The following is a 54,641-nucleotide window of genomic DNA, read 5'->3' as shown; positions in this document are numbered from 1 at the left end:
CAGCAGTTCACGTCGTCGACCGGCACCCAGCACTGGCCGTGATAGACGTCGCCGGGGAAGGCGACCGGCACCAGCGCGTGGTTGGGCATCAGGAACTGCGAGATGCGCCAGTACCTGTCGGCCGAATCGGTCTTGCGTGCCGCGCCGATCACCAGCCCGGTGTCGTGGCCGGCGATGGCGAACTTGGGCCGCGGGTCGTCCATCACCCAGCGGATGCGGTCCTGCAGCTCCTGGCCGGCGCCGATGGCCGAGGTGGTGCGGAAGATCTCGAGCCTGGTCTTCTCGTCCTGGGTCGGCACCTTGTGCAGGAATGAGAAGTGCGCAGTGTCGATCGCGCCTTCGAGGCTCTGCACCCAGTTGCAGTCCTGCCACTTCTTGGAAACGAAGCGGTTCGACGCGGGCACCAGCCCGAGCTCGAGCTGCGGCAGCTCCGGCACATGCTCCTTGGGGCCCATGTAGACCCAGACCATGTCTGCCCATTCCCGTACCGGATAGGCCTGCAGGTGGATCGTGTTCTTGTAGGACGACTCGGGCGGCGAAGTCGGCAGGTCGACGCAGTTGCCCTCGACGTCGAACTTCCAGCCATGGAAGGCGCAGCGCAGGCCGCACTCCTCGTTGCGGCCGTAGTAGAGATTGGCGCCGCGATGCGGGCAGTGCGGCTCGACGATGCCGACGCCGCCTTCTGTGTCGCGGAAGGCGAGCAGGTCCTCGCCCATGATCCGGATCTTCTGCGGCGGTCCGTCGCGTTCCAGTTCCTCGGAGAGCAGGGCGGGCATCCAGAACCGGCGCAGCAAGTCGCCCATCGGCGTGTCCTTGCCGGCGCGGGTGAGGAACTCGTTGTCGGCCTTGCTCAGCATCACTCACCCAAGCCGTACTGGTTGCCGACATAGCCGCGAGTGTGGCCGAAGCGCGCCGTCATCACCGCGTCGAGGTTCTTGTCCGGCGCGGCGACGGCACCGCCCGCGCGCACCGCATATCGCCGCGGCGAGCCGGCAGCCTTGGGCTCGTCGCCCGTCTGCAGCGCGCGCGCCGCGCTCATCAGCAGCTTGCGGAACTCCACGATCGCCACGTCGGTCGGGCCGAGATGCTCTTTCGTACGGTCCTGGATCGGGCCCATGCTGTCCTGGATCGCGGCGTCCTGCTCGCTGACGCCGACGATGCCGGTGAAGCTCTCGTCCTTCTGCGCCTGGCGGTCGAGCCGGTAGTCGTTGCCCGGGTTCCGGAGCGGTACGTAGGCGTCGTCGACTTCGGCATGGACGTTGAAGCCTGAATCGAACTTGGCACGTTCGGTATTGCTGAACGGCCGGTCGGGCTGCCAGCAGTAGGTGTAGATCCAGCACGACCCGTCATCGACCGGCACCCAGCACTGACCGTAGTAGATCTCGCCCGGGAACGCCGTCGGCGTGTAGGCGTGGTTGGGCATCAGGAACTGCGAGATGCGCCAATAGAGGTCGGGCCCATCGGTCTTGCGCGCCGCGCCGATCAGCAGGCCGGCGTCGTGGCCGTGCACCGTGAACTTGGGCCGCGGATCGTTGTGGATCCAGCGGATGCGGTCGTCGGGCGTCGATTGGTCGGCGATCGCGGCCTTGGCCAGGGCGGCGCGCGCCTTGGCCTCGTCCTTGGCCAGCACCGCATGCAGGAAGGAGAAGTGTGCGGTATCGAGCGCGCCCTCGACGCTCTGCACCCAGTTGCAGTCCTGCCACTTCTTGGTCACATAGCGGCTCGACACCGGCACCAGCCCAAGTTCGAGCTGCGGCAGCTCCGGCACCTTGTCCTTCGGACCCATGTAGACCCAGACGATGTCGGCCCATTCGCGCACCGGATAGGCCAGCAGCTTGATGGTGTCCTTGTAGGAGGACTCCGGCGGCGAGGTCGGGAGATCGACGCAGTTGCCGTCGACATCGAACTTCCAGCCGTGGAAGGCGCAGCGGATGCCGCATTCCTCGTTGCGGCCGTAGTAGAGGCCGGCGCCGCGATGCGGGCAGTGCGGCTCGACGATGCCGATGCGGCCATTGGTGTCGCGGAACGCCAGCAGGTCCTCGCCCAGCAGCTTGATCTTCTTGGGCGGGCCGTCGCGTTCGGGCAGTTCCTCGGACAACAGCGCCGGCATCCAGAAACGGCGCAGCAGGTCGCCCATCGGCGTGCCCAGGCCAGTGTGGGTCAGGAACTCGTTGTCCGCCTTGCTCAGCATGCTCCGTCCCTTGGCTGCTAGGCCGTCGCTTTGGCCAAAGCTTGCTCCAAGTCGGCGATGATGTCCTCCACCGTTTCGATGCCTATCGACAGGCGGATCACGTCCGGACCGGCGCCGGCCGCCACCCGCTGCTCGTCGCTGAGCTGGCGATGGGTAGTCGAGGCGGGATGGATGATCAGGCTCTTGGCATCGCCGATGTTGGCGAGGTGGGAGAAGAGATCGACGCTGTCGACCACCTTCATGCCGACCTCGTAGCCACCCTTGACGCCGAAGGTGAAGATCGAGCCTGCGCCCTTGGGCAGGTATTTCCTCGCCAGCGCATGGTACTTGTTCGAGAGCAGGCCGGCGTAGTTGACCCACGCCACCGCCGGATGGTTCTCGAGCCACTCGGCGACCTTCTGCGCATTGGCGCAATGCCGCTCCATGCGCAGACCGAGCGTCTCCATGCCGAGCATGGTGAGCCAGGAATTCATCGGCGCCTGGCTGGGGCCAAGGTCGCGCAAGCCCACCGCATGGCTGTGGAAGGTGTAGGCCATGTCGCCGAACGTCTCGAAGAAGTTGAGGCCGTGATAGGCGGGCTCGGGCCCGGCGAGGCTCGGGAACTTGCCGCCCCCATCCTTACCTTTGACGGCCCAGTCGAACTTGCCCGAATCGACGACCGCGCCGCCCATTGAAGTACCGGTGCCGCTCAGGAACTTCGTGGTCGAATGGATCACCAGGGTCGCGCCGTAATCGATCGGCTTGCACAGCCACGGCGTCGCCAGCGTGTTATCGACCACCAGCGGCACGCCCGCCTCGTCGGCGATCTTCGCGATCGCCTCGAGGTCGCTGATCACGCCGCCGGGATTGGCGAGGCTCTCGATGAAGAAGGCCTTGGTCTTGTCGTTGACGGCGCGCTTGAAGTTGTCGGGCACGTCGGCATCGACGATGTTCGCCTTCCAGCCGAACTTCGGATAGGTGTTCCGCATCTGCTGCAGCGAGCCGCCGTAGAGGCGCGAGGAGGCGACGATCTCGTCGCCGGGCTTCATCAACGGGAACAGCGCCAGCACCTGGGCGGCGTGGCCGGACGAGGTCACGGTGCAGCCGCGGCCGCCTTCCAGCGTCGCCAGCCGCGTCTCGAGCGCGGCATTGGTCGGGTTGGTCAGCCGCGAGTAGATGAAGCCCACGGTCTGCAGGTTGAACAGCGCCGCGGCGTGGTCGGCATCGTCGAAGGCGTAGGCCGTCGTCTGGTAGATCGGCAGCGCCCGCGCGCCGGTCGCCGGGTCGGGGCCCGCCCCGGCATGGATCGACAGCGTCTCGAAGCCGTAGGTCTTGCTCATGCGCGCGCTCCACTGAAGACGATGCAGGCAGGGCTCGGGACCTTCACCCTGATCGAGGTCGGTGACAGTTTGCCGTCGCGTTCCTTGCGATAGCCGACGATCGAGTGGCCGCCCTGGTTGGCGATGTAGAGGAAGCGCTCGTCGCGACCGAAGCAGAAGAAGCGCGGCACGCTGCCCTTGGTCGGCACCCATTGGCGCGGCGTCAGCGTACCCTTGGCCGGATCGATGCCAAACACGCCGACGCTGTCGTGGCCGCGGTTGGAGAGGTAGACGTTGCGGCCCGCGCGGTCGACCCAGATCTCGGCGCCGGTGCTGTAGCCCGTGAACTCCGGCGGCGTGGACGGCAGGGTCTGAAGCGGTGTGAGCCGGCCGCTCGTGCGGTCCTGGCGATAGGTCGTGACCGTCGAATCGAGCTCGTTGATCACGTAGGCCAGCGCCTTGCGCGGATGGAAGTCGATGTGACGCGGCGCGGCGCCCGGACGGGCCGCCACCTCGCTGACGTGGACGGCGAGGCAGCGCCTGGGATCGATCCGGTAGGTGATGACGCTGTCGGCGCCCTTGTTGGGCACGTAGAAGAAGCGGCCCTGGCGGTCGAGCGGATTGTGATGCGGCCGCACGTTCTTTTGTTCGGCGCGGTGCGGGCCCAGCGTGCCCTTGATCGTCGTCAGGGTCGGGTAGGGGCCGAGCGTGCCGTCATCCTTGACCGGGAACACCGCGATCGAATCGGTGCCGTAGTTGGTGACGAACAGGAACTTGCCGGTCGCGTCGAGCGCGAGGTGGATCGGATTGTAGCCGCCGGTCGGCTGGCGGCCGATCACCGTGAGATGGCCGGTCTTCCGGTCGATCGCAAACGCCGTCACATCACTACGATCGCCGTGGACCGAATAGAGGAAGCGGCTCGTCTTGTCGATCGCCAGGAACGACGGGTTCTCCAGCCCGCCGAGCAGCTGCACGTGCTTGAACGCGCCGCTGCGCGGGTCGACTCGATAGACGTTGATGCCCTTGCCTTCACCCTTGCGCTCCGGCGTGGTGTAGCAGCCGACATAGGCGAACAGGCTCATCGATGTCCTCCAAGAACCACGGCAAGGCCGGGCTTGCGGTCTTCCAATCGCAGCGACAGACCATGCAATGACGCGATCGCCTTGACCAGCGCGAGGCCGAGACCGCTGCCTTTCGTGGTGCGGCTGCGGTCGAGGCGATAGAAGCGGTCGAGCACCTTGTCTCGCTCGGCTTCGGGAATGCCCGGACCGTCGTCGGCGACCTCGGCCTCGAAGCCGGTCGGCGCGATCCGCAAGGCCATCCGCACCGTGCTGCCGGCCGTCGTATGGGTTAGCGCATTCTCGACCAGGTTGGAGAAGAGCTGGGCGAGGAGCTGGCGGTCGCCGGTGATCGACACGCCGTCGGCGATATCGAACACGAGCTTGTGCTGCGAGTCCTCGGCCGACGGTCCGTAGGCCTCGGCGATGCTGCGCATCAGCGCCGAGAGATCGATGGAAGTAAAGCCGCTCTTCTGCGCACCGGCCTCGATCTGGGCGATGCGCAGCAGGGCGGAGAAGATCTCGAGCAGGCTGTCGGCCTCGCCGAGCGCTCCTTCGGTGGCGGCCTGGTATTCGGCGGTAGTGGTCGCATGCTCGCGCGCATCTTCCAGCCGCTGGCGCAGCCGCCCGAGCGGCGTGCGCAGATCGTGGGCGATGTCGCTGCTGACCTGGCGCAGGCCGTCCAGCAGTTGCTGGATGCGGTCGAGCATCGCGTTCAGCCCGAGCACGAGCTGGTCGATCTCGTCGCTGGTGCCGCGCACCGGGATGCGGGCCGAAAGATCGCCCTCCATGATGGCGCGGCTGGTGCGACCGATCATGTCGATGCGGCGGACGAAGCGACCGCCGACCAGCACGCCGGTGGCGATCGCCAGCAGGAGCGTCAGCCCGCCGGCCCAGATGAAGGCGCGCACGATCGCGTGCTGCATGTCGATCAGGCGGTTGGCGTCCTGCGCCACCAGGATGAAGGTGCCGTCGGGCAGAGTGAGGCCATAGCCGGTGAGCTTGGCGCGGCCATCGTCCGGTTCGTTGTTGTTGTCCCGTTCGCGGACGAAATCGACCACGCCCTCGACCGGCGGCATGCCCGGCAGGTTGCCGACCACGACCTGCTGCGTGCGCGCCTGCACGAGGTAGTAGATCGGCCCGCGCGTGCGGAAGCTCATGCGCCGCGTCACCTGCTCGGCGAGCGCCAGCAGGCCGTAGCGGCTGTAGATGTCGCCGAGCTGGAACGCCTCCGAGCGCAGCACCGCGCGCATGTCGTTCTGCAGCGCTGCCGTCGCGATCACGAACACCGTGGCGAGCAGCACGCCGGCCGAGACCACGAACAGGCCGGCGTAGACCAGCGTCAGCTTGAACGCCGCCGAGCGGAGGATCCTAGTCAGACGCACGAATCACATACCCGGCGCCGCGAACCGTGTGCAGCAATGGCTTGTCGAAACCCTTGTCGATCTTGGCGCGCAGCCGCGAGATGTGGGTCTCGACGATGTTGGTCTTGGGATCGAAATGGAAGTCCCAGACCTTCTCCAGCAGCATGGTGCGGGTGACGATCTCGCCGGCGTGCCGCATCAGGTACTCGAGGATCTTGAACTCCTGCGCCAGCAGCTCGAGCCGCTTGCCGCCGCGCGTCACGGTACGCGCCAGCAGGTCGATCTCGAGGTCGCCGACCCTGAGCGCCGTGGTCGTCACGATCGGCGGCCGGCGGGCGAGGGCGCTGACCCGGGCGAGCAACTCGGCGAAGGCGAAGGGCTTTGTCAGATAGTCGTCACCCCCCGCCTCGAGGCCGGCGACGCGGTCGTCGACGCCGCCCATGGTGGTCAGGAACAGGACAGGCGTCCTGGTCCCGGCGCCGCGTGCAGCCTTGACCAGCGACAGGCCGTCCATCTTCGGCAGGTTACGATCGACGATCATCACGTCATAGGGCTCGCCGGTTGCCATGTAGAGGCCGTCGCGGCCGTTGTCGGTCTTGTCGACCACGTGGCCATGCTCGCGCAGGCCCTTGGCGATGTAATCGGCGGTTTGCCTATCGTCTTCAACCAAAAGGATTTTCACGGCCCCAACTATACAAACATTCAATGTTGCGGCCATCGGGGCGCCATCGAGCCCCTCCCATATTCCCCCTGCGAGCAAACCTGGAGGCTCACGCCAAATGACCAAGACCAAGTCCCGTATCCTTGCCGCCCTGGCGCTGACCACAGCGCTGACGGCGCCCGTTCTCATCGTCCCGGTACTCGGCGCCCCTCCGGCGATCGCCGGCGAGGCGACGCCGCACGACTTCTCGGAGCTCGCCTCCAAGGTGACTCCGGCCGTCGTGAACGTCCAGGTCACCATGAAGACCGGCGCCTCGGACGACGAGGAGACCCAGATGTCCGACCGCGGCACCCAGCAGCAGCTGGAAGAGTTCATGCGCCAGTTCGCCGAGCGCTTCGGCCAGCAAGGCCAGGGCCAGACCCCGCGCCAGCAGCGCCCGCATCCCAAGGCGCAGGCCGTCGGCACCGGCTTCATCATCGATCCGTCCGGCATCATCGTGACCAACTTCCACGTCGCCGGTAAGGCCGATTCGATCACCGTCACCCTGCAGGACGGCCGCAAGCTGCCGGCCAAGCTGCTGGGCGGCGACGAGAAGACTGACCTCGCCGTTCTGAAGGTGAAGAGCGACAAGGCACTGCCGTATGTCGAGTTCGAGGACGCGAGCAAGGTGAAGGTCGGCCAGCCGGTGATGGCGGTCGGCAACCCGTTCGGCCTGGGCGGCACGGTGACGACCGGCATCGTGTCGGCGCGCGGCCGCGACATCCAGTCGGGCCCGTTCGACGACTACATCCAGACCGACGCCGCGATCAACCGCGGCAACTCCGGCGGCCCGCTGTTCGACATGGACGGCAAGGTCATCGGCATCAACACCGCGATCTTCTCGCCGACCGGCGGCTCGATCGGCCTGGGCTTCGCCATCCCGTCCAGCACCGCCCAGCCGGTGGTCGAGCAGCTCAAGTCTCATGGGCGGGTCGAGCGCGGGCTCCTGGGCGTCCAGATCCAGCCGGTGACGGACGAGATCGCCAGCAGCCTGTCGCTCGGCTCGGCCACGGGTGCCCTGGTGGCGCAGGTCGAGCCCAGCAGCGCCGCGGCCAAGGCCGGCGTGCAGGAGGGCGACATCATCAAGAGCGTCGACGGCAAGGATATCCCGACCGTCCGCGACCTGACCCGCACCATCGCCGGCTTCACGCCGGGCAGCACGGTCAAGCTCGGCCTGGTGCGCGACGGCAAGGAGCAGACGGTGAGCGCCAAGCTCGGCGACTACTCCAAGGTGGGCAAGCAGGCCAAGGCGACCGACGAGGACCAGGGCAAGGGTGACGAGGGCAAGATGCAGCCCGGCTCGTTCGGGTTCTCCCTGGCGCCGCTGTCGCCCGAGGCGCGCCAGCAGCTCGGCCTGAAGGACAACGTCAAGGGGGCGCTGATCGCCGCCGTCGAGTCGGGCAGCCCGGCCGAGGATCAGGGCCTGCGTGCCGGCGACGTCATCCAGCAGGTCGGCCGCGAGCCGGTCGACGGCCCGAAGGACGCCGCCGCCAAGCTCAAGGACGCCAAGGACGGCAAGAAGCCCGTCCTGATGAAGGTGTATCGTGAGGGTGCAACCCGTTTCGTCGCTGTATCTCCCCGGGCGAGCTGAAACGGATACCTCTCGACGGAGCCGGCGCTGGTCCCCCAGCGCCGGCTTTGCCGCGTCTGGGGCCGAAACTTCCCATCAACATGGGAAGCCTCCGATGCCGATGGCAGGGCGTTTTCTCGCGAATCCTGGCGTGACACCCCCGCCCCCCGGAGGTGTTAGGATACCGCGCCCATGGCCGAGCAGACCAAGATCGAATGGGTCGACCACACCTTCAACCCGTGGATCGGCTGCACGCGCGTCAGCCCGGCCTGCGACAACTGCTATGCCGCCGCGATGTCCCACCGCCGCAAGTGGGCGCGCTTCGAGCCGCGGGCACCACGCCGGCGGACGGCGCCCGGGAACTGGCAGCAGCCGCTGCGCTGGAACCGCAAGGCCGAGGCGGCCGGCCGCCGCGCCAAGGTGTTCGGCCCAAGCCTGGCCGATCCGTTCGATGCGGAAGTCTCGCCGGAATGGCGCGAGGACTATCTGCGCCTGATCAAGGCGACGCCCAATCTCGACTGGATCCTGCTGACCAAGCGACCTTTGGTGGCGCGCAAGTTCTTCGCCAACCGCAAGGTGCCGGACAATCTCTGGCCCGGCATCACGGCCGAGAACCAGGCCATGCTCGACCTGCGCGCGCCGCACCTGCTGGCGATCGCTGCCCGGGTGCATGTCGTCTCCGCTGAGCCGCTGCTCGAGGCGCTGGAACTGGACCGCTACCTGCCCGGCATCGACTGGGTCATCGCCGGCGGCGAGAGTGGGCCGCGGGCAAGGCCGTCCAACCCCGACTGGTTCCGCTCCCTGCGGGCGCAATGCGCTGCGGCCGGCGTGCCGATGTTCTTCAAGCAATGGGGCGAGCACGGCCAGGATATGCGCAAGGTCGGTCGCCGCCTGGCGGGCAAGCTTCTCGACGGCGAGGCGCTTCGCGACGCGCCGGTGCTGTCATCCCGAGCGTAGCGAGGGATCTTTCCTGTGGCTCAAAGATCCCTCAGCCTTTGGCCTCGGGATGACAAGTCAGAGCGCCGGCATCACTTCCTTGGCGAACAGCTCGAGCGAACGCTTGGACTCCTCGAACGACAGGTCGCCGAAGGCCATGCGGCACAGGCAGTAGTTGATACCGGCGATGTCGTTGTCGCGTTTCATGCGCTCGCGCACGGTCGAGGCAGAGCCTGCGATGATGTAACCCTGGTCGAGCGCGTCCTCGAACTTCTCAGGAATAAGCTGGCGCGGAAGGCCGACGCCGTGGGCGCGCCAGAGATGGATCAGCGCGTCGTACCATAACAGGAAAGCGCGCTTGGCGGCGCCCTGTGCCTCCTTGTCGGTGTCGCCGACCAGGACGTGGCGGCTGAGGCCGATCAGCGGCATCTCGGCCTCGGGGCGGCCGAGCGCCTTCCAGGCGGCGCGGTAGCGGGCGGCGAACTGGCCGACGCCCTCGGCCTTCATGCCGACCACGGTGTTGCAGGCCTGCCTGGCCAGCCGATCGGCACTCTCCAGCGAGTTGGCGCCGTACCAGAGCGGCGGATGGGGCCGCTGCATCGGCCGCATTTCCATCGGCACATCCTTGAAGGTGAAGTACTTGCCGGCATGGTCGAGCCGCTTCTGCGTCAGGCCCTTCAGGATCACCTCGAGCGCCTCAGCGAAGCGCTCCGGCCCGGTCGCCGGATCGACGCCGTAGTAGCCGACCTCATAAGGCGAGATGCCGCGGCCGATCCCGAGCTCCAGCCGCCCGCCGCTCAACTGGTCGAGCATGCAGATCTCGTCGATCAGCCTGAGCGGGTGATAGAGGTTCACCGTGTAGACCAACGGCCCGAAGCGCAGCGTCTTGGTCCGCTGCGCGACAGCGGCGAGGAACACGCTGGGCGAGGGCGCCATGCCGAGCGGCGTCGCATGGTGCTCGGCGATGTGATAGGCGTGGAAGCTCGCGCGCTCGTAGAGCTCGATCAATCGGAGCCGGTCGTCGAACTGCCGATGCAAGTCGCCGCCGGCGCGGTCCATATGGTCGAAGACACCGAATTTCATGGTCTTGTCATCCTGAGCGAAGCGAAGGATCTCATGGCGTTGCGAGCGGCGATGAGGTCCTTCGCTGCGCTCAGGACGACAGAAATCATAGCGCTCTCTTGCGGCTGCTGATCACGCCGCTTGCGATGCCATGCCATTCGATGGTGCCGGACAGGCGCGAATGCTCGATCTTGGGGCAGCGGTTCATGACGACCTTCAAACCGGCATCCTCGGCGCGCTTGGCGGCTGCGTCGTTGCGCACGCCGAGCTGCATCCAGACGACCTTGGCGCCGTGCTTGATGGCGTCGTCGGTGATCGGCCCGGCCGCCTCGGAGTTGCGGAAGATGTCGACCATGTCGGCCTTCTCCGGCAGCTCGGCGAGCGACCCATAGACCTTCTGGCCAAGGATCTCCTGGCCCGCCGCGGCCGGATTGACCGGTATGACCTTGTAGCCGCGGTCGAGCAGGTACTTCATGGCGAAATACGAGGGACGATTCCAGTTGGCCGACGCGCCGACCATGGCGATGGTCTTGGTCTCGCGCAGGATTCGACGCAGGTAGAGATCGTCATACCGGTCGTGAACGACCGCAGAACCGGGGGCGGGCATGGGAGGGATTATACATGGCGCCGTTGCTGTTTGAACCGATCCAGATTCGCGACGTGATGCTGAAGAATCGCGTCGTGGTGGCGCCCATGCACCAGTACGCCGCGGTCGAGGGCTTCGCCACCGATTGGCACCTGATGAACGCCGGCCGCTATGCCGCGGGCGGGGCGGGGCTGGTCATCATGGAATCGACCAAGGTCGAGCGCCGCGGCTGCGGCACGGTCGGCGATCTCGGCATCTGGGACGATCACTTCGTCCCGGGCCTCAAGCGCTGCGTCGACTTCATCCGCGAGCAGGGCTCGGTCGCCGGCATCCAGCTCGGCCATTCGGGCCGCAAGGCGCGGCGCTACCGGCCGTGGGAAAGCGGCGCGCCGCTGAAGCCCGCGGCCGACATCTGGAACTGGGAAGGCTGGGAGCTGGTCTCATCGAGCGCGCGCAATTCACCAGAGACCGATCCGACGCCACGTGCATTGACGCGTGAGGAGATTCCCGAGGTCATCGAGCGCTGGGGGCAGGCGGCGCGGCGCGCCAACGAAGCCGGCTTCGAGGTGCTCGATATCCATGGCGCGCACGGCTACCTGATCCATCAGTTCCTGTCGCCGTTCTCCAACCTGCGTAACGACGAATACGGCGGCAGCGAGCTCAACCGCATGCGCTTCTGCATCGAAATCGTAGAGAGCGTCCGCGCCCATTGGCCGGCGCACAAGCCGTTGTTCCTGCGCCTGTCGGTCGAGGACGATTCGGGCTGGGGCCCCGACCAGAGCGTGGCGCTGGCGAAGCTCGTGAAACCCAAGGGCATCGACGTGATCGATTGCAGCTCGGGCGGCATGCGCGGCTCGCCGGTGGTGAGTGCCGGCCCTGTCACCTACGGCTACCAGGTGCCTTACGCAGAGCGTCTGAAGCGCGACGCCGACATCATGAGCATGGCGGTCGGCCTGATCGTGCATGCCGACCAGGCCGAGCAGATCCTGCAGGACGGCCGCGCCGACCTGATCGCGCTCGCCCGCGAGCTTCTCTACAACCCGAACTGGCCGATGGATGCCGCGCAAAAGCTCGGCGTCGATAGACAGTTCGGGTCCGTACCGCCGCCGCAGGCCTACTGGCTGGCCAAACGTGCACAATCGGTGAAGAGCGTCGTGCCGTCGACTTACATGAAGGGGATCAACACCTGATAACGGTCACCGGCTCGTGACACGCCCGCGAGGAGCCGTGCGTCTATGATCGCGGCCGATTCGAGAACTCTGCGGAGGTGTGATCATGAAGCGACTTCTTTCGGCGGCTCTGCTTCTCGGCGCGATCGCGACGCCCGCGTTCGCCAACATGAAGGCCGGCGACAAGGCGCCCGATTTCACCGCCCAGGCGACGGTCGGCGGCGACGAGTTCACCTTCTCGTTGGCCGATGCCCTGAAGAAGGGGCCGGTGGTGCTCTACTTCTTCCCGAAGGCCTTCACCAAGGGCTGCACCGCCGAGGCGCACGAGTTCGCCGAGGCTGCGGCGCAGTTCAAGCAGGCCGGTGCGACGCTGATCGGCATGTCGGCCGACGACATCGGCACCCTGCACAAGTTCTCGACCCAGGAATGCTCGTCCAAGTTCCCGGTCGCGGCGGATCCCGACCTCAAGGTCATCAAGGCGTTCGATTCGGTGATGGTCAGCACCTCGTCGAAGGCGCTCAACATCTCCGACCGCGTCTCCTACGTGATCGGTCCGGACGGCAAGATCGCCTACGCCTTCGCCGACCGCAATCCCGACAAGCACGTCGAGAACACGCTGACCGCGGTCAAGGCGCTGACGAAGAAGCAGTAGTCCGGACCTGCTCGCTGCGCCGGCGCAGCAGATGCGCGCCGGCCATCAGCAGCACGGTCAGCGCGACAGTAAGGGTCGACACGGCGGCGATCGTGGGATCGATCTGGAAGCGAAGGTCGTCCCACATGCGCCGCGGCAGGGTGACCGCGCCGGAGCCCGACAGGAAGAGAGACACGACCAGCTCGTCGAACGAGCTGATGAAGGCGAACAGCGCGCCGACCAGCACGCCCGGCCGGATCAGGGGCAGGGTGACCTGGAAGAAGGTGGCGCGCGGCGTGGCGCCGAGGCTGAGGGCGGCCTGCTCGAGCCGGGGGTCGATGCCGGCCAGGCTGGCGCTGACGCTGGTCACGACGAACGGCACGGCGAGGCAGGTATGGGCCAGCACCATGCCGAATGGCGAGCCGACCAGGCCGTAGCGCGAGAAGGCGTAGTAGATCCCGATCGCGACCACGATCACCGGCACGATCAGCGGCGACAGGATCAGGCCGGTCACCGGCAGGCGCAGCGCGCGCGGTAGCCGCGCGATGCCGATCGCGGCGAGCGTGCCCAGAGTCGTCGAGAGGATGACCACCGCGCCCGCGACCCACAGGCTGAGCCAGGTCGGACGCAGCCAGTCGGCACTGCCGAAATAGGCCGCATACCATTTCAGCCCGAAGGCCGGCGGCGGGAAGGTGAGGTAGGTCGCCGACGAGAACGACACGATGACGACGACCAGGATGGGGAAGGCGAGGAACAGCAGGATCAGCCCGACCGCGATCGCCGGCAGGATGCGGTTGGCGGTCATCGCGCGTTCATCCGGAAGGCGCTGCGGATGCCGGGCAGGCGATAGCAGACGGCGATCAAGCCCAACGCCGTGGCGAGCAGCACGGCCGACAGCGTCGCGGCGTAGGCCCAGTTGAGCTGGTCGACCTGCTGGGAGATCAGCATCGACAGCGTGATCTCGCGCGGGCCGCCGACCATCGCCGGCGTGATGTAGAAGCCGAGCGCCAGCACGAACACCAGCAACATGCCGGCCGCGACGCCGGGCATGGAGAGCGGCAGCGTGACTTGCCGGAAGGTCGCGAAGGGCGAGGCGCCCAGGCCGGACGCCGCACGCGCCAGCGACGGATCGATCTGCCGCAGTGCGTTGGCGATCGGCAGGATCATGTAGGGCAGCAGGATGTGGGTCATCGCGATCTGGGTCGCGAGCGGCGTGTTGAGGATGCGCAGCGGCCGGTCGAGCAGGCCTGCCGCGAGCAGCGATTCGTTGATCAGGCCGTGGCGGCCCAACAGCACCATCCAGGCGTAGCTGCGCACCAGAACGCTGGTCCAGAACGGCAGCAGGATGAGGATCAGGATCACCGGCGCCCACTTGGGCGCGCGCACCAGGGCCAGCGCCACCGGGTAGCCCATCAGCAGGGTACCGACGGTGACGATCAACGAGGTAACGAGGGTGTTCCAGAAGACCTTGAGGAACACCGGATCGTCGGGGAGGGCGGCGTAGTTGGCGACCGTCCAGGTCGGATCGGAGACGCTGCGCATCAGCATCGACACGACCGGCACGGCGTAGAAGGCCAGCATGAACAGCACCAGCGGTGCCGTCAGCAGAAGAGGCATCGGATTCATCGTCTTCTGGACCGCGCGCATCCCTGCGCGCCTCATGAGTGCGTTGGAAGCGCGCGGTCCGGAAGAGATGGCGGCCTCAGACAAGGATCGTGTCCGCGACGGACCAGGCGATCTCGACCCGCTCGCCGACGGCGCGGCGGCGGATCGCGGCGCTCGACGGCTCCTTGAGCACCACCGACGTCCCGTCGCCCGCCTGCAGCATGTAGCGGCAGCGCTCGCCGGCGAACACCGCTTCGGTCACCGTGACGCTGAGGCGATTGTGCGCCGGGTCGCAGCCGTTGTCGGCGAAGCGCAGGCGTTCGGGCCGCGTGGTCACCATCACCTTGTCGCCGGTCGCCGGCCGGCCGGGGCAGACGGCGCGGATCGTGGCGCCCTGGCAGTCGGCGACCACGACGCCATTTTCCAGGCCGCGCACCGTCGCCGGCAGGAAGTTGGATTCGCCGATGAACGAGGCGACGAACCGGCTCTGAGGGCGATCGTAGAGGTCTTCCGGCGCGCCGATTTGCGCCACCAACCCCTCGTTCATGACGGCGATGCGGTCCGACATGGTGAGGGCTTCTTCCTGATCGTGCGTCACGTAGATGAAGGTGATGCCGAGATCGGCGTGCAGGCGGCGCATCTCGAGCTGCAGGTTCTCCCGGAGCTGCTTGTCGAGCGCGCCCAGCGGCTCGTCCATCAAGAGCAGCCGCGGCTTGAAGACGATGGCGCGAGCCAGCGCCACGCGCTGCTGCTGGCCGCCCGAGAGCTGGCGCGGATAGCGGCCGCCGTAGCCCGGCAGATGCACCAGCTCGAGCGCCTCGCCGACCAGCCGCGCGCGCTCGTCCTTCGCCACGCCGCGCTGCTTCAGCGGGAAGCCGATGTTCTCGGCGACCGTCAGGTGCGGGAACAGCGCGTAATTCTGGAACACCATGCCGATGTTGCGCCGGTAGGGCGGCATGGCGACCACCGACTGGCCGTCGATCGCGATGTCGCCGCCAGTCGGCATCTCGAAGCCCGCGATCATCATCAGGGTCGTGGTCTTGCCCGAGCCGCTGGGGCCGAGCAGGGTCAGGAACTCGCCCGAGCGGATGTCGAGCGAGACGCCGGCGACGGCGGCGACGCTGCCGTAGCTCTTCTCGAGGTCGCTGAGCGCGACCGAGGCGCCCTGGACACCGTTCATCGACACGAACCCGCACCCCTCATCCTAAGGAGGCGCGCGCAGCGCGGCGTCTCGAAGGATGGGAACACGCATCTTGGTTGTTGCCCATCCTTCGAGACGCGCTCCTGCGGAGCGCTCCTCAGGATGAGGGGGGCGGGGTTGGGTGGGATCATCGCGGAAGAACCGCTAGCTCAGCAGCCACTTGTTGAACTTCGGGATCACCACCTCACGGTTGGCGATCCACCAATCGTAGTTGTAGTTGACCAGGTTCTTCTTGATGTCCGGCGAACTCGGCAGGACGGTCTGGCGCTCCGGCGGGATGTACTTGTTCGACTCGACGTTGACCGAGCCGTAGGGGATGCCGAGCGCGATGCGCGCCTGCGGGATCGCCATCGTCGAGTAGGCGACGAACTTCAGCGCATTGGCCTTGTTCTTGGCGCCCTTGGGGATGCCCCAGGCATCGCGCTTGAGCAGGCCCTGGTTCCACGAGATTTGCGCCGGCACGCCGGCCGCCTGCAGCGCCGCCATGCGGCCGTTCCAGACGGTGGTCATGGTGACCTCGCGGTCGGTGAGGAGCTGGATCGGCACCGCGCCGGTGTCCCACCACTTCACCACGTCCTTCTTGATCTTGCCGTAGCTCGCGAGCGCCTTGTCGACGTCGAGCGGATAGAGCTGGTCGGGCGGCACGCCCGCCGCCATCAGCGCGAACTCCATCTCCGGCCAGCCGCCCGAGCCGGTGCCGTACATCGCGCGCTCGCCGGGGAACTTCCTGGTGTCCCAGAAGTCGGCCCAGCTCGCCGGCGCGGCCCCCTTGAAGGCATCGGTGCGGTAGGCCAGCACCTGCGCCCATACCAGCATCTCGAGGCCGTATTCGAAGCGGTATTCCTTGCCGACGCCGTCGTCGACGAGCGAGTAGTCGATCTTCTCGAAGTAATCGCCCATCTTTTGCAGGTTCATGATCGAGCCGCGGCTGAGCTGCGCCATGTCCCATTCGACGTTGCCGGTCTCGACCATCGCCTTGATCTTGGTCGGGTCGGAGCCGGGGAAGGCGCGTACCTTGATGCCGGTCGCCTTCTCGAACGGCTCGAAGTAGGCCTTGGTCTGGGTCTCCTGCATGGTGCCGCCGAAAGTGGCGATGCGCACTTCGCCGGTGCCCTTGAGGATGTCCGGCACCGACGTCTGCTCGGGCCAGGCGGCCTGCGCAAAGCTCGGTCGGATGAACGGCGCGGCGAGGCCCGCTCCCAGCAGGCCCAACGCTGCACGACGCGATGATTTGCGCATGAGGTCCCCCAATCAGAAGGCGAGAAGATTGTCCCTGAAGTGCTTGTGCTCGTAGGCCTTGCGCACCAGGCCGCGGTCCTGAAGGGCGGGGATCAGCCCGTCCTCGATCTCGGCCAGGGTGCGGCGGTTGACGTTGGGCATGGAGAACAGGAAGCCGTCGCCGCCGACCTCCGCCATGACCTCGCCCATGCGCGCGGCGACCGACTCGCAGGTGCCGCAGAGCTCGATCGACAGGTCGACGGCGTTGAAGCTCGCCATGGTCTGGCGGATCGAGCGCCCCTTCGCCATGGCGCGGAACTGCTCGAGGTTGAGCTGGTGGCCGTTGGTGGTGACGTGATCGGGCAGCGGCTTGTCGAGGTCGAACTGGCCGAAGTCGATGTTGGTGACCTTGCCGAAATGAGCGAGGCGCTGCTCGATGTGCCTGTCGGCAAGGCACTGCCGCTGCTTCTTGCGCTCCAGCGCGTCGGCCTCGGTGTCGCCGATGATCGGATTGATCAGGAACAGGACCTTGCACTGGCTGGGATCGCGGCCGGCCGCCTTCATGTGCTTGTGCACGTCCTCGCGATAGGCGCGCATCGCCTCGACGCCCTTGGCGTTGACGACGATGGTCTCGGCATGGGCGGCGGCGAACTTGCGGCCGCGCGGCGAGCCGCCGGCCTGGGCGATCACCGGCTGGCCCTGCGGAGCCGGGCCCGAGTTCAGCGGGCCGCGCGTGCTGAAGTACTTGCCCTGGAAGTTCACGCCATGGACCTTGGTGTGGTCGACCAGGATGCCGTTCTGGCGATCGGCGACGATCGCGCCGGGCTCCCACGAGCCCCACAGCTTGCGCACCACGTCCATGTATTCGTCGGCCATGTCGTAGCGCGTGTCGTGCTCGGGCATGCCCTGCATGCCGAAGTTCATGGCGGCGAAGTCCGAGCTGCCGGTGACGGCGTTCCAGCCGATACGGCCGCCCGACACCTGGTCGAGCGTCGCGACGAGGCGGGCCAACAGGTAGGGGTGATAGGCGTATGTTCCGAAAGTCGGCACGATGCCGATCTTCGACGTCACCTGGGTCATCAGCGCCGCGACCACCGACGGATCCTGCCGCGGCACCGCGATGGCGTTCTTCAGGTAGATCTCGGTCGAGCCGCCGAAGCTCTCGCCGACATACGACGAGTCCTCGAGCAGGATGTAGTCGAAGCAGGCACGCTCGAGGCTGCGCGCCATGTCGAGGAACAGGTCGGGCTGCTGCCAGCTCGTGCCGATGTGCCCGGTCCATTGCTCGCCCCAGGCCTGCACGCTGGAGCCCTGTAAAAACCACGCAAGGTGGAACGGTTTGGCCGCCACGATTCTCTCCACTCGATTGGGAACAAGGACGCAAATACCGTGCCGAGGAACGCACGCGGCCGGCCTTGCTGCGAAGGCCGCGAACTTGCCCTAGTATGCGCCTTTCGCGGGCGCAGCACAGCACAGCACAGGAGCGGACGATGGATACGGTGGTGGGCAATGCGATCGGGGTGAGCGAGGCCGAGTGGCAGGCGCGAGTCGATCTCGCGGCGCTCTATCGGATTTGCGATTTTCTCGGCTGGACCGACCTGATCGACACGCACATGTCGGTGCGCGTGCCGGGCGAGTCGACCGCGTTCCTCATCAATCACTACGAAGAGAACTTCGACGAGATCACGGCGTCGAGCCTGATCAAGATGGATATCGACGGCAAGGTGATCGGCAAGCAGGGCCGCTACAACGCCGCCGGCTTCACCATCCATAGCGGCATCTACAAGGCGCGGGCCGACGTGAACTGCGTCATGCACACCCACACGCGGGCGGGCGGCGCGGTGTCGCTGCTGAAGAAGGGCCTGCGCCCGATCAGCCAGGACGCGCTCAGCGTCTACGACGACATCGTCTATCACGACTACGGCGTGCCGGCGACGGTCGAGGAGTGCGAGGAGCTCGGCAAGACCTGCCAGAAGGGCGGCCACGTCATCCTGCACAATCACGGCCTGCTGACCGCGGCGCCGACCCTGCCGGGCGCGCTGCGCGGCCTCTACATGCTGGAGCGCGCCTGCGAGCTCGAGCTGCTGTCGCGCCAACTCGGCGAGGAGCCGATGATGATCGACGACTACATCATCGCCCGCGCCGCCCAGCGCATGAAGCAGCTCCGGTCGGATCCCGGCTTCGGCGTCGTCTACTTCGAGGCGCTGAAGCGCCAGGTCGAGAAGAAGGGCGGGACCGACTGGGCGCAGTGAGCTAGGTCGCGGCCGGCCGGTAGCGCAGCGCGATCCAGAACGAGGCCTGGCCGATCACGCCCGCCGCCGCGAGGATGATGGCGGCGGTCAGCGCCGGATCGCCGCCCAGGCCGACCAGCGCGGTGCACAAGGCACCGACGCCCATCTGCGAGAAGCCGTAGAGGCCCGAGGCCGAGCCGATGACGTGCGGGTTGACGCTGATCGCTTGCGTCAGCGCCGCCGGCGAGGCGATGCCGGCCCCCATACCGAACACGAACATCGGCCCGATCGCCAGCAGCACGGTGAGGTGGTGCGAGAGCACCGCGCCGAGGAACACCATCGCAGCGGCGACGCTCACCAGGTTTGCCGAGACGGCGAGCCGATGGATCGGCAGATGTGGGATCAGCCGCGTGGCGAGCATGCTGCCGATCCAGACGCCGGCCATCAGGATCGCTGGGTAGATGCCGACTTCGTAGTCCGGCCGGCCGAGCTGGTGGGCGAAGATGAAGGGCGAGACGCTGATGAAGGCATACATCGACGTCGTTGCGCAGCCGCCGCCGATCGCGAAGCCCAGGAAGGCCCGCGAGGTCAGCAGCTTGCCGTAGTTGCGGGCGAGGCCTCCGATCTTCGCACCGCTCCTCGCGGCATGGCTCTCGGGCAGCAGCAACAGCGCGAACAGCAGATTGAGCGCCCCGAGCAGTGTCAGCACGTAAAAGATCGAGCGCCAGCCGAGCGCTGTCGCCAGCGCGCCACCCATCAGCGGCGCCAGGCCCGGCCCGAGCACGACCATCAGGTTCATCGTCGCGAGCCGGCGCGCGGCATCCTGGGGCAGGGCGGTGTCGCGCACGATGGCGCGGCCGATCACCATGCCGGCGCAGCCGCCAAGCGCCTGCAGGAGACGCGCTACGATCAGGTGATGCACGTCACCGACGAAGCAGGCCGCCAGGCCGGCCACGGTATAGAGCACGAGCCCAGCGACCAGCACCGGCCGCCGGCCGTAACGATCCGATAGCGGGCCGTAGGCGAGTTGCCCCACCGCGAGGCCGAAGATGTAGACGCTCATGGTGAGCTGCATCTCGCCGATGCTGGCGCCGAGCGCCCGCGCGGCCTCGGGCAACGCCGGCACGAAGATGTGCATGGCGAGCGTGCCGGAGAAGGTGATCAGGGTGAGGAGCCAGAGCGGGGCGGTCACGCCATGGGCTCCCCGGCCGGATCGAGCGCGCGGCTGACATGCTCCAGCACGCGGATCGCGGTCTCGATGTCCTTGTCGCTGAGGCCGGCGAGCGCGTCGGTGCGGACCTTGCGCGCCGCCGTCTCGACCTTGTCGGCGATCGCCCGGCCGCGCGGCGTCAGCACGATGATCTTGGCGCGGCGGTCCTCGCCCTCGCGGCGTTCGACCAGGCCGGCCGCCTCGAGATTGTCGAGGAGCCGAACCACCGACGAATTGTCGACGAACAGCGAGGCGGCGAGATCCTTCTGCCGCGGCGGCGTCGGCGCGCGGGCGATGCGGATCAGCGGCAGCCAGGTCGCCTCGGTGAGATCGTAGGGCTGCAGCCGGAGATCGGCGGCGCGCCGCCATTGGCGATAGGTGCGGGACAGCAGCGCGCCGAACGCCGCGCGACTGGCTTGGGGGCGAGAGGCCATGCCCGGCTAATAGATGATACGACAATAGATGACAAGTCATCTAAATAAATGAAGCGATCGACGGGATTCGCACGGCGCCTGCCGTGAGGCTCAGCGGCCCTGCCAGTCGGGCTTGGGCTTCTTGTTGACGAAAGCGTCGATGCCGGCCTTGGCATCCTCGCTTTGCAGGGCGCCGGCCATGAAGTTGGTGGCGTAGGAATAGGCGTGCGGCAGGTCCATCTCCATGTGGCGGTGGAACATGGTCTTGCCGGTGGCGATCTGGTGCGGCGGCTGATCGGCGATGTGCCGGGCGAGCGCCAGCGTCTCCGAGTCGAGCTGGTCGGGCGCCACCACGCGGCTCACCAGGCCGTCGCGCAGGGCCGCCTCGGCGTCGATCGCCTGGCCGGTGAACAGCATGTCGAGCGCGCGCTTCTTGCCGACATTGCGGCCGACCGCCACCGACGGCGTGCCGCAGAACAGGCCGTTGTTGATGCCCGAGGTGGCGAAGGTCGCGCTGCTCGACGCGACCGCGAGGTCGCAGGCGGCGACCAGCTGGCAGCCCGCCGCCGTCGCCAGCGCCTGGACCTTGGCGATCACCGGCTGCGGCAGGCGGTTGATCGACAGCATCATCTCCGAGCAGCGGGTCAGCAGGTCGTGATGGACGGCGTAGTCGCTGCTCGACGCCACCTCGCGCAGGTCGTGGCCGGTCGAGAAGGCGCGGTCGCCCTTGGCCTCGACGATCACGCAGCGGATCGCCTTGTCCTTCTCGAGCTTGTCGAATTCCGCCTGCAGCGCGTCTATAAGCTCGCCCGACAGGGCGTTCATGGCGTGCGGGCGGTTGAGCGTGAGGACCGCGATGGGCCCGTCGTCGCGCCTGAGCAGGACCGGTTCGTTCGGGGGAGCAGCAGTCATGGCGCAAGCTTACGCGGAGCAGAGGGGGGCGTCATGCCGGTGATGACGCCGGACGACCTGCATCGGTTCCTCAAGGAGGAGTTCCCGCAGGCGCCGCCGGGTATCAGCGTCGACAGCGTCGACGACACCACGATCCGCGTCCGCCAGGTGACGGAGGACAGGCATCTGCGGCCGGGCGGCACGATCTCCGGCCCGACCCTGATGGCCATGGTCGATTGCGGCTTCTACCTGCTGCTGCTCGCCCGCCTGGGGCCGGTGGCGATGGCGGCGACGACCAACCTCAACATCAATTTCATGCGCAAGCCCGATCCCGGCCATCTGGTGGGCGAGGGGCGGTTGCTGAAGCTCGGCAAGACCCTGGCGGTCGGCGACTTCACCATCTGGAACGAGGGCGAAAAGGACCCCGTGGCGCATGCCACGGTGACCTATTCGATCCCGCCGAAGCGTCAATGACTTGAGACACGGTATTATGATACCGTAAATCCAAGCCATTGTAATTCCGTCATAATTTTTGGCCATTTGACAACCGTACGGCGCGCCCCTAGAAGCGCCGCCTCACGGAAGAAAGAGCCATGAAAACCCTTAGCCTCAAGACTGCCGACGTGCAGAAGAAGTGGGTGCTGATCGACGCCGACGGGCTGGTCCTCGGCCGCCTCGCCTCGATCATCGCCCTGCGCCTGCGCGGCAAGCACAAACCGACCTTCACCCCCCATATCGACTGCGGCGACAACATCGTCGTGATCAACGCCGAGAAGGTCCGCCTGACGGGCCGCAAGGCGGAGCGGGAGGTTTTCTACTACCACACCGGCCATCCCGGCGGCATCAAGGGCGAGACCCTGGGCAAGCGCCTCGAGGGCCGCTTTCCCGAGCGCGTCATCGAGAAGGCCGTCGAGCGCATGATCACCCGCGGGCCGCTCGGCCGTCAGCAGATGAAGAACCTGCGCGTCTACAAGGGTCCCAAGCACGACCAGGAGGCGCAGCAGCCCGAGAAGCTGGATGTCGCCGCGATGAACCGCAAGAATTCGAGGATCGGCTAATGGCTACCGAACTTTCGTCGTTTGCCGAGCTGAAGAAGGCTCCCATTGCCGGCATCCAGGCGCCCGCCGCGGAGCGCCAGAAGGAAGTCGACGCCCAGGGCCGCGCCTACGCCACCGGCCGGCGCAAGAACGCCGTCGCCCGCGTCTGGGTGAAGCCCGGCACCGGCAAGATCACCGTCAACGGCCGCGACCAGAAGGTCTACTTCGCGCGTCCGACCCAGCAGATGGTCATCCAGCAGCCGTTCGACGTCAGCCAGCGCAACGGCCAGTTCGACGTGATCGCCACCGTCTCGGGCGGCGGCCTGTCGGGCCAGGCGGGTGCGGTGCGCCACGGCATCGCCCAGGCGCTGTCGAAGTTCGAGCCGGCGCTGCGCGGTGCAATGAAGTCGAGCGGCTTCCTGACCCGCGACAGCCGCGTCGTCGAGCGCAAGAAGTACGGCCGGGCCGGCGCCCGCCGCCGCTTCCAGTTCTCGAAGCGCTAACCGAAGCGTCATATACTGTTCGGGGGGGCGCCGCAGGGCGCCCTTCGTTTTGGTGGCGATCGCATGAGTTACGCCGTCAAGGAGATCTTCAAGACGCTGCAGGGCGAGGGCGCACAGGCCGGTCGCCCGGCGGTGTTCTGCCGCTTCGCCGGCTGCAATCTCGCCTGCGATTTCTGCGACACCGACTTCACCGGCGGCGACAGCTTCGCTACGGCGGCGGCGCTGGCCGATGCGATCGAACAGGTCTGGCAGGGCGCGCGCGAGCATGGCTTCGTGGTGCTGACCGGCGGCGAGCCGTTGCTGCAGGTCGATGCTGCGCTGATCGAGCAGTTGCACGGGCGCGGCTTCGAGATTGCGATCGAGACCAACGGCATGTTCGACGCGCCGGCCGGCATCGACTGGCTGTGCGTCAGCCCCAAGAGCATCGACGGCCTCAAGCTCCAGCGCGGCGACGAGCTGAAGCTGGTCTATCCGCAGGACGATGTGCCGCCGGAGGCTTTCGCGCATCTGCCATTCCGCCGCTTCTCGCTGCAGCCGATGGACGGGCCGGCCCTCGCCGACAATACCGCCCGCGCCATCGCCTATTGCCTCGCCCATCCACAATGGCAGCTCAGCCTGCAAACGCACAAGTATCTGGGGATTCGTTGATGTCCGGCCTGATCGTCCCGCACAAGGGCTTCGTGCCCAAAGTCGACCCGACGGCGTTCATCGCCGCCAACGCGACCTTGGTCGGCGACGTCGAGATCGCCGCCAACGCCAGCATCTGGTTCGGCTGCATCCTGCGCGGCGACGGTCCGGGCATCCGGGTCGGCGAGAACTCCAACCTGCAGGACGGCACGGTCGTCCATGTCGCGGCGCGCGGCCTGATGACGGTCGTCGGCAGGGACGTCACGGTCGGCCACATGGTGCTGCTGCATGCCTGCGAGGTGCAGGACGGCGCCTTCGTCGGCATGCATTCGACGGTGCTCGACGGCGCCGTGATCGAGAGCCGCGCCATGGTCGCTGCCGGCGCCCTGATCCCGCCCGGCAAGATCGTGCGAACCGGCGAGCTGTGGGCCGGCAACCCCGGACGCAAGCTGCGCGACCTGACCGAGAAGGACTACGAGACCTTCAAGCGCATCGCCGCAGGCTACGTGAAGCTCGCCGAGTCCTACGAGCCGGACGTCGTTGCCGTCAGGGCGGCAGCAGATTGAGCCGCCTCAGCAGCTCGCGCTCCTCGTCGTAGGTCTTGGCCATGGCGTCGCGATAGGCGTCGCCGTCGAGCAGCAGCAGGGGCTGGTCCATATTGTCGAGAAACTCGAGGTGCTTGGGTTCCTGCGCGGCGGCGCGGAAGGCGTCGGCCAGGACCTTCACAGTGGCCGGATCCATGCCCTTGGGCCCGACCAGGCCGCCGGGGCTGTCGACCACCACGTCGATGCCGAGCTCCTTCACCGTCGGGGCGTCAGGGAAGCGCTTGGCGCGCACCGCGGTAAACACGGCGAGCAGGCGCAGCTTGCCGGCCTGCACCATCGGCGCCCAGCCCGACGCTTCCGACGCGAAGTCGATCTCGCCGCCCAGCAGGGCACGCAAGGTGTCGGCTGTGCCGCGATAGGGCGCGTGCGTCCAGAGGAGGCCGCCCTGCTGGATGCCGACGCGCTCCATGGCGAGCTGCTGCGTCGAGCCGATACCCAGCGTGCCGTAGTTCAGCTTGCCGGGGTTGGCCTTGGCATAGGCCAGCAGCTCCGGCAGCGTCTTCCACGGCGCGTCGGCGCGCACCACCACGCCCATAACGTAGCCGGTGATCTGCAGGATATAGGTGAGGTCGCGGATCGGATGATAGGTCAGCGACTTGTTGAGCAGCGGCTGGCGCACCACGCTCATATGCATCTGCGAGACGGTGTAGCCGTCGGGCTTCTCGTTCTGCAGCGCCGTCGCGCCCAGCACGCCCGAGGCCCCGGCCTTGTTGTCGATCACCACCGGCTGGCCGAACTTCTTCGCGACCGATTCGCCCAGGATGCGGAAGCCGGCATCGGCCGGGCCGCCGGCCGCCCACGGCACGATCAGCTTGATCGCATGATCGGGGAACTTGCTTTGACCCCTGGTAGCGACAGGAGCAGCGAAGGGTAGGGAAGTCGCACCGACAAGGGCGCTGCGTCTCGTGATCTTCATTTCGCGACAGTCTTCCATGACGCAGCGCGCGCCAGAAGCCGCCGGGCGCGCTCGACCACCGGCAGGTCGACCATGCTGCCCTCGAAGGCCACGGCTCCGGCGCCGCTTGCCTCGAAGGCGGCGATCAGCCGTTGCGCGCGATCGAGCGCCTCGGCCGAGGCGCCGTACTCCTCGTTGATGATCGGCACATGCGCCGGATGGATGCACGAGGCCGTGGTGAAGCCCAGCGCCCGGCCGCGCTTCAACCCGGCGCGGTACGACTCGAGATCGTCGATCTTGGCGAGCTGGCCCATCGAGCCCATCGGCAGGATGCCGGCCGTGCGGCAGGCCGCCAGCCCCATCATGGCGTGGACGTACATGCTGTCGGCGGAAGGGATCGCGCCGAGCTCGGTCGCCATGTCCTCGCCGCCGACCGACATGCCGGCCATGCGCGGCTCCGCAGCGATGGCGTAGAGATGGGGCAGAGCCGCCGGCGATTCGATCAGCGCCAGGAAGCGGGTATGGCCGATCTCCATGCCCAGCGCCTCCTCGCGCGCCGTCACCAGCTCCGCGAGCAGCCGCACGTGCTCGGGCCCCATGACCTTGGGCAGCATCAGCGCCGCAACGCCGGGCATGACCGAGGCGGCGATGTCCGGCACGGTCAGCTCGAGCGGCCGGTTGATGCGCACCACGACATCCGCGCCCTTCTGGGCGACACGCGGCACGGCGGCGGCGATCGCGGCGCGCGCCTCGACCTTCTGGCTGGGCAGGATGGAGTCCTCGAGGTCGAGGATGATCGCGTCGGCGCCACGTTCGTGCGCCTTGGCGAGAAAGCGTTCCGAGATCACCGGCACGAAGAGCAGCGAGCGCCATGAGGGCAAGGATCGGGTCATGACGCCATCCGTCCGTCGAGCTTGAGGGTGCGCAGGATATCCTGAAAGCGCGGAGTGTTGTGCAGCGGACGGAAGCACGGATTTTGTCCGGTGAAACAGAGGTAGGTGGTGCGCGACCGGATGCAGTGCTCGAGCGCATCGAGCGCCCGGCCCGAATCGCCGGCGACTACCCATTGCATCGCCGCGCCCTCCCAGCGGTTGGTGCGTTCGAGCAGGGCGATCCACACCTCCATCGCTGCCCGCCAGCTTTCGGTGCGCGCCACCACCTCGACGTGGTCGGCAAGGCCCTGGCCGACGGCCAGGCCGCGCAGCGTCGCTAGGCGCTCGGCCATCGCCTCGTCGCGGCGGCCGAGCTGGTCGAGGATCATCATGCGCCCGTAGTGGACGCGTGGCGTGTCCTCGATCTTCAGGCTGGCATCCACGGCGTCGAGAGCGCGCTCGGCTTGCCCCGCCATCCAGTAGACGATGGCGAGATGCTGCAGCGTCTCGACGTGGCGCGGGTCGAGCTTGCGCGCCTGCTCCATCGCCTCGATCGCCTCGTTGTGGCGGCCCATCGCGCTCAGGAACTGGCCGAAGGCGCCGAGCGCCTCGACCGAGCTGCCGTTGAGGGCAACGGCATGGGCGAGATCGGCCTCGGCGCCCTCCCAATCCCAGTCGTATTCCATCTTGACCCGGCCCTGCACGGCCCACGCCTCGGCCAGACTCTCGTCGAGGGCGAGCGCGCGCTCCGCCGCCTGGCGCGCCAGCGGCATCGCCTCATCGGCCGGCAGCGGCCGCAGCATCGCCGTCGACGCCATCAGCAGATAGGTCGAGCCCAGACCGGCATGGGCCATCGCATAGCCGGGATCGAGCGCCAGCGCCTGCTCGAACAGGGCGTGGGCCTTCAGCAGAGGCAGCCGCGTGAACGGCTTGAGATGGGCGCGCGCCTGGAGCTGAAGGAAATAGGCCTCGGCCGCGCGCGGACGGTAGCTGTGCAGGTCGACATCCGAGGTGTCCGGCAGCGAGGCCGCGACCCAGGTGGCGATCTCGTCCTGCAACGCCGCGCCGTTTGCCGGCGACTGCTCGAAGCGCTCGCTGCGCCGGGTGCAACCGCTCTCGACGTCGATCAGGCGGGCAGTGACCTGCAGCCGCTCGGCGTTGCGCTGCACTGCGCCCTCCAGCAGATGGCCCGCGCCCAGCACGCGCGAGGCCTCGACATCCTCGACGGCGCCGACCGATGCCACGCTGAGGCCGCGGACGGTGCCCAGCGCTGTGCTCACCGCGTCGGCGATGCCGATGCCGAGGTAGCCGTCGTCTTCATCGAGGCTGCCGGTCGAGAAGGGCCGCACCGCCAGCATCCTGGACTCGGCCGCAGGCACGACCTGCGCCGGCCGATCGGCGTCCGACAGGGCACGCACGGGCACGGTCAGGCGATAGCCGGCGCGCGCCACCGTCTCGATGAACGCGCCGTCGCCCAAAGCCTTGCGCAGGGTCGACATGTGGACGGTGAGCGTGCGGTCCTCGACCACGACATTGGGCCACAGCTTCACGCGAAAGGCCTCGTGCAGGACCAGGCGGCCGCCGGCCTCGACCAGCATCAGCAGGATCTGCCACGCCTTTGCCGGCACGGCGACCCGTCGTCCGTCGCGTGTCAGGCGGCGCTCGGCGGGATCGAGGACAAACGGGCCAAACGAATACACGGGCATGTCGTTGTACGTATTTCTCCATACGCCAGGCTGCGCGGCCAATGCAATCAGCGCCGGTCCATGCTCCTATGGCGCCCGATCAAAGAGGTCGGGAAGCATGATCGTCGACTGCCATGCCCATGTGTTCGCCCACTGGATCGGCGCCTGCGGCCATCCGACGCGCGATGTGCATAACCGCTACCTGCAGCGCATGATCACGCGGACCGTCGCCTCGACCTTTCGGGCGCGGGATGGGGCGCGCGCCGATACACGCGCGCTGTATCGTGCCGACGATCCAGGCTGGGGCGGCCTCGCAGACGTCGACTTCCGTGTCGGCCGCTTCGGCCAGCTCGAGTTCACGCACGCGGGCGAGGATCATGTCATCCAGTACATGCCGGTCGGCATGCAGGAGATGGTGGCGCCGCCCGAGCTGATGCTGGCGCAGATGATGTATGCCGGCGTCGACCACTGCCTGCTGCAGGCGGGCGGCGCCTACGGCGCGATGACCGAGATGAACGCCTTCGCTCAGCAGCAGTATCCGGCGCGCATGACCGGGCTGATGCATGTCGACGAGGCCAATGCGGGCAGCGACGCCGAGCTTGCCAAGGTCGACCACGCCTTCGAGGTGCTGAAGCTCGGCGGCCTCTATTTCAACGTCGAGTCGATGGCGCGCCACGGCTTTCCCTGGCCGCTCGATGCGCCGGAGATGGCGCCGTTCTGGGACAAGCTTGCGCGGCGCGGCATCGTGCTCTGCCTCGAGCTGAGCTCGGCGCCGACCTACGACGCGGCGGGCTATCTCGGCCACATCGCGGCGCTGCGCCGGATCCTGGCGCGCCATCGCGATCTCAAGCTGCACCTGGCGATGAGCCCGCCGGTCGCGTTCTTCGCGAAGAACGGTCGCTACGACTTCCCCGAGGACCTCGCGGCGGTCTACCGCCACGACCGGCTGAGGCTCGAGGTGATGTTCCCGATCAGCTATGGCGGCGTCTGGGATTATCCCTATCCCGAGGCACAGGCGCTGGTCGAAAGCCTGCACGACCAGCTCGGCGCCGAGCGACTGATGTGGGGTTCCGACATGCCCAACGTCGAGCGCTTCTGCACCTACCGTCAGTCGCTCGACTACGTGCGCAAGTACTGCCCGTTCCTGACGCCGCGCGAGAAGGACCTGATCCTCGGCGACAATTGCGCGGCGTTCTACGACATCCAGCAAGGAGCCCGATCATGACTACACGCGAATCGCTCCGGCAGCAGGGCGAGGCCCTGCGCCAGCGGCTGTTCGGCGATGACGACGGCGCGCCGGCTTTCATGCGCACGATCAATGCCGAAGCGAGCTACGGCGCGATCTGGAGCCGGCCGGGCCTCGCGCTGGAGGACCGCATGCTCTGCGCGCTAGCGGCACTCGGCGCCGTGCAGCGCCTGCCGAAGCTGCGCCGCCATGTCGGCGCGGCGCTTCGGCTTGGGCTGGCGCCGCGCGCCATCGTCGAGGTGCTGATCCAGATCGGCATCTATGCCGGCTTCGCCGCCTCGGAAGAGGCGGTCGAGGTCGCTGCCGCCGAGTTCGCGACCCGCCAGGTCGCCATGCCGGAGGAGTTGGCGCGCACCGGCTCCCTGGAGACCTTGAGCGAGCGCGGCCGCAAGCTGATGGAGCAGCTGCATGGCGATCGCGCGAGCCAGGGATACGCCGCGCCCAGTAACGCGGTGACGGGCGCGCTCTATCCTCTGGCGATCCAATACGGCTACGGCGAGATCTGGTTCCGGCCCGGGCTCGATCTTCGGCAGCGCGCGCTGGTGGCGGTGGCCGCCTTTGCCGCCTTGAAGCTCGAGAGCCAGGTGCAGAAGTTCGGCCAGTCGGCACTCAACATGGGGCTGAGCCGTACCGAGGTGATAGAGGCGGTGATCCAGACGGCGCCGCTGTCCGGCTTCGCTCCGGCGCTCAATGCGCTCGGGGCGCTCAGCGGCGCGTTGAGCGATAAGTGACTAGGGATGGCGACCGGGCGCGTGGAAAAACGAGTCGGATTGGCCTGTGAGCGGCAAAGCCCTCTGCTCCCCCATGGGCGCATTCCTGATGCGACCGATCCTGCTGGCGGGGCATCTCAACTATCCGACCGCGGCGGTAGCGGACAGGAACGGAACGAGACTCTGAAAAACGGAGCGACCGGCGATGGAAAGTGGCCTGGTCGCAGGCTGCAAAACGCGCGCCGCTGTGACCGCAAAGTTCAATCGCGCATGTGTTAGAGGAATGCTCCCCAGGGGCGTGATCGAACCACCGACACTGCGATTTTCAGTCGCGTGCTCTACGCCATCGGGTTCGCCCTGATCAATCGATCAACCGTACCTTCACGTAGCTGCCCGGCGCATCTTCGATCGCGGGCAGGCCGCCGCTGCCGGGCACGCGCGCCGGAACCTTGTCGCCGGATTTTGCCGACAGCCATTTGTCCCAGTCGTTCCACCACGAGCCGGGATACTCCGTCGCGCCGTCGCGCCATTCGTCGAGGGTGAGCGGGTTCTTCGGCGTCTCGTTGAGCCAGTGCTGGTACTTCTTGGCGGACGGCGGATTGACGACGCCCGCGATGTGGCCCGAGCCCGCCAGCATGAAGCGCACCGGGCCGGAGAAGAGCTGGGTCGCCTTGTAGACCGACTTGGCCGGGGCGATGTGGTCGTCCTTGCCGGCCTGCAGGTAGACCGGGATCGCGATCTTCCTGAGGTCGATCGGCACGTTGTCGACCACCAGCCCGCCCGGCTTCGCCAGCAGGTTCTTCTGGTACATGTTGCGCAGGTAATAGCTGTGCATCGCCGCCGGCATGCGGGTCGCATCGGCGTTCCAGAACAGAAGGTCGAAGGGGAAGGGGTCCTTGCCCATCAGGTAGTTGTTCACCACGAACGACCAAATCAGGTCGTTGGCGCGCAGCATGTTGAAGGTGGTCGCCATCTCGGTGCCCTCGAGATAGCCCTTCTTGCTCATCACCTGCTCGACGCCGGCGAGCTGGTCCTCGTCGATGAACACGCCCAATTCGCCCGGCTCGGTGAAGTCGACCTGGGCGGTGAAGAAGGTGCAGGCCGCGATCCGGTCGTCGTTGCGCGCCGCCATGTAGGCGAGCGTGGTCGCCATCAGGGTGCCGCCGATGCAGTAGCCGATCGCCGAGACCTTCTTCTCGCCGGTCGCCTTCTCGATCGCATCGAGCGCGGCGAGCGGGCCCAGCTTCATGTAGTCCTCGAACACCAGCTTGGAGAGATGCTCGTCGGGATTGACCCAGGAGACCACGAACACGGTGTAGCCGTGCTCGGTCGCCCACTTGATGAAGGAATTTTGCGGCTTGAGATCGAGGATGTAGAACTTGTTGATCCAGGGCGGCACGATCAGCAGCGGTATCTGCCAGACCTGATCGGTCGCCGGCGCGTACTGGATGAGCTGCATGACCTCGTTCTGGTAGACGACCTTGCCCGGCGAGGTCGCGACGTTGCCGCCGACCTTGAACGCCTTCATGTCGGTCTGGCGGATCGCCAGGTTGCCCTTGCCGCGCTCGAGATCGGTCAGCAGGTTCTGCAGGCCCTTGACCAGGTTCTCGCCCTTGCTCTCGATCGTGGCCTTCACGACCTGTGGGTTGGTCATCGCGAAGTTGCTGGGCGACATCGCATCGACGAACTGGCGCGTATAGAACTCGACTTTCTGCGCCGTCTTGGCGTCGACGCCCTCGACTTCCTTGACCGTGCCCTGCAGCCAGCGTGCGGTCAGCAGGTAGGATTGCTTGAGGTAGTCGAAGACGACCTCGTCGCGCCACGCCGGGTCGGCGAAGCGCTTGTCACCCTTGGCCGGCTCGGCGATCGGCTCGGCCGACTGGCCCATCATGCGCTTGGCCGTCACTTCCCACAGCTTCACGTACTGGTTCCACAGCGCCATCTGGGCCTGCAGGAGCTTGTTGGGATCGGCCAGCATCTTGGCCGTGAAGTCCATGAAGGTATTGGTGAGATGGAGGGGATCGACCGGCTGCGGCCCATCGGCCTTGTATCGCTCGGCGAAGTCGGCCAGCAGCTTCTGGCTGCGCTCGGCGATGTCCTTGAAGGCGGCTTGCATCTTCTCGGCTTCGGCGGCCGAGAGACTGGGAATGGCCTCTGGGGCGGGCGTCTCCGTCATGCGTTTCCCCTGTCAAATCAGTGGCTTTGCGCCATTCCTTGCGATACTTTGACCGTCCAAAATAACAATAGCTTGTACCCTTCTAGGTAGGCTGCAATACCTGACGGGTCAAACGGCGCGATGGGTGACGATGCATAGGTTGATCGGGGTGGGCGTACTCCTCGTCCTGCTCGGTGGGTGCGAGTGGCTGGGGCTGAGCAGCAGCTCGTCCAATAGCGAGAAGGTTCGGCCCGGGGCCGAACGCGGGGTGAATGTGACCAATTCACTGCCGGCGGCCCGCGGTGCCGGCTACGACGCCTCGGTGGTGCCGCTCGACGAGACGCGCACCGCGCCCAAGCTCGGCTCGGTCGTGCAGGGCAAGGGCGGGCAGAAAGCCCAGAAGGAAGCGATCGACAAGGAAGCCTCCGAGCGCGAGGCCAAGTCCCGCGAAGACCGCGCCCGCCGCGAGCGCGAGGCCGCGCTGCGCAAGACCCAGGAAGGCGGCGACAAGAAACCTGCAACGCCAGGGGACGGCGCGCCGGCCCCGGCGGCCGACGCGACGCCGGCCACGCCGGCAACGCCTGCCGCCCCAGTGAGCACCGCGCCTCTGACGCCGGCACCGGGCAATCCGCCCGCTCCCTCCGACCCGAAGCAATAAGACCATGGACGATTCGGAATTCCATCGGCTGAAGCGCCTGCCGCCCTACGTCTTCGCGGAAGTGAACGCGATGAAGGCCCGCGGCCGCGCCGCCGGCCAGGACGTGATCGATCTCGGCATGGGCAATCCCGACCTGCCGACCGCGCAGCACATCGTCGCCAAGCTCGCCGAGGCCGCCGGCAATCCGCGCGCCCACGGCTACTCGGCCTCGCGCGGCATCCCGGGCTTGCGCAAGGCCCAGGCCGCGTACTACGCGCGCCGCTTCAACGTCGACCTCGATCCCGAGAGCGAGATCATCGTCACACTGGGATCGAAGGAGGGGCTGGCCAACCTTGCCCAGGCGATCACCTCGCCGGGCGACATCGTGCTGGTGCCCAATCCCAGCTATCCGATCCATCCCTACGGCTTCATCATCGCCGGCGGCTCGGTGCGCCACATCCCGGTGCCGGGCGCGCATTCGACGGAGGAGTTCCTGGCCGCGCTCGATCGGGCGGTGCGCCACACCGTGCCGAAGCCGATCGCGCTGGTGCTGAACTATCCGTCGAACCCGACAGCGCAGGTCGTCGACCTCGATTTCTATGGCGCGGTCGTCGACTTCTGCAAACGCCACAGCATCTGGGTGCTGAGCGATCTCGCCTATGCCGAGATCTACTTCGACGGCAACCCGCCGCCGTCCGTCCTGCAGGTGCCGGGCGCGCGCGACATCGCCGTCGAGTTCACCTCGATGAGCAAGACCTACTCGATGGCCGGCTGGCGCATCGGCTTCGCGGCCGGCAACAAGACGCTGATCACCGCGCTGACCCGCATCAAGTCGTACCTCGACTACGGCGCCTTCACGCCGATCCAGGTGGCGGCGACGGCGGCGCTGAACGGTCCGCAGGACTGCATCGTCGAGGCGCGCAACACCTACAAGGAGCGGCGCGACGTGCTGATCGAGGGCCTGAGCGCAGCGGGCTGGGACCTGCCGGCGCCGGCAGCCTCGATGTTCGCCTGGGCACCGATTCCCAAGGCCTTCGAGGAGCTGGGCTCGCTTGCCTTCTCCAAGCTGATGCTGACGCAGGCCAATGTCGCGGTATCGCCGGGCCTCGGCTTCGGCGAGCATGGCGACGGCCATGTCCGCATCGCCCTGGTCGAGAACAAGCACCGCATCCGGCAGGCGATTCGCAACGTCCGCCAGGTGATGGCCGATCCGTCGCGGGCGATCGATCTCTACCTGCGCGGCGTCGGCGACAACATCACGCCGCTCAAGGCGCGCGCCTGAACTGACGATCATGAACGGACCTTTGAAGATCGGCATCGCCGGCCTCGGCACCGTAGGCGCGGGCGTCGTGAAGCTGCTCGCCGAGCACGATCGCCTGCTGTCGCTGCGCGGCGGCCGGCGCCTCAAGCTGGTGGCCGTGAGCGCACGCACCAAGGCCAAGAAGCGCGACATCGACCTCGATGGCGTGCGCTGGGAAAAGGACCCGCTGGCGCTGGCGAGCGCGCCGGACGTCGACGTCGTCGTCGAGCTGATCGGCGGCTCGAGCGGCGTCGCCAAGCGCCTCGCCGAGCGGGCGCTGCGCGCCGGCAAGCATGTCGTGACGGCCAACAAGGCGCTGCTCGCCATGCACGGCGTCGAGCTGGCGGCGCTCGCCGAGAAGCGCGGCGCCATCCTCGCCTTCGAGGCGGCGGTGGCGGGCGGCATCCCGATCATCAAGGCGCTGCGCGAGGGTTTGGTCGGCAACCGGGTGGCGCGCCTCTACGGCATCCTCAACGGCACCTGCAACTACATCCTGACGACCATGCGCGAAACCGGCCGCGACTTCGACGTCGTGCTGGCCGAGGCGCAGGCGGCGGGCTACGCCGAGGCCGATCCGTCGTTCGACGTCGACGGCATCGACGCAGCGCACAAGCTCGCGGTGCTGACCGGCGCGGCGTTCGGCGCCAGGGTCAATTTCCCGGGCGTCCATGTCGAAGGCATCCGTCGCGTCACCTCGATGGATATCGGCTTTGCCGAGGAACTGAACTTCCGCATCAAGCTGCTGGGCCTGGCCCGCGAAACCCCGTACGGGATCGAGCAGCGGGTGCATCCCTGCCTGGTGCCGCTCGAGGCGCCGATCGCCCACATCGAAGGCGTGTTCAACGCGGTGGCGATCGAAGGCGACTTCGTCGGCAAGACCATGTTCCAGGGCCGCGGCGCGGGGCAGGGGCCGACCGCCTCGGCCGTCGTTGCCGACATCATCGACGTGGCGCGCGGGCGGCACATGCCGGCCTTCGTCGTGCCGGCCGACAAGCTCGCCGACAAGAAGGCGGCGCCGATGGCCCGCCATGTCGGCGCCTACTACATCCGCCTGATGGTGCAGGACCGGCCGGGCGTCATCGCCGCGGTGTCCAAGGCGCTGGCCGAGGAGCGCATTTCGCTCGAGTCGATGCTACAACGCGGACGGTCGCCCGCGGGCGAGGTGCCAGTGGTGCTGACCACGCACGAGACCGAGGAGGCGCGCATGCAGCGTGCCCTGTCGCGCATTGCGAAGCTCAAGGCGGTGGCCGAGGAGCCCTGCCTGATCCGCATCGAATCATTCTAGAAGGAGATGGGCGCGAAGACGCGCCCACAGGAGGAGACGATGGCCGACGTTGGCAAGATGGACCGCAATCTGGCGCTGGAAGCGGTGCGCGTGACCGAGGCCGCGGCGCTCGCGGCGTCCAAGCTGATGGGCCGCGGCGACGAGAAGAAGGCCGACCAGGCCGCGGTCGACGCCATGCGCAGCGCGCTCAACACGCTCAGCATCGACGGCACCGTGGTGATCGGCGAAGGCGAGCGCGACGAGGCGCCGATGCTCTATATCGGCGAGAAGGTGGGCTCCGGCGGGCCGAAGATCGACATCGCGCTCGATCCGCTCGAGGGCACGACCATCACCGCCAAGGGCCTGCCCAACGGCCTCGCCGTGCTGGCGATGGCCGAGGACGGAAACTTCCTCAACGCGCCCGACGTCTATATGGACAAGATCGCGGTCGGCGGCGGCCTGCCCGACGGCGTGGTCGATCTCGACAAGTCGCCGGCCGACAACCTCAGGGACCTCGCCAAGGCCAAGAAGGTCGAGGTGTCGGATCTCGTGGTCTGCATCCTCGACCGGCCGCGCCATTCCGAGCTGATCGCCAGGGTGCGCGAGGCCGGCGCCCGCATCATGCTGATCGGCGACGGCGACGTGTCGGGCGTGATCGCCACCTCGACCGGCGATTCGGGCATCGACATCTACATGGGCTCGGGCGGCGCCCCGGAAGGCGTGCTGGCGGCGGCGGCACTGCGCGCGATCGGCGGCCAGATGCAGGGCCGGCTGCTGTTCCGCAACGACGACGAGCGGGGGCGCGCCAAGAAGTGGGGCATCACCGACCTCAACCGCAAGTATTCGATGCTCGACATGGCCAAGGGCGACGTGATGTTTGCCGCGACCGGCGTGACCTCGGGCTCGATGCTGAAGGGCGTGCGCCGCTTCGGCAACGGCGCGGAGACCCATTCCATCGTCATGCGCTCCAAGACCGGGACGGTGCGGTGGATTTCCGCCCATCACAATTTCTCGATAAAGACTGGCCTGCCGAGCTGGGCCTGATCATGATGGGGACATGCGGTTAGCCGGGCTGATCGCCGGTCTCCCTTTCATCCTCGCTGCGGCCGGAGCCGCGGCGCAGGAACCCAACTGCCGCAATTTCTCCTGGTCGGTCGGCCGCACCATCGACCTGTTCGACGAGCCGCTGCCGACGGTGCAGAGCGGCCAGTCGCTGCCCAAGGAAGGCGTGTTCGCGATGGAGCTGCGGCCCGTCGCCGACGTGATCTATCCGACCACGCCGGAACGCGGCAGCGACGGCTCGTGGGGCGGCGTGATGACCATCGAGAACGTGCCGACGGGGCGCTACCAGATCGCGTTTTCGGAGGACGCCTGGGTGGAGGCTATCCAGGACAACAAGCGGCTGACGATCCAGGCCGCGACCCGGCCGAAAGAATGCCGCGGCGTGCGTCGCAGCTTCGAGGTCGATATCCGGGGCGAGCCGCTGACCCTGCAGATCGGCGGCGCCAGCGCCCATCGGCTGAACGTCGCGGTGGTGCGCATCTGGCCGTTCGAATGGCGCTGGTAGGGCATATTCCGTCCAGCTGTAACCAGCTGGACGGAATATGCCCTGTGTAATCAGTATCACCCGTGCGCGCATTTTCGAGCAGATGGAACCGCTCGCGGTTCCATCTGCTCGGAAATCGCTCTAGCCAAACCGTCCCCAGGCGTTTGGGCTATAGAAGCGGCATGTCTTCCGAAACGCGCCACCAGCGCGCGGCCTTCCTCGGGATCGAACGCTCGCTGACCGGCCGGCGCTGGGCCGAGCGGCTGAGCGACGAGCGGATCGCGCTCGCCATGGCGCAGCGCCACGGCCTGCCCGACGCGATCTGCCGGCTGCTGGCGGCGCGCGAGGTCGATCTCGAGGGGGTACCCGATTTCCTCGAGCCGACCTTGCGCAAGTTCCTGCCCGACCCGTCGCATCTCAAGGACATGGACGTCGCCGTCGCGCGGCTGGTGCGCGCCCTGCAGCAGGGCGAGCGCATCGTGGTGTTCGGCGACTACGACGTCGACGGCGCGACCTCGTCGGCGCTGCTGCAGCGCTTCTTCCGCGCCATCGGCGGCACTGTCGGCGTCTATATCCCGGACCGTCGCAAGGAAGGCTACGGCCCCAACGCGCCGGCGCTGCTCAAGCTGAAGGAAGAGGGGGCCGCGGTCGTCGTCACGGTCGATTGCGGCGTCACCGCCTACGAGCCCCTGTCCGAGGCGAGCAAGGCCGGCCTCGACGTCATCGTCATCGACCATCACCAGGCCGAGCTGTCGCTGCCGCAGGCGCTCGCCGTCGTCGATCCCAACCGCATCGACGAGCCGAGCCCGCACAAGCAGCTTGCCGCCGTCGGCGTCGCCTTCCTGCTGTGCGTCGGCGTCAACCGCGCCCTGCGCGCGGCCGGCTGGTACAACGACCAGCGTCCTGAGCCCGACCTGCGGCAATGGCTCGACCTCGTGGCGCTCGGCACGGTCGCCGACGTCGTGCCGCTCACCGGGGTCAACCGCGCCCTGGTGCGGCAGGGCCTCCTGGTCATGCAACAGCGCGGCAATCCCGGCCTCGCCGCGCTGGCCGACATCGCCCGCCTGCGCGAGCCGCCGGGCGCCTACCATCTGGGCTTCATGCTCGGGCCTCGGGTCAATGCCGGCGGCCGCGTCGGCCAGGCCGACCTCGGCGCTCGGCTGTTGTCCAGCGACGACCCGCACGAGGTCAGTGCCCTCGCGATCCGCCTCGACGAGTTCAATGCCGAGCGCCGCGCCATCGAGCGCGAAGTCCTCGACCAGGCGATCGCCCGCATCGAGGGCCTCTACGGCCCCGACCGCAAGGGCCTGCCGGCCGCGCTGGTCGTCGAAAGCGAGGGCTGGCACATCGGCGTGATCGGCATCGTCGCCAGCCGCCTGGTCGAGCGCTACGGACGCCCGGCCTTCGTGATCGGCATGGACGGCGAGGTGGGAAAGGGCTCCGGCCGCTCCGTGCGCGGCGTCGATCTCGGCGCTGCCGTCCTGGCCGCCCGCCAGTCCGGCCTGCTGATCAACGGCGGCGGTCACGCCATGGCCGCCGGCCTGACGGTTGCCCGCGAGCAGCTGCCGCACCTCACCCGGTTCCTCGACGACCGCCTCGCGCCCCAGCTCGGTGCCGCGCCGGCCGTCCGCGAGCTCGGCATCGACGCCGCCCTGGCACCCAGCGCCGCGACCCAGGACCTGGTCGCCATGATCGAGCGCGCCGGCCCGTTCGGCGCCGGCAACGCCCTGCCGCGATTCGCCTTGACTGGCGTGCGCGTCGACTACGCCCAGCCGGTCGGCGAGGGGCATGTGCGCTGCACGCTGGTCGGCCAGCAGCGCGGACGCATCGAGGCCATCGCCTTCCGCGCCAACCAGAGCGAGCTCGGCCGCGCCCTGCTGGATAGCGCCAGGCCCATTTTGCATGTCGCAGGCGCCCTGCGGCTTGACCGTTACAACGGCCGCGAGTCGGTTCGGCTGCAGATCGATGACGCCGCCTCGGCCGCCGGCTCCGTGCTGTCCTGAGGCTGCCTTGATTTCAGGCGCCGTCCCCGTTACATCCACCCGCTCTCGGCTTCGTCCCCTTCGTCTAGAGGCCTAGGACACCGCCCTTTCACGGCGGCGACACGGGTTCGAATCCCGTAGGGGACGCCATTCCGCTCACGCGGCGACCTCGAGGGCTTCCAGGAGAATCGCTTCGTTTCCGCCAACGAAGTCGTTTCGTTCCGCCAGAACGCGGGCGAGGATCTCGGAGCAATAGCCCCGCAACGCTTCCGGGTCGGGCGACGTGCCGCGTCCGGTTTCGTGGACGCCAGCCAAGGTCTCGACGACCTCCAACAGCCTTGCGTTGCTTTGCGCCGTGAGCCGCCGCAGTTCCTGCTCGTAGTCGTCGGTGCCGCGCAGCCGTGGAAACAGGCTGCGGATGACCGCCAGCTCAGTATGCGCCCAGCCCAATTGCAGCGTCAACGCCCGCGGTCCGTGCACCCAGCCGGTGACATCGACGACCCGGGCCAACTCGGCGTAGAAGTCGTCCAGCCGAGGGTCCAGGAAATCGTAGTCGGGGGCACAGACATCGCCTTTGAGGCGGCCGCTCGCCGCCAGCGCTTCCTTGATCGGCGTCCCATCGTAAGGAAGCATCTTGCAGAACGTTGCCGCGGCACAGCCGTCTCCGACGATCTCCCGCAGGAAGCGAACGTTCGCCCGCACCGAATCGAACGTGCTCGAAGGGTCGAGGAGCATGAAGCCATACTCGAAGCGAATGCCGATCGACTTGAGCATCCGCACCGCCGCAAGATTCTGGGCGACGGTGATCTCCTTGTTGAGCGTGATGAGGCCTTGCTCGTCCCCGGATTCCAATCCCATGTAGACCATATAGAGGCCGGCATCGCGCATGCGTCCCAGCAGCTCCGGCTCGACGGCGTCGGCTCTGCAATTGATCTTCCAGATCACTTTTCGCGAGAGCCCGCTGGCATGCAGCTCGTCCACCAGGTCGTTGGCCCAGCGGCGCCACTTCGGCCCAAAGAGGGGAAAGTCGTCATCCTGGAAGAGGAAGATCGCGATGCCTCGCTCCTCGTTCAGCTGACGCATCTCCCTGATGACTTCGGTCGTCTTTCGCAGCCGCACGACCTTGCCGGGCGCCGTGCGATAGAAGGTGTGGATGGAGCAGAACGAGCACGTCCGCGCGCAGCCGCGACTTGCCAGCAGGGGCATGCCGCGGCGGCCGAGGATCTCGGTCGGCGCGAAGTCGCGGTCGGGAAATGGCAGGGTGTCCAGGTCTTCCGTCAGACGGCGCGCCTTGTTCACGACGCATCGGCCGTCTTCGAGATGGATGACCCCGTTGAGGGTCCGCCAATTCTCGCCGGTGAGCAGGGCCTCGACCAGCTCCAGCAGCGTCGTCTCGCCTTCGAACTGTACGACGCTGTCGAGCTCGGGGACCGCCTCGAGCGTCTGTTGCGGGTTCAGGCTCGGATAGTGGCCACCCATGGTGAAGTGACAATCCACTCCCGCCGCCCGGAGCCTCATCATCAGATCGCCGTAGCGCCGGATGTAGTATTGGAAGATCAACGAGAAGCCGACCAGCACCGGTCGCCCGGCGATCACCCGGTCGACGATGTCCGCAGGTGAGCCCTCGATGTCGACGACACGTACGTCGAAGCCCGCCCGCCGGAGAACGGCGGACAGGTAGCCGATGCCGAGGTTGCCGATCTTCTGAAAGCCGATCAGAACGACAACGCCCCTCGAGGCCTCGCGGTTGGGAGCGAGGCCATCCATCAATGGCGCCATGAACGCCTCCTGTGTCGCCGCCGATCGCTTTGGGTTAGCGCCCGAGCACCTTATGCATGGCTTCGGCAGCCTTGATCTGGGCCTTGAGGCTTTCTTGATGCAGTTCGAGCTGGATGCGCCCGATCTCGACCAGCTGCCGCTTGTCGAGGATATCGATCAGCCAGGGAACGGGATCCCAGATTGGCCAGGGGCGGAACCGCAGTGCCGAAGCCAGTTCGTGCTTTGACTCGTCCATGATGTGTCTCCTAGTTCATCAGACTTAGGAGCGCGGAAGATGCCATCCGCGCATTCATGAAACTCGACGATGGCCAAGGCACGCTAGCACTCAACCGGCGGTACAGCGAGATGGAATCTCTCGCTGCGAAGTTGACGTTACAAGAATCCCGTCAGCTGTATCGTTCATCGCGTGACTGTTGTTCGGCGCGGAAATTTCCCTGTTATTCCGAAGACGCAATTCCCTGTTCGGACACCACGCCGGTTCATGCCGCAGCGCATTCGTCGTTTGATTGCGGTGGCTTGAGATCGATTTCCCTGTTTGCCGGGGAGGGCTTATTTCTCGGCCATGAAATCCGGCTTTCGGTGGAGTTGCATCGATCTGTACGGTTGAGACACTGTCGCGATATCTCGCATAGAGCGCGTTCATCATGCACGGCGTCAGAAGGAGGTTGCGATGATGCGATGGTTCGCGATGGCGTTGCTGATCGTCGCCTCGTCGTGGCTCGCGACCGAGGCGACGGCGCGGCCATTCCGCGGCTCGACGCCGATCCACGTCGTCTTGTGCCGGACCTCCGATGCCGGAACGCCGCCGCGCGACGTCAATCACTACCGCAACCTGCTGTTCAATGCGGGGACCGGCGGCCTGGCCGATTGGTGGCACGACATCTCGTACGGCAACTTCGACAACGGCGGATCGCAGATCCACGGCTGGTACGCCATGAGCCGCACCACCGCGCAGTATCAGGCGCTCGGGCGCTGGGACAAGGTGAATGCCTGTCTCGACGCCGCGCGCACCGCGCCGTCGGGTGCCTTCACGGTGCCGGATGGCGTGATCCGCTACGTCGTGACGTTCCCCTCCGTCGACCTGTTCGGCTGGACCGGGGGCGCTTTCCTGCCCTTCGATTTCGACGTCGGCGCCGTGGCGCATGAGGGCGGGCACGGCATCGGCCTGGATCACAGCTTTTCCAACGATCCCAATTATCGCAACGCCGACTGGGCGGCGGTCGGGGAATACGACGATCCCTGGGATGCGATGTCCTGGGCGAACAGTTTCCGAGCCTCGACGCCGTTCGGCGATGCCCCTGCGAGCCTCATCATGCCCCATCTCGATCGCCTGGGCTGGCTGCCGCGTTCCCGCATCGTCGTTCATGGCGCGTCGGGTGCGGCCGAGGCGACCTACACGATCGCCGCGAGCAACCATCCGGAAGCGGCCGGAGCCTTGCTGGTGCGCGTGCCCTACGATCCCGGCGACCTGTTCCGCTACTACACGATCGAGTTTCGCCGTCGTGATCACTGGAGCGCCGGCATTCCGGCGGACACCGTCCTGATCCACGAAGTGAAGCGCAACCGCGACGGCTCGGGCAGTCCCACGGGCTCGCAGATCGCGTGGCTGCAGCGCGATCTGTCGCGCGCCGATAAGGCGCCGGCGCAAACATTGAACGCCAACGGCGTCACCATCACGGTGCTGGGCATGTCGGGAAATCAGGCGACCGTCCGCGTGCGCTCGGCGATGTCAGACCGCTGCCTGCAGGGCTTCGTGTGGCGGGAGGCCCGGCCGAGCGATCACGTCTGCGTCCCCGGCGCCGAGCGCACCGATACCCGCAACGAGAATGCGCAGGCGGACGCCCGCCGCCAGCCGGGCGGCGGACCGTTCGGGCCGGATACCTGCCGGCAGGGCTTCGTCTGGCGCGAGGCGTTTGCCGGCGACCACGTCTGTGTGCCGCCCGCCAGCCGCACCCGCGCGCAGGCCAGCAATGCCGCCGCCGGGCAGCGAGGCAACGCGGCGCGCGTGTCCTATGGCCCCAACACCTGCAAGCAGGGCTTCGTGTGGCGGGAGGCCGACGATTTCGACTGGGTCTGCGTCACGCCCGCCATCCGCCAGCAGACGCACGACGAGAACGCGCAGGCGGGCGCCCGCCGCCAGCCCGGCGGCGGACCGTTCGGGCCGGATACGTGCCGGCAGGGCTTCGTCTGGCGCGAGGCGTTCCTGAACGACCATGTCTGCGTGCCGCCCGCGAGCCGCACGAACGCCCACAACGACAACGGGCAGGCGGCGGCGAGGCTTGCCATCCCATGACCCGGCTCCTACCTTTTCGCAAACAGGAGAACGCGATGCTGAGATGCTGCTTCATCCTGATCGGTCTGTTGGCCTCGGGCGCCGCTCAAGCCCAGCCGCGCCCGCCCGACATCCACAATCGCATTGGCGCCATCTCCGACGAGGTGGCCGTGCAACGGCTGCGCCTGGCAGGCGTCGAGAACCCGCGCGTCCTGCGCCGCGAGGGGCCGCACATCATCGTCCAGGGCGGTGTGCAGGGGCGGGAGACGACATTGCAGATGGATGCGCAGCGCGGCAGCGTGACCGAGGCCGCCAATCCGTCCGCGGTGCTGTTGGCGCCCGGCGCGGCAGCGGCCCGCCCCGTCGTCACCGGCCGTCAGCTGCCGGAGCGCGCGATCGTGGCCAATCCCGCCCTGATGCGCGACGTCGTGCGCCCGAGTCCTCAGTGAGGATCAGCGCGCGATCTTGATCACCTGGCCGCAGACCTTGTCGTGAGGGTCGGCCAGTGCGGGATCCACAGCCAGTCGCAGCCCATGCGGTTCTTGATGCGCATCGCGGCGTTGCCGTAGAACATGACCTCCTGGTCTGTCTCCGCCTTCACGCGCGGCCCAGGCCGACGTGCAGCCGATGATTTGCTGCGCCGAGGCATTCTGGGTTGAGTTCTTCTCGTTGCTCCTGCCGTGACCGTTCAGTGACTGTGAAGCACTTGCTTTCGGGCGCCGAAAGCTTGTAGGGCGGTAGCGCATGTCTTCTCATCGCACGATATCCAGAGGTGCACTGCTGATTGCGGCGATGGTGCTCGCTGCCGCCGCGCGGGCAGAAACCGCGGTCGAGCCCGGCCTGTGGGAGAAGACCGAGAAGGTCACCGTCGACAGCCGGGAACTGCCGTCCGAACCGCGCAGCATCTGCCTCAAGAAGGGCGAGGCGAGCCTCGAGCGACTGGTGCTGATCAACGACGACGAGGCTACCGCCCGCGGCTGCAGGAGCGAGGCGGCGCCGGCGGGCGCGGGGGTGGTGCGCATGACCATGTCCTGCCCGGCCAGCGGCGACGAGCCCGCCGTGGCCGCCAAGCTCGAAGTGCGCTTCACCGCGACGTCGTTCGAAGGCACCGGCTCGGTCGAGATCAAACCCAAGAACGGCCCGGCGCAGATCGCCAGGAGCGCGCTCTCCGGCAAGCGGCGCGGCGACTGCTGAAATGGCCAAGCACATCGAGCCCTGGCGGCTGCTCGACTCGATCTATTCCTTCAGCGACCGCTGGCTGCGCCTGCGCAGCGACACCGTGCGCCTGCCGAGCGGCTCGACGCTCACGCCCTACCATGTCATCGAGGCGGCCGACTGGGTGAACGTGGTGGCGATCAGCGACACCGGCTGCATCATCCTGGTCGAGCAGTACCGCCACGCCGTCACCCGGACGATGATGGAGATCCCGGCCGGCCACATCGATCCGCGCGAGGCACCCGAAGCGGCGGCGCGACGCGAGCTGCAAGAGGAGACCGGCTACGGCGGCGGCACCTGGCACGGGCTGGGCGTCCTGCATCCGGCGGCGTCGCGATTCAACAACCAGGTGCACAGCTTCCTGGCGCTCGGCGTCACCAAGGTGGCGCAGCCGGCACCGGAGGAGAGCGAGAACCTGCATCTGCACGAGATTCCGTGGCTCGAATTCGTCGACGGCCTGCGCGCCGGAAGGCTGAAGCTGCCCGAGGCCAACCAGATGTCGAGCCTGCTGCTCGTGCACTTGCTCGCCACCACCAGCTCAGATCCCGACGTCCAACGCCTGCGACTCTGACCGGCCCCTCATCGCCGCTGGCACACCGACTGAATCGGGGTGTAGCCTTCGGGACAGGGACCACAGAGTTCCGGTGCCTTGGAGGAAATGATGAAGTCGAACAGGCGTGCTTTCCTGGGCGGCGTATCGGCCGCCATGCTTTCCGCTCCCTACCTTGCGCGCGCGCAGAAGAAATACGACGACGGCGCGAGCGACAGCGAGATCAAGATCGGCCACACCTGCCCGTACAGTGGGCCGGCCTCGGCTTACGGCGTCAACGGCAAGGCGATCGTCGCTTTCTGGGACATGATCAACGACAAGGGCGGTATCAACGGCCGCAAGATCAAGTTCATCTCGCTCGACGACGGCTACAGCCCGCCCAAGACGGTCGAGCTGGTCCGCCAGCTGGTCGAGCAGGAGCGGGTGCTGTGCACCCACAACACGCTGGGCACTGCCTGCAACACCGCGATCCACAAGTACATGAACCAGCGCAAGGTGCCGCATCTCTACCTCGCGACCGGCGCCTCGAAGTGGGGCGATCCCAAGCACTTCCCGTGGAGCATGGGCTATCAGCCCGACTACCACACCGAGGCCGTGATCTACGCCAAGCACATCCTGGCCAATGTCAAGGACGCCCGGATCGGCGTGCTGATGCAGAACGACGACTACGGCAAGGACTACTGGGAGGGCTTCAAGGAAGGCCTCGGCAAGGATGCCAACAGGGTGGTCAAGCACGTCACCTACGAGATCACCGAGCCGACGGTCGATTCGCAGATCATCCAGCTCAAGGCGGCAGACGCCAACGTATTCTTCAACATCGCGACGCCGAAGTTCGCCGCCCAGGCGATGCGCAAGGTCGCCGACCTCGGCTGGAAGCCAGTGCAGTACCTCAACAACGTGGCGGCGAGCGTCGGCACGGTGCTGAAGCCGGCCGGCTTCGACAACGTCCAGGGCGTGATCACCGCGGCCTATGTCATGGACCCGACAGATCCAACCTGGGCCAACCATCCCGACATGGCCGACTTCAGGGCCTGGATGGCCAAGTACCATCCGACGGCGCATCTCGCCGATCTCGGCAATGTCAGTGGCTACACGGTGTCGACCCTGATGGCCGAGACGCTGCGCCGTTGCGGCGACGACCTCACCCGCGCCAACGTCATGAAGCAGGCGGCGAGCTTCCAGAAGTTCCGCGTGCCCATGCTGCTGCCGGGCATCACTATCTCGACCAGCCCGACCGACTACTACCCGATCCAGGCGGTGCAACTGCAGCGCTTCAAGGACCAGAGCTGGCAGTTGTTCGGCGAGATATTGTCGGCGGAGAGCGCATAGGCCGCACGGAACCGCGGCCGCCGGCGGGCGTTGTCGGAACACCTCGGATGGAGGTGTCCCAATGTACAAGCCCTTGCTGGCGACCGCGTGCGCGGCACTACTGCTTGCAGCGTGTGGCGACCGGACACAGGCCGTCGTCGCCGCTGCGTCTCCGCAGACCCAACAACCGGCGCGGAACTTCATGCTGTTCTTCGCCAACGACCGGGCGACGCTCTCGCCGGACAGCGAGGCGATCGTGCGCGAGGCCGCCGCCGCGGCCAAGGCAAATCCCGCTGCCAGGGTAACGGTGGCCGGCCATGCCGACACCACCGGCAACAGCGCCTACAACCAGGCGCTGTCGCAGAGGCGCGCCGCTTCGGTGCGTGACGAACTGGTGAAAAACGGCCTCAATCCGGCTTCGATCGCGGTCGTCGGCCGCGGCGAGGATGCCCTGCTGGTGTCGACCAAGGATGGCATGCACGAGCCGAAGAATCGGCGCGTGGAGATCATCGTCCGATAGCAGGTCGGATCAGCGCATGATCTGCCGCGAATCGTCCGGCGCGTCGACGACGTGCCGGGCCTGCAGAACGTTCGACAGGGCGCCGGTGAAGCCCAGCGCCAGCCCGAGCCAGAGGAGGCTGGTGATCAGTCCGCGTGTGACCGGTCTCATGGCCGCAAGAATTCTGTAAAATGCTGCCGTTCGCCAGTGCCTGAAGCGCTGGCGAAACAAATGCGACACGAAACTACCGGAACCCTAGAGCATATTCCGTTCGGCTGGAATCAGCCGAACGGAATATGCCTGCTGCAACAACGACCCCCGTGCGCGCATTTCCGGGCAGATGGAACCGCGAGCGGTTCCATCTGCCTGGAAATCGCTCTAGCCGCAGGCGAGGGAGTAGATGTGCTGCACCTCGCCGGGCAGCGGCATCGCCTGCCAGGTCTTGCCGCCGTCCTGGGTGCCGAAGATCTCGCCGTCGTAGCGGGCGCCGAGATAGACCTGGTTGGGGTCGGAATGGTGCAGGGCCACCGACATGATCGTGCCGTGCACCTGGACCTTGTCGAAGCGCTGCCAGCTCTGGCCGTTGTCCTGGCTGCGGTAGAGCGCGCCGTCATGGCTCGAGGCGGCGACCGACAGCGCGGCATAGAGCGTGTTGGGCTCGGCCATCGAGACCTTGATGTCGCGCCCGTAGGTGACCGGCGAGAAGCGCTTGATCTCCATGTCCTCCCAGGTCTGGCCATGGTCGTTGGTGCGGAACAGGCCCATGCGCAGCGCCAGGATCGGTGAGTCCGGGTCGGCCGGATTGATCGTCACCGCGTGGCCGTCGAGCATGCCCTCGGCCGTGGTGTCGCTCACGATCTTGCTCTTGAGATGCGGCCGCTCGGCGAGCTTGATCAGGCCGGCGCTGCAGTCGGTCCAGGTCTCGCCACTGTCGGTGCTGCGCATCACGCCGTTGATCTCGAGCGCGGCGTAGATCTCCTCCGCCTTCTTCGGGTTCTGCGCGAAGCGCATGACGCGCGAGGCGAACGGTCCCTTGCAATGGGAGCCGACGTTCGGCGTCGCAAGCTTGCGCCAGCTCTCGCCGCCGTCCTCGCTGCGGTAGACCTCGATCGGCGAGGCGCCGGCCAGCATCTTCTTCGGATCGCGCCGGTCGACCATGAACGACCAGACCTGCGTCTTGTCAGGGAAGGCCGTCCGCTTGAAGGTGCTGCCGCGATCGGTGCTGCGCCACACCCCGTCGTTGGTGCCCGCGAACACCACTTCCGGATTGTCCGGCTTCACGAACACCGTGTAGGCCTCGACGCCGTCCAGCACGTGCTTCCAGTCGCCGCCTTTGGCGGCGCGCTGGAAGACGCCGGCCTTGCCGGTATGGTCGGGCTTGCCGAAGTAGCCGGCGACGCCGGCATAGATATTCGAGCCGTCGGGCATGAGAACCTCCGTCAGTTCTTCTTTGCGACCATCGGGCAGCCGCCCTGGTCCATCGGTCGGAACGCCTGGTCGCCGGGAATCGTCGCGACGAGCTTGTAGTAATCCCACGGTCCCTTGGACTCGGCCGGCTTCTTGACCTCGAACAGATACATGTCGTGCATCTTGCGGCCGTCGGCGCGGATCGAGCTCTTGCCGAACACCGGATCGTCCCAGGTCGTGGCCTTCATCTGCGCCATCACCTTGTCGGGATCGTCGGTGCCGGCCGCCTTGACCGCGTTCAGGTAGGCGAGCGTCGCCGAATAGAACCCGGCCTGCACGGAGGTCGGCATCTTGCCCTTGAACTTCTCGGCGAAGCGCTTGGAGAAGGCGCGGGTCTTGTCGTTGAGGTCCCAGTAGAAGGCCTCGGTGAGACTGAGACCCTGAGCGCGCTCGAGCGTCAGCGAGTGCACATCGGTGACGAAGACGAGCAGCCCGGCGAGCTTCTGGCCGCCCTTGACGATACCGAACTCGGCCGCCTGCTTGATCGAGTTGATGGTGTCGCCGCCGGCATTGGCCAGACCGATGATTTGCGCCTTCGAGGCCTGGGCCTGCAGCAGGAAGGACGAGAAGTCGCTGGTGTTGATCGGATGTCGGACCTCGCCCAGCACCTTGCCACCGGCCTTGGTTACGACCGCAGCGACGTCGCGTTGCAGGGCGTAGCCGAAGGCATAGTCCGCGGTCAGGAAGAACCAGTCCTTGCCGCCTGCCTTCACGACCGCCGAGCCGGTGCCGTTGGCGAGCGCCGTCGTGTCGTAGACCCAATGCACCGAGTAGGGATTGCAGAGCTTGCCGGTGAGGTCAGAGGAGGCGGGATCGGGCGCGATGAAGATCCGCTTCTTCTCGCCGGCGACGCCCTGGATGGCGATCGACGACGACGACGCGCCGGCACCCAGGATCATGTCGACCTTGTCGCTGTCGTACCAGCGGGAGGCGAGGGAGGCCGCGACGTCGGCCTTGTTCTGGATGTCGCCCGAGACCAGCTCGATCTTCTTGCCGAGCACCGAGCCGCCGAAATCGGCGATCGCCATCTCGGTCGCCATGACCGCGCCGGGGCCGTTGATGTCGGCATAGAGGCTCGACAGGTCGGTCGCGACGCCGATCTTGACCGAGTCGTTGGACAACTGCGCCGATGCCGGCAGTCCCCAGGCCGCCAACGCGGCAACACACACAGCCAACACACTACGCTTCATCGTTCCGCTCCCATGGGCTTTTTGGTTGTGTCGAGCCTAGCAAGGTGGTGGCATGCCCGCAAAGCGGGAGTGAACGCCATGATCGAGAGTACGCTGGACATCGCCACCAAGGACGGGGCGATGGAGACCTTCATCTGCCATCCCGACCGCGGAGCGTACCCGGTGGTGCTGTTCCTGATGGATGCCCCGGGCATCCGCAGCGAGCTCCATGACATGGCGCGGCGGCTGGCGACGGTCGGCTATTACGTGATGCTGCCCAACCTCTATTACCGCGCCGGCAAGGACACGAAATACGGGCCGGACGTGCTGGAGAAGGGCAGTGCGGAGCAGGCCCGCATGCGGGCGGTGCGAACCAAGATGACCATCCCGCCGGTAATGGACGACGTCGCCGCCATGATTGCCCATGCCGATGCGCAGCAGGCAGCGAAGAAGGGACCGGTCGGCACCCACGGCTATTGCATGAGCGGGCCGTACTCGCTGGCGGCGGCGGCTCGCTACCCGGACCGCATCGCGGCTGCGGCGTCGTTCTACGGCACCTGGCTGGTGAGCGATGCGGTCGAGAGCCCGCACCTGACGCTGGGCAAGGCCAAGGGCGAGCTCTACATCTCCTGCGCCGAGCACGACGAGCTGGCACCGCCGGACATGGTCAAGGAGCTGAAGGCGCTGTTCGACAAGTCGGGCAATGGCGGCGAGCTCGAGATCCAGATGGGCGTCCATCACGGCTTCGCCTTTCCCGAGCGCTGGTGCTACGACAAGCCGGCCGCCGAGCGACATTGGGAGCGCCTGATCGCGCTCTATCGGCGACGGCTGGGCTAGGTCAGCCGCGATACTGGCCGACCAGCGCGTCGACGAAGTTCCGGATGCGCTCGGGAAAAGCTGCCGCCTCCATCGACTCCGGCGGGACAGGCGGATCGCGGCGCAGCGCAGCCAGGGTGCCCAGCATCTCCTCGCGCGTGCGCAGCGCCGTTCCGTCCAGGATAGCGCGGTAGACGACCAGCTTGGCCAGCGACTCGTCGTGGAGCGGACGCATGGCGGCCCCCTCGGCGCCTCGTCCCTTCAAGGACGGCAACCGCACGACGAGCTCGGTCGCCCGCTTCATGAAGCGGGCCCGGATTTCAGCTTCGTTCCACACCCCTGTCACGCAATGGGTTCTATGTTGAGAAAATTACTCAGGCCTTACGCGGCCTGAGTTGTCACGCGTACGCTTGCTCACCGACCGCCGGACGACTCTGTGGATGGAATCGCGACCGGCTCCCGGGTCAGTCCCCCCGCGTACGTACGTCCCCATAGTATAGACAGATCATTGCAACGTCATTCCGCGCCCCAGCGGTTCACTTCGGCGGCGCGTCCGGTTTGAACTTTTGGACCCGCTTCCCGGTGTCGACTTCGCCGGTATAGACGTTGCCCTTGGAATCGACCGCCAGGGCGTGAACCCAGTGGAACTGGCCGGCCTGGCGGCCGGAGCGGCCGAAGCCGCCGACCGCCTGGCCGTCGCTCCGCCGCAGGATGCGCACCAGGTTGTTCTCGCCGTCGTTGTTGAGCATCCAGGTCTGGTTGGCGTCCGGCCACATCGCCAGCCCCCAGGTCGATCCCGCACCCAAGGTCGGCTTTTCATAGAACCATTCGGTCACGAAGGTACCGTCCTTCTTGAACACCTGGATGCGGTTGTTGGTGCGGTCGCAGACATAGACATGGCCGTCGCGTGACAGCGTCGCGCAATGCACCGGATTGCCGAACTGCTGCGAGAGCGGTGCATCGGGACTGTAAGCCGGCTGCTTGTCGTCGTTCGGCTTCTTGCCGTAGGCGCCCCAGTAGCGCTTGAATGCACCGGTATTGGAATCGAACACGATGACGCGCCGGCTGCCGTAGCCGTCCGCGACGTAGAGTTCGTGCGCCTCCTCGTCGACCGCCAGCGTCGCCGGCCGGCCGAGCCGGGTGGTGTCGTTGCTGCCGCCGGTCGGGCCGGCGACGCCGATGGTCAGCTGATGCTTGCCGTCGCGCGTGAACTTGTAGATCGCGCTGTCGTCGTTGGCGTTGCCGGAGATCCAGACCGAGCCCGCGCGGTCGACCCAGATGCCGTGCTCGTTGGCGACCCACGGCTTGGCCTCGGGGAAGCCCCAGCCCTGGATGTAGTTGCCGTCGGCATCGAACTCCATGACCGAGGGCGCGGGGGCACAGCACGTGTTGCGCGGCGGCTTCAGCGTGGCGCCTTTCTCGTCGTCGGTCAGCGTGCGCGGCCGCTGCAGCACCCAGACATGGTCGTCGGAATCGACCGCGATGTGGGCGACCTGGCCGAGCAGCCAGTTGTTGGGCAGGGGCTTGGGCCAGGAGGGATCGACCGTGAACTGCGGCACCGTCTGGGCGGCTGCGGTCAGGACAAGATGGGGCGAGGCGGCCAGCAGGAAACCCGCCAGCCAGGCAAGGGCACGCATCGTTCGTTTCCTCCGCGAAGCCGCCGGTTCCGGCGGTCGTTACCGGCGTTGAGCTTGGCAGGTGGCGAAGCTCAAATCCATCTGGGTCACGGCGCGGCCGTCGTTGCTCGAGACCCAGAGGTGCTTGGGCAGCAGGAAGCCCGTCACGTCCTGGTACTCGATGCGCAACTGCAGGCTGGCTGTCGGACCGGTCGGGAGCTGCCGGTACTGGCCCTGGACGGCGGTCAGCAGCAGGCCGCTGGGCGACTTCACGAACTGAGGCTGGATCACGCTGCTGGTCTTGGCGCTGACGATGCGCGTCGTTTCGATCGTGTAGTCGTGCCGCATCACCAGGCCGACGGCGGTCTGGCCTTCCTTGTAGTCGACGATCCACAAGCCGTGCGCCTCGGTCACGTCGGCGGTGGCCGGCGGGATCGCCGAGGTCATCACGAATGGCCCCCAGGTATCGAAGAAGCCGGTGAGGGCCTGCTCGATGCCCGAGGTGACGAGCTTCAGCGCCTCGGTCTCCTTCTCGGTGCTGCCCAGGCCGCCGGGCGGATCGATATGCATGACCTTGGAGCGCTGCCCCGGCACCAGCTCGACGCCGAAAGTGAGGGCGCTCAGGACCTTGTAGGCCTTGTCGGCGGCCGCCGGATCGGCGCGCCGGCGGGCGGCCAGGACGGCATCCCAGTTGGGCGTCGCCAGGCACGTGAAGCTGATGAGCCCCTCGCGGCGCAGGCTGTAGTAGGCCGCTCGCGCCGCATCGAGCGTCTCCTTGCCGTCGGTCAGCGCCTCGTTTGCCAGCGGTAGCAGGCCGAGGACGAGGGCCGCCAGCCGCTTCACGTCAGGAAGCGGCGACCGCGGCCGGCTTCTTGCGCTTGGCTACCTGCCAACCGTCGAGGATGTCGCGGGCGTGGTTCTTGCTCGCGTCCATCGCCGCCTCGGTGCCGGGCACCTTGGCGGTCAGCTCGATCACGTAGCCGTTGGGATCGCGGAAGTAGATCGAGCGGATGAACTTGTGGTCGGAGATGCCGCGCACCTCGCGGCCTTCGTCCTTGCCGCGCTTGAACATCGCCTCGAGCGCTTCGGGCGTGACCTCGAGCGCGATGTGCAGGTCGAAGTCGTGCTGCTCCTTGAACTCGAACGGCATGTCGGGCGCCTCGAAGAAGGCGAGGCATGAGCCGTCGTCGAGCTGGAAGAAGGAGTGCAGCACGCCGGTGCCGGTCTTCCGGCCGGTCTGGGTCGTCTCGATCGTGAAGGCGTTGACCAGCGGCAGGCCGAGGAAGTCTTGGTAGAACTTCCGCGTCTCCTCCGAATCGCGGCAGCGGTAGGCGTTGTGATGCAGGCCCTTGATCATGGCTGCGCTCCTTTGCTCACACCGTCGCCCAGGGCTTGCCTTGGGTCGAGGCGCGGAAGCCGTTGAAAACCTCGTTCACTTTCTCGTAGTTCGGCTGCTTCTTCACGGTGTCGATCCAGCGCTGGACATTGGGGTAGTCCTTGAGATCGCAATGGATCAGCTCACCAATACTCATGATCGCCGAGCCGAGATAGTCCGCGATGGTGATCTGGTCACCGCAGATATACTTCTTGCCGCCCGCCAGCCAATGGTCGTTGAGGACCTGCAGCCAGGTCTTGCAGCGCTCCTGCGCCCACGAGATCGTGCCGGCATGGGCCTTCTCGTCGGGCCGCTTGTGGTGCGGGAAGAGCTGCGGATAGACCAGGCCATAGCCCCAGTCCTTGTAGAAATTGGAGTTGAACCAATCCATCGCCTCGTTGACCCGGGCGCGCTGCTTCAGGTCCTTCGGATAGGCGGGCGAATCGGCCTTCTCCGCGAGGTAGCGCAGGATCGCCGCGCTCTCGGTCAGGCGGAAGTCGCCGTCCTCGAGCATGGGGACCAGGCGGTTGGGGTTCTTCGAGCTATAGGCGGGCTCTTAGTGCGCGCCCTTCAGGATGTCGACGACCTCCATCTCACAGGCGATGTTGTTGTCGGCGAGGAACTGCATCACCGGACGGCACGCGGTGGAGACGGGATGCGTGTAGAGCTTCATGGTTACCTCCCAGTTACCGGTTACCGATCGATCCAGACGTCTTCGAAGCGCCAATGGTTGTAGACCGTGTTGACGGCCAACTTTACGCCTTTCACTTCGGGCCGCCAGCAGGTGGCGCCCTGGCCGTGCTGGATCACGGGACGGGCACCATCTTCCTGCAACTTCCTGTCGATCTCCCAGACCAGTGTCTGGCGCGCCCCGATGTCGGCCATGCGTGACTGCTGGTCAAACAACTTCTCGGTCTCGGGATTGCAATAGTTCGTGTAGTTGCGCTCCGAGCCGCAGGAATAGGTCTCGTAGAACACGACGTCCGGATCGTCGATGCCGACGCCCTGGATGTTCATACCGACCGCATAGTCCTTCTTGAGCAAGCGGTTGTACCAGACCGCCGTCTCCAGCGGCTCGAGCTCGGCCTGGATCCAGACCTGCTTGAGGTGGTCGATCAGGATCACCGCCTGGTCGCGATAGCTCGCGATGTTGCGGGTCGAGACCTTGATCCTGAGCGGCTTGTCGGGGCCGTAGCCCAGCGCCTTCATGATCTGGCGGCCTTGCTCGCGCTGCTTCTCGGTGTCGGCGCCGTAGCCCGGGACGGTCTCGAGCACATCCGGCGGCATGCCCCACAGGCCTTCCGGCGGCGGCAGCATGGCGCCACCCAGCCGGTTGGTGCCCTGGGCGATGATCTCGGTGAAGGCCTTGCGGTCGATCGCCAGCACCATCGCCTTGCGCACCTGGGCATTGTCGAACGGCGGCCGGTCGCGGTTGACCAGCAGGTTGCCCTGCGTGTTGGTCGGCTGGTAGACGCATTGCGCCCACGGCGCCTGGGCCTTGAGGTCCTGCAGCGCCGGGGCCGCGATGTCGGCGGTGAAGGTCAGGTCGTACTGGTTGGCGACGAAGGCGAGCAGCGAGGTGGCGCGGCTCGGGATGATGCGGAACTCGATCGCGTCGAGCAGCGGCTTGCCCTTCTTCCAGTAGTCCGGGTTGCGCGCGAGCTTGATCGACTCGTTCTGCTTGAACTCGACGAACTTGAACGGGCCGGTGCCGATCGGCCGGGTCCGCATCTGGGCGGCGCCGACATGGCAGGGATAGACCGGCGAGAAGGCGCCGGCGAGCATGGTCAGCACCGAAGGCTGCGGCCGCTTGAGGTGGAAGGTGACCTCGCGCTCGCCGTTGGTCGTCACCTCCCTGAGGTTGAACCACCACGACTTGCGCGGATTCTTGCGCAGCTTCGATTCGTCGCCCCGCAGCATGTCCCAGGTGCATTTGACGTCGGCCGAGGTGAAGGGCTTGCCGTCGTGCCATTTCACGCCGTCGCGCAGCTTGAAGGTGAGGGTGGTGCCGTCGGCGCTCCACACCCATTCGGTCGCGAGGTCGGGCACGATCTGGTCGGGCCGGTTCTGTTTGCTGTCGGGATCGAACACGACGAGGTTGTTGTAGACCGACATGAACGGCATGACGGTCGAGATCGTCGCCTCCTCGTGGATCGAGGCGCTCGGCGGGTTGTCGC

56 protein-coding genes, 1 tRNA gene and 1 pseudogene (2 of these 58 cut by a window edge) are annotated in these 54,641 nt (G+C 66.9%); 26 read left to right on the top strand and 32 right to left on the bottom strand.

The features are described 5' to 3' along the window. The 6 genes in view from J0J01_RS17010 to J0J01_RS16985 are tightly spaced (at most 17 nt apart) and all read right to left on the bottom strand, a layout consistent with a single transcriptional unit that may run on beyond the window. A protein-coding gene (locus J0J01_RS17010; protein ID WP_296382679.1) for a Rieske 2Fe-2S domain-containing protein crosses the window boundary here: on the bottom strand, positions 1–857 show its 5' portion. Its footprint begins 478 nt before the window's first position; only the first 857 of its 1,335 coding nucleotides appear in the window; it begins with the start codon at positions 855–857; the stop codon falls past the left edge of the window. Further along, positions 857–2,191, bottom strand: a complete 1,335-nt coding sequence (locus J0J01_RS17005) for a Rieske 2Fe-2S domain-containing protein (RefSeq protein WP_296382651.1) — start codon at positions 2,189–2,191, stop codon at positions 857–859. The genes J0J01_RS17010 and J0J01_RS17005 overlap by 1 nt, the downstream gene beginning before the upstream one ends. 17 nt (positions 2,192–2,208) lie before the next feature. Continuing rightward, positions 2,209–3,510 (bottom strand): O-acetylhomoserine aminocarboxypropyltransferase, encoded by a 1,302-nt coding sequence (locus J0J01_RS17000; RefSeq protein WP_296382649.1) that lies wholly within the window; start codon positions 3,508–3,510, stop codon positions 2,209–2,211. Beyond that, positions 3,507–4,571 carry a lactonase family protein gene (locus J0J01_RS16995; protein ID WP_296382647.1) on the bottom strand — a complete coding sequence of 355 codons (1,065 nt, stop codon included), beginning with the start codon at positions 4,569–4,571 and terminating at the stop codon, positions 3,507–3,509. Before J0J01_RS16995 ends, J0J01_RS17000 begins: the two co-directional genes overlap by 4 nt. After that, the gene (locus tag J0J01_RS16990) at positions 4,568–5,932 is read right to left on the bottom strand and encodes a HAMP domain-containing sensor histidine kinase (protein WP_296382645.1); all 1,365 of its coding nucleotides are present in this window, start codon (positions 5,930–5,932) and stop codon (positions 4,568–4,570) included. The genes J0J01_RS16995 and J0J01_RS16990 overlap by 4 nt, the downstream gene beginning before the upstream one ends. Then, on the bottom strand, positions 5,919–6,593 hold the full coding sequence (locus J0J01_RS16985; RefSeq protein ID WP_296382644.1) for a winged helix-turn-helix domain-containing protein: 675 nt from the start codon (positions 6,591–6,593) through the stop codon (positions 5,919–5,921). Before J0J01_RS16985 ends, J0J01_RS16990 begins: the two co-directional genes overlap by 14 nt. A gap of 97 nt (positions 6,594–6,690) precedes the next feature. Here J0J01_RS16985 and J0J01_RS16980 point away from each other — a divergent pair, with 97 nt between their 5' ends. Continuing rightward, positions 6,691–8,202: a DegQ family serine endoprotease gene (locus J0J01_RS16980; protein WP_296382642.1), complete on the top strand. Its 1,512-nt coding sequence runs from the start codon at positions 6,691–6,693 to the stop codon at positions 8,200–8,202. Between the two features lie 171 nt (positions 8,203–8,373). Beyond that, the gene (locus J0J01_RS16975) at positions 8,374–9,138 is read left to right on the top strand and encodes a phage Gp37/Gp68 family protein (protein ID WP_296382641.1); all 765 of its coding nucleotides are present in this window, start codon (positions 8,374–8,376) and stop codon (positions 9,136–9,138) included. 57 nt (positions 9,139–9,195) lie between these two features. On the opposite strand, the gene J0J01_RS16970 is transcribed toward J0J01_RS16975, so the two are convergent. Together J0J01_RS16970 and J0J01_RS16965 are read right to left on the bottom strand one after the other, a co-directional pair. Beyond that, positions 9,196–10,200: an LLM class flavin-dependent oxidoreductase gene (locus J0J01_RS16970; RefSeq protein ID WP_296382639.1), complete on the bottom strand. Its 1,005-nt coding sequence runs from the start codon at positions 10,198–10,200 to the stop codon at positions 9,196–9,198. Positions 10,201–10,285: 85 nt separating this feature from the next. Continuing rightward, entirely contained in the window at positions 10,286–10,786 is a 501-nt protein-coding gene (locus J0J01_RS16965) for a CoA-binding protein (protein WP_296382638.1), read from the bottom strand. Between the two features lie 14 nt (positions 10,787–10,800). On the opposite strand from J0J01_RS16965, the gene J0J01_RS16960 reads away from it, so the two are divergent. Together J0J01_RS16960 and J0J01_RS16955 are read left to right on the top strand one after the other, a co-directional pair. Next, positions 10,801–11,955, top strand: a complete 1,155-nt coding sequence (locus J0J01_RS16960) for an NADH:flavin oxidoreductase/NADH oxidase (RefSeq protein WP_296382637.1) — start codon at positions 10,801–10,803, stop codon at positions 11,953–11,955. Between the two features lie 85 nt (positions 11,956–12,040). Further along, the gene (locus tag J0J01_RS16955) at positions 12,041–12,586 is read left to right on the top strand and encodes a peroxiredoxin (RefSeq protein ID WP_296382635.1); all 546 of its coding nucleotides are present in this window, start codon (positions 12,041–12,043) and stop codon (positions 12,584–12,586) included. Here J0J01_RS16955 and J0J01_RS16950 read toward each other — a convergent pair. The 5 genes from J0J01_RS16950 to J0J01_RS16930 all read right to left on the bottom strand — a co-directional run bounded on the left by J0J01_RS16950 (position 12,561) and on the right by J0J01_RS16930 (position 17,939). Further along, positions 12,561–13,370 carry an ABC transporter permease gene (locus J0J01_RS16950; RefSeq protein ID WP_296382633.1) on the bottom strand — a complete coding sequence of 270 codons (810 nt, stop codon included), beginning with the start codon at positions 13,368–13,370 and terminating at the stop codon, positions 12,561–12,563. The two genes, J0J01_RS16955 and J0J01_RS16950, sit on opposite strands and share 26 nt — an antisense overlap. Further along, positions 13,367–14,182, bottom strand: coding sequence for an ABC transporter permease (locus tag J0J01_RS16945; protein WP_296382630.1), 816 nt, complete (start codon positions 14,180–14,182; stop codon positions 13,367–13,369). The genes J0J01_RS16950 and J0J01_RS16945 overlap by 4 nt, the downstream gene beginning before the upstream one ends. An 85-nt stretch (positions 14,183–14,267) precedes the next feature. Then, on the bottom strand, positions 14,268–15,350 hold the full coding sequence (locus J0J01_RS16940; protein WP_296382628.1) for an ABC transporter ATP-binding protein: 1,083 nt from the start codon (positions 15,348–15,350) through the stop codon (positions 14,268–14,270). Between the two features lie 165 nt (positions 15,351–15,515). Beyond that, on the bottom strand, positions 15,516–16,610 hold the full coding sequence (locus J0J01_RS16935; protein ID WP_296382627.1) for an ABC transporter substrate-binding protein: 1,095 nt from the start codon (positions 16,608–16,610) through the stop codon (positions 15,516–15,518). A 12-nt stretch (positions 16,611–16,622) separates the two neighbouring features. Beyond that, positions 16,623–17,939, bottom strand: a complete 1,317-nt coding sequence (locus J0J01_RS16930) for an NtaA/DmoA family FMN-dependent monooxygenase (RefSeq protein WP_296382625.1) — start codon at positions 17,937–17,939, stop codon at positions 16,623–16,625. Between the two features lie 140 nt (positions 17,940–18,079). On the opposite strand from J0J01_RS16930, the gene J0J01_RS16925 reads away from it, so the two are divergent. Next, positions 18,080–18,841 carry a class II aldolase/adducin family protein gene (locus J0J01_RS16925; RefSeq protein WP_296382624.1) on the top strand — a complete coding sequence of 254 codons (762 nt, stop codon included), beginning with the start codon at positions 18,080–18,082 and terminating at the stop codon, positions 18,839–18,841. A gap of 1 nt (position 18,842) precedes the next feature. On the opposite strand, the gene J0J01_RS16920 is transcribed toward J0J01_RS16925, so the two are convergent. The 3 genes from J0J01_RS16920 to J0J01_RS16910 all read right to left on the bottom strand — a co-directional run bounded on the left by J0J01_RS16920 (position 18,843) and on the right by J0J01_RS16910 (position 21,355). Beyond that, positions 18,843–20,012 (bottom strand): multidrug effflux MFS transporter, encoded by a 1,170-nt coding sequence (locus J0J01_RS16920; protein ID WP_296382622.1) that lies wholly within the window; start codon positions 20,010–20,012, stop codon positions 18,843–18,845. Beyond that, positions 20,009–20,464, bottom strand: coding sequence for a MarR family transcriptional regulator (locus J0J01_RS16915; RefSeq protein WP_296382620.1), 456 nt, complete (start codon positions 20,462–20,464; stop codon positions 20,009–20,011). Before J0J01_RS16915 ends, J0J01_RS16920 begins: the two co-directional genes overlap by 4 nt. Positions 20,465–20,554: 90 nt before the next feature. Next, entirely contained in the window at positions 20,555–21,355 is an 801-nt protein-coding gene (locus J0J01_RS16910; RefSeq protein WP_296382618.1) for an enoyl-CoA hydratase, read from the bottom strand. Positions 21,356–21,388: 33 nt separating this feature from the next. Between J0J01_RS16910 and J0J01_RS16905 the strand changes: the two genes are divergently transcribed. The 5 genes from J0J01_RS16905 to J0J01_RS16885 all read left to right on the top strand — a co-directional run bounded on the left by J0J01_RS16905 (position 21,389) and on the right by J0J01_RS16885 (position 24,067). Then, entirely contained in the window at positions 21,389–21,808 is a 420-nt protein-coding gene (locus J0J01_RS16905; protein ID WP_296382616.1) for a PaaI family thioesterase, read from the top strand. A 119-nt stretch (positions 21,809–21,927) separates the two neighbouring features. Then, positions 21,928–22,392, top strand: a complete 465-nt coding sequence (gene rplM / locus J0J01_RS16900; protein WP_296382615.1) for a 50S ribosomal protein L13 — start codon at positions 21,928–21,930, stop codon at positions 22,390–22,392. Then, positions 22,392–22,874, top strand: a complete 483-nt coding sequence (gene rpsI, locus J0J01_RS16895) for a 30S ribosomal protein S9 (protein WP_296382612.1) — start codon at positions 22,392–22,394, stop codon at positions 22,872–22,874. The genes rplM and rpsI overlap by 1 nt, the downstream gene beginning before the upstream one ends. Before the next feature lie 63 nt (positions 22,875–22,937). Further along, positions 22,938–23,522, top strand: a complete 585-nt coding sequence (gene queE, locus J0J01_RS16890; protein ID WP_296382610.1) for a 7-carboxy-7-deazaguanine synthase — start codon at positions 22,938–22,940, stop codon at positions 23,520–23,522. Then, positions 23,522–24,067 (top strand): gamma carbonic anhydrase family protein, encoded by a 546-nt coding sequence (locus J0J01_RS16885; RefSeq protein ID WP_296382608.1) that lies wholly within the window; start codon positions 23,522–23,524, stop codon positions 24,065–24,067. Before queE ends, J0J01_RS16885 begins: the two co-directional genes overlap by 1 nt. Here the strand turns inward: J0J01_RS16885 and J0J01_RS16880 are convergent. The 3 genes from J0J01_RS16880 to J0J01_RS16870 are packed head-to-tail and all read right to left on the bottom strand — an operon-like array spanning position 24,048 to position 27,579. Then, positions 24,048–25,022 (bottom strand): tripartite tricarboxylate transporter substrate binding protein, encoded by a 975-nt coding sequence (locus J0J01_RS16880; protein WP_296382606.1) that lies wholly within the window; start codon positions 25,020–25,022, stop codon positions 24,048–24,050. The genes J0J01_RS16885 and J0J01_RS16880 overlap by 20 nt on opposite strands. Then, positions 25,019–25,894, bottom strand: coding sequence for an aldolase/citrate lyase family protein (locus J0J01_RS16875; protein WP_296382604.1), 876 nt, complete (start codon positions 25,892–25,894; stop codon positions 25,019–25,021). Before J0J01_RS16875 ends, J0J01_RS16880 begins: the two co-directional genes overlap by 4 nt. Continuing rightward, the gene (locus J0J01_RS16870) at positions 25,891–27,579 is read right to left on the bottom strand and encodes a winged helix-turn-helix domain-containing protein (protein ID WP_296382602.1); all 1,689 of its coding nucleotides are present in this window, start codon (positions 27,577–27,579) and stop codon (positions 25,891–25,893) included. The genes J0J01_RS16875 and J0J01_RS16870 overlap by 4 nt, the downstream gene beginning before the upstream one ends. Positions 27,580–27,676: 97 nt before the next feature. On the opposite strand from J0J01_RS16870, the gene J0J01_RS16865 reads away from it, so the two are divergent. Further along, complete coding sequence (locus J0J01_RS16865) at positions 27,677–28,783, top strand: amidohydrolase family protein (protein ID WP_296382600.1); 1,107 nt, start codon at positions 27,677–27,679, stop codon at positions 28,781–28,783. Continuing rightward, on the top strand, positions 28,780–29,535 hold the full coding sequence (locus tag J0J01_RS16860; RefSeq protein WP_296382598.1) for a carboxymuconolactone decarboxylase family protein: 756 nt from the start codon (positions 28,780–28,782) through the stop codon (positions 29,533–29,535). The genes J0J01_RS16865 and J0J01_RS16860 overlap by 4 nt, the downstream gene beginning before the upstream one ends. Before the next feature lie 340 nt (positions 29,536–29,875). Here the strand turns inward: J0J01_RS16860 and phaC are convergent, their stop codons facing one another. Next, positions 29,876–31,690, bottom strand: coding sequence for a class I poly(R)-hydroxyalkanoic acid synthase (phaC, locus tag J0J01_RS16855; RefSeq protein ID WP_296382596.1), 1,815 nt, complete (start codon positions 31,688–31,690; stop codon positions 29,876–29,878). A 253-nt stretch (positions 31,691–31,943) separates the two neighbouring features. Here phaC and J0J01_RS16850 point away from each other — a divergent pair, with 253 nt between their 5' ends. From J0J01_RS16850 to J0J01_RS16820, 7 genes are all read left to right on the top strand, one after another. Beyond that, positions 31,944–32,327, top strand: coding sequence for a hypothetical protein (locus tag J0J01_RS16850; protein ID WP_296382595.1), 384 nt, complete (start codon positions 31,944–31,946; stop codon positions 32,325–32,327). Between the two features lie 4 nt (positions 32,328–32,331). After that, on the top strand, positions 32,332–33,588 hold the full coding sequence (locus J0J01_RS16845) for an LL-diaminopimelate aminotransferase (protein ID WP_296382593.1): 1,257 nt from the start codon (positions 32,332–32,334) through the stop codon (positions 33,586–33,588). A 10-nt stretch (positions 33,589–33,598) separates the two neighbouring features. Next, the gene (locus J0J01_RS16840; protein WP_296382591.1) at positions 33,599–34,891 is read left to right on the top strand and encodes a homoserine dehydrogenase; all 1,293 of its coding nucleotides are present in this window, start codon (positions 33,599–33,601) and stop codon (positions 34,889–34,891) included. A gap of 39 nt (positions 34,892–34,930) precedes the next feature. Then, a complete protein-coding gene (gene glpX, locus J0J01_RS16835) occupies positions 34,931–35,914 on the top strand; it encodes a class II fructose-bisphosphatase (protein WP_296382589.1) in 984 nt (327 codons plus the stop codon). A 13-nt stretch (positions 35,915–35,927) separates the two neighbouring features. Beyond that, the gene (locus J0J01_RS16830; RefSeq protein ID WP_296382586.1) at positions 35,928–36,437 is read left to right on the top strand and encodes a hypothetical protein; all 510 of its coding nucleotides are present in this window, start codon (positions 35,928–35,930) and stop codon (positions 36,435–36,437) included. Between the two features lie 161 nt (positions 36,438–36,598). Next, positions 36,599–38,419, top strand: coding sequence for a single-stranded-DNA-specific exonuclease RecJ (gene recJ / locus J0J01_RS16825; RefSeq protein ID WP_296382584.1), 1,821 nt, complete (start codon positions 36,599–36,601; stop codon positions 38,417–38,419). Between the two features lie 53 nt (positions 38,420–38,472). Next, positions 38,473–38,548: transfer RNA gene (locus J0J01_RS16820), tRNA-Glu, on the top strand. Positions 38,549–38,554: 6 nt separating this feature from the next. Here J0J01_RS16820 and J0J01_RS16815 read toward each other — a convergent pair. Together J0J01_RS16815 and J0J01_RS16810 are read right to left on the bottom strand one after the other, a co-directional pair. After that, positions 38,555–40,177 carry a radical SAM protein gene (locus tag J0J01_RS16815; RefSeq protein WP_296382582.1) on the bottom strand — a complete coding sequence of 541 codons (1,623 nt, stop codon included), beginning with the start codon at positions 40,175–40,177 and terminating at the stop codon, positions 38,555–38,557. A gap of 34 nt (positions 40,178–40,211) precedes the next feature. Beyond that, entirely contained in the window at positions 40,212–40,412 is a 201-nt protein-coding gene (locus J0J01_RS16810; protein ID WP_296382580.1) for a hypothetical protein, read from the bottom strand. Between the two features lie 453 nt (positions 40,413–40,865). Here J0J01_RS16810 and J0J01_RS16805 point away from each other — a divergent pair, with 453 nt between their 5' ends. The 6 genes from J0J01_RS16805 to J0J01_RS16780 all read left to right on the top strand — a co-directional run bounded on the left by J0J01_RS16805 (position 40,866) and on the right by J0J01_RS16780 (position 46,042). After that, positions 40,866–42,470 (top strand): hypothetical protein, encoded by a 1,605-nt coding sequence (locus J0J01_RS16805; RefSeq protein ID WP_296382579.1) that lies wholly within the window; start codon positions 40,866–40,868, stop codon positions 42,468–42,470. Beyond that, positions 42,467–42,898 carry a hypothetical protein gene (locus J0J01_RS16800; protein WP_296382577.1) on the top strand — a complete coding sequence of 144 codons (432 nt, stop codon included), beginning with the start codon at positions 42,467–42,469 and terminating at the stop codon, positions 42,896–42,898. Before J0J01_RS16805 ends, J0J01_RS16800 begins: the two co-directional genes overlap by 4 nt. 343 nt (positions 42,899–43,241) lie before the next feature. Continuing rightward, positions 43,242–43,643 carry a DUF3617 family protein gene (locus J0J01_RS16795; RefSeq protein WP_296382575.1) on the top strand — a complete coding sequence of 134 codons (402 nt, stop codon included), beginning with the start codon at positions 43,242–43,244 and terminating at the stop codon, positions 43,641–43,643. 1 nt (position 43,644) lies between these two features. Next, a complete protein-coding gene (locus J0J01_RS16790) occupies positions 43,645–44,235 on the top strand; it encodes an NUDIX hydrolase (protein WP_296382573.1) in 591 nt (196 codons plus the stop codon). A 90-nt stretch (positions 44,236–44,325) separates the two neighbouring features. Continuing rightward, a complete protein-coding gene (locus J0J01_RS16785; protein ID WP_296382571.1) occupies positions 44,326–45,543 on the top strand; it encodes an ABC transporter substrate-binding protein in 1,218 nt (405 codons plus the stop codon). A 61-nt stretch (positions 45,544–45,604) separates the two neighbouring features. Beyond that, entirely contained in the window at positions 45,605–46,042 is a 438-nt protein-coding gene (locus J0J01_RS16780) for an OmpA family protein (protein WP_296382569.1), read from the top strand. A 9-nt stretch (positions 46,043–46,051) separates the two neighbouring features. On the opposite strand, the gene J0J01_RS16775 is transcribed toward J0J01_RS16780, so the two are convergent. From J0J01_RS16775 to J0J01_RS16765, 3 genes are all read right to left on the bottom strand, one after another. After that, positions 46,052–46,192: a hypothetical protein gene (locus J0J01_RS16775; protein WP_296382567.1), complete on the bottom strand. Its 141-nt coding sequence runs from the start codon at positions 46,190–46,192 to the stop codon at positions 46,052–46,054. Positions 46,193–46,399: 207 nt separating this feature from the next. Further along, positions 46,400–47,449: a hypothetical protein gene (locus tag J0J01_RS16770; protein WP_296382565.1), complete on the bottom strand. Its 1,050-nt coding sequence runs from the start codon at positions 47,447–47,449 to the stop codon at positions 46,400–46,402. Between the two features lie 11 nt (positions 47,450–47,460). Then, entirely contained in the window at positions 47,461–48,678 is a 1,218-nt protein-coding gene (locus J0J01_RS16765; RefSeq protein WP_296382563.1) for an ABC transporter substrate-binding protein, read from the bottom strand. Positions 48,679–48,756: 78 nt separating this feature from the next. On the opposite strand from J0J01_RS16765, the gene J0J01_RS16760 reads away from it, so the two are divergent. Further along, on the top strand, positions 48,757–49,494 hold the full coding sequence (locus J0J01_RS16760; protein ID WP_296382561.1) for a dienelactone hydrolase family protein: 738 nt from the start codon (positions 48,757–48,759) through the stop codon (positions 49,492–49,494). Position 49,495: 1 nt separating this feature from the next. Here J0J01_RS16760 and J0J01_RS16755 read toward each other — a convergent pair whose 3' ends face one another. From J0J01_RS16755 to J0J01_RS16725, 7 genes and pseudogenes are all read right to left on the bottom strand, one after another. Further along, complete coding sequence (locus tag J0J01_RS16755) at positions 49,496–49,708, bottom strand: hypothetical protein (protein ID WP_296382559.1); 213 nt, start codon at positions 49,706–49,708, stop codon at positions 49,496–49,498. Positions 49,709–50,009: 301 nt separating this feature from the next. After that, positions 50,010–51,110, bottom strand: a complete 1,101-nt coding sequence (locus J0J01_RS16750; protein ID WP_296382557.1) for a hypothetical protein — start codon at positions 51,108–51,110, stop codon at positions 50,010–50,012. Between the two features lie 39 nt (positions 51,111–51,149). Beyond that, on the bottom strand, positions 51,150–51,932 hold the full coding sequence (locus tag J0J01_RS16745) for a hypothetical protein (RefSeq protein WP_296382555.1): 783 nt from the start codon (positions 51,930–51,932) through the stop codon (positions 51,150–51,152). Between the two features lies 1 nt (position 51,933). Continuing rightward, positions 51,934–52,446 carry a VOC family protein gene (locus tag J0J01_RS16740; RefSeq protein WP_296382553.1) on the bottom strand — a complete coding sequence of 171 codons (513 nt, stop codon included), beginning with the start codon at positions 52,444–52,446 and terminating at the stop codon, positions 51,934–51,936. A 16-nt stretch (positions 52,447–52,462) separates the two neighbouring features. Further along, a complete protein-coding gene (locus tag J0J01_RS16735) occupies positions 52,463–52,855 on the bottom strand; it encodes a glutathione S-transferase family protein (protein WP_296382677.1) in 393 nt (130 codons plus the stop codon). Between the two features lie 57 nt (positions 52,856–52,912). Further along, positions 52,913–53,005 (bottom strand): annotated as a pseudogene (locus tag J0J01_RS16730) (glutathione S-transferase N-terminal domain-containing protein); the annotation flags it as partial. A gap of 152 nt (positions 53,006–53,157) precedes the next feature. Beyond that, positions 53,158–54,641 carry the 3' portion of an ABC transporter substrate-binding protein gene (locus tag J0J01_RS16725; protein WP_296382552.1) on the bottom strand. 94 nt of this gene lie beyond the right edge of the window, so the window shows 1,484 of its 1,578 coding nt (coding positions 95–1,578); its start codon lies off the right edge, out of view — the gene reads right to left on this strand; its stop codon occupies positions 53,158–53,160.

It is taken from the genome of Reyranella sp. (genome assembly GCF_017305915.1).
Classification (GTDB): domain Bacteria; phylum Pseudomonadota; class Alphaproteobacteria; order Reyranellales; family Reyranellaceae; genus Reyranella.
The sequence above is the reverse complement of the archived record's forward strand: the minus strand, read 5'-3'. Positions and strand labels throughout refer to the sequence as shown.

Bases quoted from the DNA above. Each gene is read 5' to 3' on its own strand.
- J0J01_RS16870 (WP_296382602.1), bottom strand. From the start codon at position 27,579: ATGCCCGTGTATTCGTTTGGCCCGTTTGTCCTCGATCCCGCCGAGCGC.
- J0J01_RS16995 (WP_296382647.1), bottom strand. From the start codon at position 4,571: ATGAGCCTGTTCGCCTATGTCGGCTGCTACACCACGCCGGAGCGCAAG.
- J0J01_RS16860 (WP_296382598.1), top strand. From the start codon at position 28,780: ATGACTACACGCGAATCGCTCCGGCAGCAGGGCGAGGCCCTGCGCCAG.
- J0J01_RS16970 (WP_296382639.1), bottom strand. From the start codon at position 10,200: ATGAAATTCGGTGTCTTCGACCATATGGACCGCGCCGGCGGCGACTTG.
- J0J01_RS16975 (WP_296382641.1), top strand. From the start codon at position 8,374: ATGGCCGAGCAGACCAAGATCGAATGGGTCGACCACACCTTCAACCCG.
- J0J01_RS16810 (WP_296382580.1), bottom strand. From the start codon at position 40,412: ATGGACGAGTCAAAGCACGAACTGGCTTCGGCACTGCGGTTCCGCCCC.
- J0J01_RS16885 (WP_296382608.1), top strand. From the start codon at position 23,522: ATGTCCGGCCTGATCGTCCCGCACAAGGGCTTCGTGCCCAAAGTCGAC.
- J0J01_RS16965 (WP_296382638.1), bottom strand. From the start codon at position 10,786: ATGCCCGCCCCCGGTTCTGCGGTCGTTCACGACCGGTATGACGATCTC.
- J0J01_RS16795 (WP_296382575.1), top strand. From the start codon at position 43,242: ATGGTGCTCGCTGCCGCCGCGCGGGCAGAAACCGCGGTCGAGCCCGGC.
- J0J01_RS16875 (WP_296382604.1), bottom strand. From the start codon at position 25,894: ATGACCCGATCCTTGCCCTCATGGCGCTCGCTGCTCTTCGTGCCGGTG.
- glpX (WP_296382589.1), top strand. From the start codon at position 34,931: ATGGCCGACGTTGGCAAGATGGACCGCAATCTGGCGCTGGAAGCGGTG.
- J0J01_RS16955 (WP_296382635.1), top strand. From the start codon at position 12,041: ATGAAGCGACTTCTTTCGGCGGCTCTGCTTCTCGGCGCGATCGCGACG.
- J0J01_RS16755 (WP_296382559.1), bottom strand. From the start codon at position 49,708: ATGCGTCCGCTCCACGACGAGTCGCTGGCCAAGCTGGTCGTCTACCGC.
- phaC (WP_296382596.1), bottom strand. From the start codon at position 31,690: ATGACGGAGACGCCCGCCCCAGAGGCCATTCCCAGTCTCTCGGCCGCC.
- J0J01_RS16735 (WP_296382677.1), bottom strand. From the start codon at position 52,855: ATGGATTGGTTCAACTCCAATTTCTACAAGGACTGGGGCTATGGCCTG.
- J0J01_RS16760 (WP_296382561.1), top strand. From the start codon at position 48,757: ATGATCGAGAGTACGCTGGACATCGCCACCAAGGACGGGGCGATGGAG.
- rpsI (WP_296382612.1), top strand. From the start codon at position 22,392: ATGGCTACCGAACTTTCGTCGTTTGCCGAGCTGAAGAAGGCTCCCATT.
- J0J01_RS16935 (WP_296382627.1), bottom strand. From the start codon at position 16,610: ATGCGCAAATCATCGCGTCGTGCAGCGTTGGGCCTGCTGGGAGCGGGC.
- J0J01_RS16840 (WP_296382591.1), top strand. From the start codon at position 33,599: ATGAACGGACCTTTGAAGATCGGCATCGCCGGCCTCGGCACCGTAGGC.
- J0J01_RS17005 (WP_296382651.1), bottom strand. From the start codon at position 2,191: ATGCTGAGCAAGGCGGACAACGAGTTCCTGACCCACACTGGCCTGGGC.
- J0J01_RS16980 (WP_296382642.1), top strand. From the start codon at position 6,691: ATGACCAAGACCAAGTCCCGTATCCTTGCCGCCCTGGCGCTGACCACA.
- J0J01_RS16790 (WP_296382573.1), top strand. From the start codon at position 43,645: ATGGCCAAGCACATCGAGCCCTGGCGGCTGCTCGACTCGATCTATTCC.
- J0J01_RS16765 (WP_296382563.1), bottom strand. From the start codon at position 48,678: ATGAAGCGTAGTGTGTTGGCTGTGTGTGTTGCCGCGTTGGCGGCCTGG.
- J0J01_RS16925 (WP_296382624.1), top strand. From the start codon at position 18,080: ATGGATACGGTGGTGGGCAATGCGATCGGGGTGAGCGAGGCCGAGTGG.
- J0J01_RS16770 (WP_296382565.1), bottom strand. From the start codon at position 47,449: ATGCCCGACGGCTCGAATATCTATGCCGGCGTCGCCGGCTACTTCGGC.
- J0J01_RS16785 (WP_296382571.1), top strand. From the start codon at position 44,326: ATGAAGTCGAACAGGCGTGCTTTCCTGGGCGGCGTATCGGCCGCCATG.
- recJ (WP_296382584.1), top strand. From the start codon at position 36,599: ATGTCTTCCGAAACGCGCCACCAGCGCGCGGCCTTCCTCGGGATCGAA.
- J0J01_RS16910 (WP_296382618.1), bottom strand. From the start codon at position 21,355: ATGACTGCTGCTCCCCCGAACGAACCGGTCCTGCTCAGGCGCGACGAC.
- J0J01_RS16960 (WP_296382637.1), top strand. From the start codon at position 10,801: ATGGCGCCGTTGCTGTTTGAACCGATCCAGATTCGCGACGTGATGCTG.
- J0J01_RS17000 (WP_296382649.1), bottom strand. From the start codon at position 3,510: ATGAGCAAGACCTACGGCTTCGAGACGCTGTCGATCCATGCCGGGGCG.
- J0J01_RS16950 (WP_296382633.1), bottom strand. From the start codon at position 13,370: ATGACCGCCAACCGCATCCTGCCGGCGATCGCGGTCGGGCTGATCCTG.
- J0J01_RS16940 (WP_296382628.1), bottom strand. From the start codon at position 15,350: ATGAACGGTGTCCAGGGCGCCTCGGTCGCGCTCAGCGACCTCGAGAAG.
- J0J01_RS16905 (WP_296382616.1), top strand. From the start codon at position 21,389: ATGCCGGTGATGACGCCGGACGACCTGCATCGGTTCCTCAAGGAGGAG.
- rplM (WP_296382615.1), top strand. From the start codon at position 21,928: ATGAAAACCCTTAGCCTCAAGACTGCCGACGTGCAGAAGAAGTGGGTG.
- J0J01_RS16780 (WP_296382569.1), top strand. From the start codon at position 45,605: ATGTACAAGCCCTTGCTGGCGACCGCGTGCGCGGCACTACTGCTTGCA.
- J0J01_RS16830 (WP_296382586.1), top strand. From the start codon at position 35,928: ATGCGGTTAGCCGGGCTGATCGCCGGTCTCCCTTTCATCCTCGCTGCG.
- J0J01_RS16800 (WP_296382577.1), top strand. From the start codon at position 42,467: ATGACCCGGCTCCTACCTTTTCGCAAACAGGAGAACGCGATGCTGAGA.
- J0J01_RS16845 (WP_296382593.1), top strand. From the start codon at position 32,332: ATGGACGATTCGGAATTCCATCGGCTGAAGCGCCTGCCGCCCTACGTC.
- J0J01_RS16865 (WP_296382600.1), top strand. From the start codon at position 27,677: ATGATCGTCGACTGCCATGCCCATGTGTTCGCCCACTGGATCGGCGCC.
- J0J01_RS16880 (WP_296382606.1), bottom strand. From the start codon at position 25,022: ATGAAGATCACGAGACGCAGCGCCCTTGTCGGTGCGACTTCCCTACCC.
- J0J01_RS16805 (WP_296382579.1), top strand. From the start codon at position 40,866: ATGGCGTTGCTGATCGTCGCCTCGTCGTGGCTCGCGACCGAGGCGACG.
- J0J01_RS16750 (WP_296382557.1), bottom strand. From the start codon at position 51,110: ATGCGTGCCCTTGCCTGGCTGGCGGGTTTCCTGCTGGCCGCCTCGCCC.
- J0J01_RS16945 (WP_296382630.1), bottom strand. From the start codon at position 14,182: ATGCCTCTTCTGCTGACGGCACCGCTGGTGCTGTTCATGCTGGCCTTC.
- queE (WP_296382610.1), top strand. From the start codon at position 22,938: ATGAGTTACGCCGTCAAGGAGATCTTCAAGACGCTGCAGGGCGAGGGC.
- J0J01_RS16740 (WP_296382553.1), bottom strand. From the start codon at position 52,446: ATGATCAAGGGCCTGCATCACAACGCCTACCGCTGCCGCGATTCGGAG.
- J0J01_RS16815 (WP_296382582.1), bottom strand. From the start codon at position 40,177: ATGGCGCCATTGATGGATGGCCTCGCTCCCAACCGCGAGGCCTCGAGG.
- J0J01_RS16775 (WP_296382567.1), bottom strand. From the start codon at position 46,192: ATGAGACCGGTCACACGCGGACTGATCACCAGCCTCCTCTGGCTCGGG.
- J0J01_RS16915 (WP_296382620.1), bottom strand. From the start codon at position 20,464: ATGGCCTCTCGCCCCCAAGCCAGTCGCGCGGCGTTCGGCGCGCTGCTG.